Origin of the sequence: Roseovarius mucosus (assembly GCF_002080415.1) — a bacterium.
GTDB lineage: Bacteria > Pseudomonadota > Alphaproteobacteria > Rhodobacterales > Rhodobacteraceae > Roseovarius > Roseovarius mucosus_A.
The window spans coordinates 113,198-168,279 of record NZ_CP020475.1 but is presented as its reverse complement, the minus strand read 5'-3'; the positions used below and the strand labels follow the sequence as shown (position 1 = coordinate 168,279).

Here is a 55,082-nt window from a genome sequence, read left to right as displayed (position 1 = left end):
TGATGTCGCCACCTGCGCCAACTGGCTGAAGCGACACCCCGAGGTTGAAGTGATCAGCAGAGATCGGTGTGGTCTCTACGCCCAGGCTGCACGGCTAGGGGCACCGCAGGCGAAGCAGGTCGCTGACCGGTTCCATATCGTGCAAAACCTGCGGCAGGCCATCGAGGAACAAATGAACCTTCACGGCCGTGCGACCGGCCGGGCGCTGCTGTCCGACGCCGACAACATCACCGCAGCCGGCAGCCTTCTGAAGTCACGCCTTGCGCACAGAACATCTCGGGAGGAGGTTTTCGCCACCATCCATGCTCTCCGAAATCAAGGGCTTTCCTGCAGTGAGATCGGGCGGCGAACAGGGTTCCCGCGTCGCAGCATCGCGAAATGGCTGCAGTTCGAGACACCACCAGACCGCAGGCGGGCAGCCTTGAAGCGGACTTCGCCGTGGTACTTTGAAGAGTTCCTGGGCCAAAGCTGGAAGGATGGCATTCGAACTGGAAGCGCCCTGTTCCGTCTGATCCGAGAGCGCGGTTACGAGGGGAGTCAAACGCATCTGCAGCGGTTGCTGGCGGGTTGGCGCAGAGCCGAACAGCAAGCGAGCGGCCCCAAGGTAAAGCACAAAATCCTTAAGCCAGTCCGGGACCCGGAAACGGGGCACGCGATCTCCCCGGTCATCGCGGCCGCGCTGTGCATCAAACCGCGCGGAAAGCTCACTTCGGATCAGGCGCGGAAAGTCGACGCGCTCAAGGCCGGCTCTCCCGACTTCGCAACGATGCGCCGCCTCGCCATGCGGTTCAACGGTATCCTGCGCGGCCGCGAAGCAGACCCGCTCCCGGCATGGATCGACGAGGCGATCGAAACTGACCTGGCGCCACTCGTGCGCTTTGCCCGCACATTGAATCGGGACTTCGATGCGGTCAAAAACGCCATCGAGATGCCATGGAGCAACGGCCAGGCGGAAGGTCAGATCAATCGCCTGAAGACGCTCAAACGCGCCATGTACGGTCGGGCCGGTCCAGAATTGTTGCGGGCGAGAATGCTACCGTTCCGCCACACAGATTGAGGCAGAGCCCAATTAAGGGCTACGCGACACCTCCGGTAGATCGAACAATCGAAATGTCGCGGATTTCATCGGCGGTTCGGTGACGATAAACCGCAACCATGTCGCCCGAGCCGGTCCGTGCCGCGGACGTCTGACAACAAGTACAAGCGCGCGCGTCCAACAGGCTTTCTGGCTTCATCGTTCCGTCAGAGTTGATCTGCCGCGAACGCAACTGCATTGCATTCTCGAAACTGTCGCCTTCTGTCTGACTTTCATACTTCCGGCCATCCAGCCACAGCGCCGTCAATCCGCCAAACTGATGGGGAACCAACGAAACGAACCCATGCTGGCGTTGAGATCTGTCATCATGGGGGATAAGGGGGACCGACCAACTTTTGCCCTCATCGAGGGAAAAAGCAATATTCACGTCGTATTGGTAATCGCTCGTACCATTGAGTTCGAGCCATTGTACTGCCAGCGTACCATTGGAAAGTGCCATCACCGACGGGAAATCGGCCCAGTTGATGTAAATCTTTGAGGATTTATGAATTGTACGAGCGTCAGACCACTCACTGCCATCGAGGATGGCCATGCGAACTTTCGCTTCGGCTCCTTTTTCTTCTGTCCAGCTCAATATGATCCGGCCATCCGGCAAGGTTGCAAGTGATGGTTCACGGGCACCGATGCCGACCGGTGCTGCACGGTCGGTCAATCTGAAGAGGCCGGTTTCCCCGGCATGAGTTGCGGTGAAAGAACTGAAAAATGCAGCAAGGATCAGGATCGATGCAGCGAGACACTTACTCATCTAGAGAATTTTCCCCAACAGTTGTGGCCATGTCGCGGCGAGCCGAATGGTCGTTGACCGCGAACCAAATCCCACCCTTCTGTCCGTCGAAACGGCTCAATTGATCCCATTGGCACGCTGCAATGCTCGAATGTACGTCACGATAGCAAGGATCTCTGATCGCGTCACGCCTTCAACCGCTGGCATGTTTCCAAATTTCCAATGATGCGCCCGCACTCCATTTTGCGCCGCGAGGACAAACGCCATGTCGCTGTGATGGCTCGGCTCATAGATCTTGTGAACAAGCGGTGGAGCAACGCCATCCCGGCCTTGCCCGTTCAGGCCGTGGCACACGGCACAGACTGCATCATAAGCGCCTGCGCCGATTTGCTCTTGCTCTGTAAAACTTGCTGGTAGCGTGACAGTTACAAGCGCGCCTGCGGGAAGCGCGACGCCCTCATCCGTCTGCGTACCTGTTTGAGAGTAATCCGGCTGCATGATGTACCAGCCTGCAGAAGCAACGGCGATCAAAGCAAAGAATATTGCTGCCCATTTCATCCCATCAAACTCCTTCATGATGTTGCTATGGCCCCCTGCCCTACCAAAGACAAAGCTGGGTATCTCTGCTTGGATCGCTCGAATTGGCCAGCCTCTTGTGGCACAGTGTTGTCTGGCTGAGCATGCCCCAATGGCTGAATCGATTTGCTTAAAAAAGCCATGATTTCCTGATACCGGATCCGCGTGTCTTCCAGCGTCTGATAGTAATTGAAGAGCTCTTTCAGCGGTGCCGAGAAGTCCTTGTGTGCTGCCAGGACGGCCACCAGCGCGCCGAGTGTAATGCGACCTTCAATGACAAAATATCCACCCAAAGAGTAGAACAGGAATGGCGTCAGCGCGGTCAGAAAATTGTTGAGGGCCTTGATGAAGAACTTAAGACGGAAAATCTTCCTGCGCACGCGCTCAAGCTCTCTAAAACTTGTACTCACTGGCAGCAGCCCGGCCGGATTGACCTGTCGTTCGCGCAACTGATCGCTGAGCTGCCTGCCAAGTTGTCGGACTTCCCTGATCCTTGTGCGTGAAAGGGCGTTGACCCGGCGTTGTAGCTTGGGCAGCAGCACGAGCTGAATTGGCAGCACCGTCAGTGCGGCGGCACCCAACACAGGGTCCTGAACGAACATGAAAGACAGGATCGTCAGAAGCGTACCGCCTTGCAGGATTGGTAGCGCAAGGACATCTGCAGCAAAGCCACCTATGGGCTCAACTTCCTGTGCGAGAATAGGGATGATTTCGCTCTGGTTTCGGGAGTCTGCATCGCTGCGCCATTGCCGATAGACCAGCAGGCGGAAGCGCCGCAGAAACCGCTCCGCGACATACCCTTTGAAGACGTTAAGACCATATTTGTTTAGCCCGTTCAGGATGATCGCCAGAAGATAGAGACCACAAAGCAGCATGAGAAAAACGACCTGGTCGAGGTCGCGTCCCAAAACGGCAATGGGGAAGCGATCAGAGTCCAAAGCGTTGTTTACGATCTGCTTTGGCAATTCGAGCGTCAGATAGAGAATAGGCATCGCGATGAGGCTAACCATGATCATCAACGCTTGCTGCCTTCTTGAATAGCGCAAGACGGTGCTGAAAAGACTTCCTTCGAGCCCTCGTATGGGCTCTGCGTGGAACGCAGGCATGCTGCGGTCCTTCCAAAGCTTCAGAACGCCGCGAATTGCAAGATATAAGCCAACACTGATCAGCAGCGCAGGCGCCAAGACCAGTATGAGATGAATGAACGGGTGAACCCAGTCTGGCGTGGCATCGTTGTAGTCGTATCCGAACGCGGCAGATACGTTATGTACAAACACGTGATATCTATCCAAGAGTGACATGGAAAAGTCTAGCCCTTGGATTTCGGCGCAAGGTGATCGTGCACGATGATGACGCCCCACATGCCCGCTTCCCGGTGGCCGGGGATCAAGCATACGAACTCCAGGTTGGTCATATCGGAGAACTCCCAGATCAACTCGGCATTTTGTCCACTAGGGATAGAAACTGAATTGGCGTTGTCATGTTGCATATCGGGATGTTCGCGCATCCACTGCTGGTGTTCTGCAACCTCGTTAAAGGAGCCGAGAAAAAACTCGTGATCCAGTCCGCCCAGATTGCTGATCAAAAAGCGGATAACTGAACCGCTCTCGATGTGGAGTGCGTCCGGCTCGAAAAGCATGTAGCCGCTTTCTGTCTCCCTGATGGACAATTCAATCGTCGTGTCGATTGAGGAGCCATCACCGGGTTTCCCGATCGGATCATGGCCAGGCACTTCGAAGGCTCGGGCGTGAGGCTGCTGGCCCTTGCCACTGGAAGCGCCCACTGAAAAAGCCGGAAGGACGAGCGCAAGGGCGATGGTGCAGGTTCTCAGGAAATTCGTCATGCTCGGCTACCTCCGTAGCGCTTGATTTTTTGGGATCTTCTTGCTTGCTCGGGCCAAGCCTCAAAGCGATGGGGCCAAGGCGTTTGCCCTGGCCCCATGGATTTTCATCACTTGATCTGTGTGACAGTGAGTTTGCCCTTGACCCGGTCAGCGACGAATTCGATGTCCTGACCTTCCGACATGTTCGCGATCATCGTCTCGTCCGCGCGAAACACCATGGTCATGGCGGGCATGTCGAGCGTGACCAACGGCCCGTGGATGATTGTAACCTTGCCGGCCTTGGCGTCGATTTTCTTGATGGTGCCGCTCGTGTATTCCACGTCAGCCTGAGCCATCTGCTCACCTACTGCGACCTCACGGTGCATGCCGGATTCGTAGTGGCCGGCGATCAAGCATGCCGCTTCGAATGTGCCAGAATTTGCGAAAGTCCAGACAACCTCGCCCGAAGCGCCCGCATCGAGACGGATACGGTTCGGATCGTCATGTTCCATGTCCATCTTGGCCATTTCGATCTTATGCTCGGCATTACGCTCTACCGTGTCGAGGACGAATTCATGCTCCAGCTCACCCTTGTTGGTGATGTTGAAGCGGATGGTTTCGCCCTCCTTGATATCCATCGGCTCACTCTCGATCAGCATCTGGCCCTCATCGTTTTCGAGCAAAGTGACGTCGATTGTGCGGTCAACCTTGGCGGCGTCACCCGGCATGCCGACCATCATTGCGGCTGGCTTGGTCTCCCCATGTCCGCCGTCGTGTGTACCTGCAGCAAAGGCCGGTGCTGATAGCGCGATCGCGAAGCTTGTCGTCAAAAGAAGATTTTTCATTTTATTGTCCTGTAGGTTGGTTCGGTTGGAGATGACGAAGGGCCGCTCAGCCCTTCGAGGTTGGTTTCGGTGTGAGAATGGTCTTGGGGCTGTTGTTGGAGGCAAAGTCGGGTAATTCGCCAGTCCATTCGTAGGCCATCTCGCCCGGAGGGTTCTCGTACCAGCCGGGATCGGAGTAATCGTCCGCGTCGATGCCGTCCCGCACCTTCACGACCGAAAACATGCCGCCCATCTCGATGGGTCCGTACGGGCCCCAACCCGTCATCATCGGGATGGTATTGTCGGGTAGCGGCATTTCCATTTTTGCCATGTCCCCCATGCCGGACATGCCCATCGGCATGTATTCAGGCTGGAATTGACGGATCTTCTGGGTCAGCGGCTTCTTGTTCACCCCGATGAACGTCGGCACGTCATGGCCCATGGCGTTCATCGTATGGTGCGATTTGTGGCAATGGATCGCCCAATCTCCCAGATGATCGGCGACGAATTCGTAGGCGCGCATCGCACCTACGGGAATGTCGATGCTGACCTCCGGCCACTGTGCTTCAGGCGGCACCCAGCCGCCATCCGTGCAGGTGACCTTGAAGTCATAGCCGTGCATATGGATCGGGTGGTTCGTCATCGTAAGGTTCCCAACCCGTACTCGCACCCGGTCGCCCTTGTTCACGACCAGCGGATCGATGTCGGGGAAGATCCGGCTGTTCCAGGTCCAAAGGTTGAAATCCGTCATCGTCATGATGCGGGGTACATATGTCCCCGGATCGATGTCGAAAGCATTCAGCATAATCAGGAAATCGCGATCCACCGGCATGAAGGCCGGATCCCTGGGATGGACCACGAACATGCCCATCATCCCCATCGCCATCTGCGCCATTTCGTCGCCGTGGGGGTGGTACATGAACGTTCCGGACTTCACCAAGTCGAATTCGTAGACGAAGGTTTTGCCCGGCGGGATGCTTGGATGGCTCAACCCGGAGACCCCATCCATGCCTGAGGGAAGAATGAGTCCGTGCCAGTGCACCGTTGTGCCTTCCGGCAGCTTATTGGTGACGTAGATGCGCACCCGGTCGCCTTCGACAGCTTCGATCGTCGGGCCGGTGGATTGGCCGTTGTAGCCCCACAAATGCGCAATCATGCCGTCGGCAAGCTCGCGTTCTACCGGTTCGGCCACGAGGTGGAACTCTTTCACCCCGTTGTTCATCCGGTGCGGCAGGGTCCACCCGTTCAATGTGACCACAGGTGTGTAGTCCGGCCCGGAATTGGGACGCGCCGTGATCGCCGTTGCTGCGCTATCCATTTGGGCAGCTTCGGGCAGGCCCATGTTCAGGGTTTGACCCCAGGCTTTCGAAGAGACCAGCGTTGCACCTGCCGCGCCGGCTCCGAGTAATTGACGTCTATTTAGCATGTCAGTTCCTTTCAGTGTCCTGCGCCGCCACCGGCGGCAAGTGTCGCGCCTTCTCCACCAGCACCGCCACCGCCTTCGCCGCCGCCATAGATCGCAGCGGTCAGATCAGCCTGTGCCATGTAGAATTCGCGTTTTGCGTTTGCCGCTTCCAGTGATGCGCCCAGTTTCTCGCGCACGTCTGTCAGCAGCTCGAAAGTGTTGGTGATCATGCCGTTATAGGACAGCAGACCCTCTTCTTCGACGGTCGTGCGTAGCGGCACCAGAACGTCGCGATAGTGGCGGGCGATCTTATACGCGGCGTGATAGGAGGCTTCAGCACCACGCGCTTCGGACCGGACGTTGACGGCTCTTTCTGCCAGCACGTTGGCTGCTTGCAGGTACGACAATTCCGCCTTGCGCATCCGTGCCTTCCCGGTGTCGTAGATCGGGATTGCGAACTCCACCTCCACCTGAGGGGTGGTCACGGTCTCCGTTTCTCCGTCCTCAATTTCCCGCTCCGCTTCGAACCCGGCAATGAATTCGAGATCGCTGATAATGCGAGTCTGATCAGTCAGACCAAACGCTTTGGCCTGTGCTTCCAGGCCAAGTTTGGCAACGCGCAGATCAACCCGATTTCGCAATGCTTTCGCTTCGATGTCAGTCACACGGCCGACGGAACGCGGCAGCGCAGGAAGGGCATCGGGCACATAATAGTCGACTTCGGTGCCCCACAGCCCCATGAGCCTGGTCAGCTGCTCTTTGGACCGGGTAGCATTCAAGCGTGCCTGGGCAAGTTGTCCGGCGAGTTCGGCATTGAATGCCTGTTCACGGGCCTGCCCGGCTGTGTTAAGCGCGCCGGTCTCGCCCAGTCTCATCGCTAATTCCGATCCGGCGTCAGACGTCGCTTTCGCACGGCGCAGATAGCTCACGGCCTCGAAGGCGGCTACGGCATCGACCCATGCCTTCCGCGTCTGATTGGCCAGTGCGAGTGTGTCGTTCACGGCGCTCAGTTGAGCCTTCCGGAAGTTTGCGTCTGCAATGGCCGTACGCTGCTTGCGAGTGGTGGCATCGAGCACGTTCGACCGGATCAGTCCTTCGATCGCCCTGTAGGCACCCAGTTCGGGCGCACCGATGCCCAGTATACCGATTGCGACGATCGGGTTTTCCGGCGTCGATTGCTGCCAGGCCTCTGCGGCCGATAGGCCAACGTTCGCATAGGACGCCTGCAACCCCTTGTTGTTCAGAAGCGCGACCTGAACGGCGGTGTCCGCCGAAATGGTCTTGCGATGCACCATTGCGTGCACCTGCTTTTTCAGTGCCTCGTTTTCGGCCTGGGTTTCGGCGAAGGCTGTCCGTTTGCCAATGGCTGGTGTGACCTGGCTGGAAATATTGGCGAAGCCAGCTTTTGGTTCCGTGTAGATGCCTGGTACAGCTGTAGCACAGGCACCCAAGATTAGCGGAAAGCCGAAAACCAGCGGAAACTTCGATACCCGCATCAGTTGCCCTCCGTCTGTTCTTGATTGACGGAACGCCAGTCGCGGGGACCTGTAGGGCCGCGATAGGTGTAGCCCGCCAACGGGTCCTGATAGCTGATCGGCGATGAAACTGCCGTGTTGATGACGGCCTGTTGGGTCGCGACGGACGGCAACGGGGTGGGCTCATAGGCGCATGCGCCAAGCCCGAGGGCCGAAGCCCCCATAAGTAGATGAATTTTCATGAACGTGACCTGATTGATGAACATTGTCTCACGCAGAATTTGCGCAAGGCTCACACCCGACTTGGGTGCCGGTTCAGATCAGGAATCGAGGGGGCCGCAGAAACCCTGCTGTTTCTACCGAATACGTTTGACCGTCCAGAATGACATATTCACTTGTACCAACCGGCTCTGCTCTGATCTTGGTGTCTTCGATGAAGACGACAGAAATACAGATACCGTTGCAACACTCTTGGGATTGCTTCTCTTTGCCATCCTTGTCGGACGCTGCGATGTCGATGTCGCTTGTGACCTTAAGCTTCGTATGCGCGTGATGCGCATCGCTTCCAGTGTCATGGGTCTCGGCAGCACCAACGATACTAACAGACTTGGCTTGATGTCCGTCATGCATGCCGGACGCCGCGTGAGCGGCAGAAGGTGGTGAAAACACCAAGGCCAACGCAAACGCAATGCACGTAAACGCCTTGATCCAGCTTGATATGACAACTCGAAAGCTCATGTCCAAGACATCGGATACCGAAGCAATTCTGTCAATCCGTCCTGCGCGGGAAGGTTTGTCGCTTTTTTGTGAAACAGGCGGGATACGGCCACTGCAGCCAGAAAATGTTGCATATCAGAAACATATGAACAGCCAATACCTCGCTCCCGCTCGCCGGAGCGTTGCTGACGCGTCTTGTGCTACCGAACTTCAGCCAGTTTCTCGGCGCCATAGCCCGCGCCGCTGATCGCTGCGGCCAATGCAGTTTCATCCAGAGTGCTGTCGACGCCGACGATAGGTGCAGTCAGATCGCACGAAACTTTTGCATCTGGGTCGGCAGCCATGATGGGCTTTTGCATGGAAGCGGCACGATGGCCGCGATCTCCGCGCAGATTGCAATAGACCCTGAAAGGAGTCCGCCCACTCGGATAGGAATATTCCGTTCTGAAAATCACCGCCAGCGTAAGACATGCAGAAAAGCTACTTTCCAATGCTATCAACATTTCCGCAACTAGGTCCGGCAGTAACCTACCATTTGTTATGTCGCTCGGCCTGCAGTTGAGACATGGAACGCGGTTCAGGAGATTTCGAAACTTAAATTTCATTCGTCCCAAAGACCTGGAGCGAATGCTTGGTTCCCAAACGCAGGTTCAACATCCTCGATCTCAAGCCGTATATGTGCCAACGTTCTTACATGCAGAGGTTTTTCTCCGTCGACATGCCCGGTATTCAGTTTGTGAGCATTGTCTTGGCATTCAGCCTCGCAGCGTTACTGCCGGTCCTCTGCCTTTATATCTTGCTTTCGCCGGGCTTTGCAGCGGCTCTTGCCGCCGGCGGGCCATCGCTGGCCCGCTTTCTGAGGCAAGTTACGACCAACGGTCTGCCCGTAGTTTTTGCCGTAAACTATGTCAGTTTTTTTCTTTTCGCGGTGATACAGAAACCAAAGGTCGCCCGCCGAGATACGGCGTTTTTCGTGCTGGTGGATATCTTGCTCAGAGCCATTCTCTTTCCAAGCCTCCACGCATTGATCTACGTTTTGTCTGCCGACTGGTTCGAGTCATTCGGGGGCAGTCGTGCAACCGCGTTGTCGGTCGTTGCCCCAACCCTTGCGCGTTCGGCGTTTTTTGAGAACATCTCCGGAGTTTATCTTTATGCGACAATGATCAGCGCGCTGCCGCTATATGTTTCAGCTTTCGGGCAGTCGGAATTTCTTGGACCGACTGTTCGTCGCTTGCCAATAAAAGCGGGCTTGATGCTGCTCGCCTTGTTTGCGTTTGCCCTGTCGGTCGGATTGATCGCAATCGGTGCACAAGGCATCGCATACCTTCAGGGCTAGATGATGGCTGGCTATTCACCGTGGGAATGCGCGGCCTGAGGTGCCAACCATCGCGACAAGTAAACGCGCTCGAAAGCGAAGACAGCGATCATTCCGACAGCCGCATACAGAACGATCATTGGATCACTTTGAAGCTTCATTACGGTGAAAGCTGCCAATACAATTGCATCGAGAGAAAGCGCAGACAAAAGCACGATACTGGAGGCGCCAACTTCGGTTCGACGATAGCGGAACACGCCCCAATGTATGATCATGTCCATGACGAGGTAAAAGAAGGCACCAAGGGATGCGATCCGTCCCAAATCAAAGAGCACGGCCAGCGTCGAGGCGATAACGACTGTATAGACCAGCATATGCCGCTGGACAGCCCCGGACATGCCAAAATGGCTGTGCGGGATCATTTTCATCTCCGTCAGCATGGTCAGCATCCGCGACACTGCGAAAACGCTGGCCAGCACGCCGGATGCCGTGGCCACGGCCGCCAACACGACCGTCAAGTAAAAGCCGACCTGCCCGAGTGCGGGCTCAGCCGCCTGGGCCAGCGAATAGTCGCGCGCGGCGATGATTTCGTCGATTGTCAGGCTCGCGCCCACGCCAAAGGCCACAAGCAGGTAGACCACCACGCAGATCGCGATGGACAGCATGATAGTGCGGCCCACATTGCGGTGGGGATCGGTGATTTCGCCGCCGCTGTTGGTGATCGTGGTAAAGCCCTTGAAGGCAAGGATCGCCAGCGCAACAGACGCGATGAAGCCTGTCACTCCAAAGGTCTCGGCCGTTTCTGACGCGGCTGCGAACTGAAACCCGCTTGACCAGAGTGCTGCGATACCGAACAGCGCGATGCCCCCGATCTTGATCGCCGCCATGATTAGAGAGAATAGCCCGACGGAGCGGTTTCCTGCGATGTTGACCAAGAATGCGAACACGATCACGGCAACCGCCAGAACGGGCACAAGTGGCCCGCCCGTGATGTCGAAAGGCCGCAAGACATAAGTGGCGAATGTCCGTGCGACGAGGCTTTCCGCGATCACCATGCTGAGCGCCATCAAAAGCGCCGCTCCCGCCGCGACCGCCCCCGATCCATAGCATTTCTGAAGGATCATCGCGATGCCCCCTGCCGAGGGCCAGGCGTTCGACATCTTGATGTAGCTGTAAGCGCTGAAGCTGGTCACGATGGCACCAGCGATGAACGCGAGTGGAAATAGTGGTCCAGCCAGCTGGGCGATTTGTCCGGTCAGGGCAAAGATGCCCGCACCGATCATCACGCCCGTGCCCATGGCAACAGCTCCGCCAAGGCTGATCGAGCCTTCACGGTAGCCGTCGTTCCCATCGTGGTTTTTATTGTGTTTCTGCATTTCGATCTGCCTTGGTTGCTTTTTAGGTCGTTACGCCTCTGCGCATGCCCACCCGATAGGTTTCAGGCCGCCAGAAGTCCCGACCCTGGGCGTCTGATGAAATCGCGACTACTCCCGTTGCGAGGGTGCGCCGTAGATCCGCCGGGAAGTTTGCGAACGCCATGTGACTACAACGGCGGCCCCTTGCAGAGCGATAACTGACGCCACAAGGGCAACGAACGGCCATCGCGCCCAGTTCGGCTCAGGCATTTGGCGGTGAAAATCAAGAAAATGAAAGAACAAGAAATAGGCCGTGTGCAGCACTGCCAGCCACCACAGAACATAAGCGCCCTGCTGGATGTATTTCCACACGGACGTGCCAAGTACCCTTTGGCTGAAATTATTCGACGTACCGGCAAGCACAAAGCCGTAGAGCAGTGCCGCGATCCCAACCACATTGGCCAGCGCAAACCCGTGCTGAAGCATCACGTAGCGTTGCAGCTGGGGGTGAAACTCAAAACCGAACAGCCGTGCAAAATCAAGCTCGACCCAGCCGATCAGTATGATGATGGTATGCACCGTCGCCGCCAGAACCGCATAAATACCGAGCTCGCGTCGGTACGGCATGAGCTTCCGTAAAAAGGGCGCAGACGACAAGCGTGCGAGCGGCCCAATCGCCATTGCAGCAACGATGAGCAGCAGTGAAAGATCCCCCAGCGCTCGGTTGTAGCGGTGCATCTCCGACCACTCGGCACGCGAAGCAAGCAGCAGGTATCCCGTCAGCACGGACCTTCCTATGATTAGTACGTGCCGCAGAAGGGCGGGTTTTTTCATCATGGTTTCAGATACCGTATGTTTGCAGTCTTCCAAAGATGTTTTAGGCACGCAAATAACACATCAGATCGGCTTTCGCTTCCAATCAGCGTTCAACATTCTGCAGAGTGTTAACGTTTGGTATGAAAGCGGGAACCCGGCTGGCATACCTGTCCCAGCCAGCGCCGAACCGTTCTCGGCTGTCCTTCTCCTCGCCGCGGGCCAGCCGTGCGTACATCCAGACCAGTACCGGAAACATGGCCAGCGTCAGGAGGGTCGGCCATTGCACGAGAAAACCAAGCATGATCAGAACGAACCCCACATATTGAGGATGGCGAATGCGGGCATAGGGGCCTGTCGTCGCAAGCAACCCCTGACGCTGCGCATTCCACAGATGGTGCCATGCCACGGATATGAGCCAGAAGCCGCCGCCGATAAAGACGAAGCTCAGGAGGTGGAACGGCCCGAAATGCGGGTTCGATTGCCAGCCGAACATCATTTCGGGGAGATGTCCGCTGTCGTGGGCAAACCAGTCTACCTCCGGCCAGGTCGATTGCAGCCAGCCGGAAAGAAAGAAGATGGTCAACGGGAACCCGTACATCTCGGTGAAGAGAGCTACGACAAAAGCGCTGAACGCTCCAAAACTGCGCCAGTCGCGTTTTGTCTGCGGCTTGAAGAAACTGAAGGCGAAAATGATGAACACCCCCGAATTGATAAATACCAGCAGCCAGAGTCCATAGGAAGCACCTGCATCGGTCATTACTGGTCGTCTCCCTTTCCGTGCCCGTCGTGGCCTCCATGACCGCCGTGCATGAAGAAGTGCATTCCGACGCAAAGCAGCAATGGCAGCCAGATCAGCAATCCGCTGCTCAGGATGTGCACCCGGTGGTCGTAACCCAGGAGAAGGACGCCAACTGCCAGCGCAACGATCAGATAGATGCCGGCGCGTGATCGCCAGAATGAGGGCGGGCGGGGGGCATGCTCCGATTGACTTTGATTAACATGTGATGGATCAGGTTGATGGGTCACGTTGTGGCTTCCTTTCTAGATCTTTGCGCCGCGAAGGCGCAGCGAATTGAGCACCACCGATATCGACGAGGCGCTCATGGCGAAGGCGGCAAACATCGGGCTGATGAGGATGCCGAAGAACGGAAACAGCACCCCCGCCGCGACAGGCACGCCAGAGGCGTTGTAGATCAGTGCGAAGAACAGGTTCTGCCGGATATTACGCATGGTGGCCCGTGCGAGCCGCCGTGCGCGCACGATACCGTCGAGGTTGCCCTTGACCAGCGTGATGCCCGCGCTTTCGATGGCCACATCGGCCCCGGTGCCCATGGCGATGCCGACATCGGCCTGGGCCAGGGCCGGCGCGTCGTTGACGCCATCGCCGGCCATCGCCACCTTGCGGCCCTGCTGCTGCAATTCCTTGATGATCCGCGCCTTGTCCTCGGGCAGCACGTCGGCCCGGATCTCGTCAATGCCGAGACGTGCGCCGATCGCCTTGGCCGTGCGCTCGTTGTCACCGGTGGCCATGATGACGCGGAACCCCAGTGCATGCAGGTCCTTGATGGCGGCGGGCGTGGTCTCCTTCACCGGATCGGCGACAGCGACGAGACCCGCGATCTCGCCATCCAGCACCACGAACATCACCGTCTCGCCCTCGTCGCGACGGGCATTTGCCTTGGCGGTCAGGTCGCCGGCCTCAAGGCCAAGGTCCCGGATCATCGCCAGGTTGCCCAATGCGACCACCTTGCCGCCCACGACGCCCTTCACGCCCTTTCCTGTGACCGCCTCGAAGTCGTCCGCGTCCGCCATCTTCACATCGCGTTCTTCCGCGCCGCGCACGATGGCCTCAGCGAGGGGGTGTTCCGATCCGCGCTCCAGCGATGCGGCGAGACGCAGGACCTCGGCCTCGTCGTGACCGGGTTGCGGCAGGACGGCGACAAGCTGCGGCTTGCCCATCGTCAACGTGCCGGTCTTGTCGACGATCAGGGTATCGACCTTCTCGAACCGCTCCAGCGCCTCGGCGTTCTTGATCAGCACCCCGGCCTGGGCCCCCCGCCCCGTTGCCGTCATGATCGACATCGGCGTGGCGAGGCCGAGCGCACAGGGACAGGCGATGATCAACACGGCGACAGCCGAGATCAATGCGTAGGACAGCGCCGGGGATGGCCCCCAGACCGCCCACGCGATGAAGGACAGGACCGCGATACCGATCACGGCCGGAACGAAATATCCCGCCACCTTGTCGGCATACTTCTGGATCGGTGCGCGCGAGCGTTGCGCGTTCGACACCATCTCGACGATCTGCGCGAGCATCGTGTCGGACCCGACACGCGTCGCCTCCATCACCAGAGAACCGGTGCCATTGATCGTCGCGCCGGTCAGCGGGTCGCCCTCGGTCTTCTCCACCGGCACAGGTTCACCTGAGATCATGCTTTCATCGACCGAGGACCGGCCGTCCAGCACAACGCCATCGACCGGCACCTTGTCACCGGGACGCACGCGCAGCCGGTCCCCGACCTGTACGTCCTCCAGCGGTATCTCCTCTTCGGACCCGTCGTCTCGGATGACCCTCGCGGTCTTGGCCGCCATGTCGAGAAGCGCGCGGATCGCCTTGCCGGTGCCTTCACGGGCGCGCAATTCCATCACCTGGCCAAGCAGCACGAGCGTCACGATCACCGCCGCCGCCTCGAAATAGACGCCGACATGACCTTCGGCGTCGCGAAATCCGTCCGGGAATATGCCGGGTGCCAGAACGGCGACGACGCTGAAGAGCCAGGCCGCGATTACCCCCATACCGATGAGGGAGAACATGTTGAGATTCATCGTCCGGAACGAATTCCAGCCCCGAACCAGAAACGGCCAGCCGCACCAAAGAACCACCGGGGTCCCGAAAACCAACTCGATCCAGAGGGTTGCGCGCTCGCCGAAAATCTCGCGCACTCCCGGAAAGCCGAGATAGGGACCCATGGTGAGGATCAGAAGCGGAATGGTCAGTACCGTGCCAACCCAGAAACGCCGGGTGAAATCCACCAGTTCGGGGTTCGGGCCGTCGTCCATCGGGACCCCGGACTCAAGCTCCAACCCCATTCCGCAGATCGGGCAGGAGCCGTGCTCGACCTGGCGAACCTGCGGGTGCATCGGACAGGTGTAGACAGCGCCGTCATAGCCCTCCGGGACGGTATCATATCTGCCGTCCGCCGGGGCGGCACCAGCGTGATGGTCATGACCGTGGTGATCATGCCCGGCATGGTTGTCGAGCTCCGCCTCGGGCACAAGATGCATCCCGCATTTCGGGCAATCGCCCGGACCGTTCTGCCGTACCTCAGGGTGCATCGGGCAGACGTAAATGTTGGATTCGGTTTCATGTGCAGCATGGCTTACTTGGTCGTTCATTCGGTTGTCCTCTCGGCGGGATTCGGGTCCAGCCTAATTGTTCCAGCAACTGGAAGGTCAAGGGCTGTCACGACCGAAAGGATCGCTTCGGCCAATAGACCGGCAATTCCGATCGCATTCGTTGGATGGGGTATGGTGTCGGTGGTGATGATTCTTGCCGCACCAGCCGACAGAATGGCGTCCTGAGCGCCGTGCGCAAAGACCGCATGGATAGCCAGGCAGACAGGCGCGGCGGTTCCAGCCGCAAGCAATCTTTCGACGGCGCGTGCCATCGTGACGCCGGAAGATGCGATGTCGTCGAGGATCACTGGCGTACCTTCGTGCAGCGCCGCGCTTTCGGGCACACTGACATCGACACTGCGGTCACCGGATCTCACCTTGCGCAAGACCTCATAGGGCCGTCCGGCCAGCCGGGCCACCTCGGCGACCCATTGCTGGCTTTCGCTGTCAGGGCCCAGAAGAACGGCGTCTGGCAGGTTCGTGCTGATCCAGGTCGCAAGCAGCGGGGCGGATACGGCGCGTATGGCAGGCATCGGGAAGACATCCTGCAGCCGCGCGATGCGGTGCAGATGCGGATCGACACTCGCCAGCCAATCGAAGCTTTCCCCCAGGAATTGCGCAAAGAGCGGCGCGCTGACCGCCTGCCCGCGCTCGAAGCGGCGGTCCTGCCGCATGTAGCCAAGATAAGGCGCGATCAATCCGACGCGACGCGCGCCCATCTCGCGCGCCGTCGCCGCGGCGAAGCGCAAGGGCAGGGCAAGCCGGTCGGGATCGCGCAAAGTCGCCAGAAATGCCACATCGGCCCCGTCCAGATCGCCGGGCAGCGAAATCAGGCTTTCGCCATCTGGGAAGTGGTGCCAGTCGAGAGCGAGCAGGTCCGCCCCAAGCGCGGGTGCCAGGTCTTCGGCAAGCGGCCTCATCTCGGGAAACGCGACAAGGATCATGACACTGCCTCGGACAGCGTCAGCACCCCGGTCTGGGACTCCGCGTAAGCCAGGGCATAGGCCAGTTCGCCTGGTGTCTCGGCATGAAGCTCATAAAGCGGCTGGCCCTTGTCCACCCAATCCCCGATCCGCACCAGAAGGCGGATGCCGGCGCTCTTCTGACGCGGGGCCCCGGCCAGCTTGGCGATGCGTGCGATGCGTCGGTTGTCGATGGCGGTCAACTGGCCCGCATGAGGGGCGCGTATTTCGATCTGCTGCGCTGCGGTTCCGGGTTTGCGGAAACCGCCCTGTGCCGCGCAAATTGCCATGAACTTTGCCTCCGCTGCACCACTATCGAGAAGCGCCTGCGCGCGGTCCCGCCCCCGCCCAGCAACGGCGTGCGGTGCGAGGTCCAGAAGATGTCCGGCCAGATCCAGCGCCCGCGCACGCAGGTCGCCAGGTGCATCCGGCGCGCGCCGCAAAACCGCGAGCACGTCGTGCGCCTCCAGCGCCGGGCCCATGCCACGTCCCACCGGGGCCACGCCATCGCTGATATGTAGCGCCAGGTTCAGACCCAACGCCTTGCCCACCGAAGACAGCCGTATCCCGAGTGCCTCCGCCGCTCCGGCAGACCGCACCTTGGCCGTTGGTCCGACCGGCATGTCGATCAGAACATGGGTGGCACCGGCGGCCGCCTTTTTCGACAGTACGCTCGCTACGAGTTGACCGGTGGAGTCGAAATCGAGGGGGCGTTCGACACGGATAAAATGATCGTCGGCAGGACTGAGGGCGAGCCCGCCACCCCAGACGAGGCAACCGCCCTCGGCTTCGACCACCCGGCGCAGCGCGGCGGCGTCAAGCGCGACGGGCGCCATCACCTCCATGGTGTCGGCGGTTCCGGCAGGCGATGTGATCGCACGGCTCGACGTCTTGGGGATCAGATGCCCCGCCGCCGCGACGATCGCGACGACGATGGGTGTCGTCCGGTTGCCCGGCAATCCGCCGACGCAATGCTTATCGAGGACAGTGTGCTGCCCCCAGTCGAGCGTCTGCCCTGCTTCCTTCATGGCGCGGGTCAGCGCCACGGTTTCGGCCTCGTTCAGCCTGTCGCCGGCGCAGGCGGTCACGAAGGCGGCAAGGTCGAGATCCGATAACCGGCTGTCGAGCGTGTCGCGCACGATCGTCGCGAACCCGGCCCGGTCCAGCCGCTCGCCATAGGCTTTCGCCCGGATCATAGACGCCGAAGCGGGCGGTTCAGGGTGCGAGAAAGCGGCTTCGTCTCCAATCTCAGCGCCAAGCGCGGCCCAGGCGGAAACGGACAATGCCGCCTGGTCCACGGCAAGCCATGCTCCGCGGCGGACGACATTCAGGGTCGCGATGATCCAGCGGTCCTTCAGGTCGATTCGTATGCGTGTCTGGGCAGCAAACCCCTCGGAACGGCAGACGTGACAGTCTTCATGCATGTAGACGATCGGCTGCCGGTAGGTGTCGATGCGGGAAGAGACCAGGGCAAGCGTTTCGGTCATCGCGGCCTGTCCAGGTAGACGGATTCGAGATGTTCGGGCACGCGCACGGATCGCCCTAGCTCGTGTTCGACGCGGAATCGCAGGGTGTCGGCGGTGACAGGTTCCCCATGGGTGAGATAGGTCATCTCGGGGGCGGGACCGGCGGACATCCAGCGCAGGATCTCATCGGCATCGGCATGTCCGGAAAAGGACTGGAGCTGAACCACTTCGGCCTCGATCGGGAACTCCCGTCCGAACATGCGCAATGTCCGCGCGCCCCCGGCCAGCGCCGCGCCACGCGTGCCGCCGGCCTGGAAACCGGAGAGCAAGATCGCGTTCCGCCGATCGCCGCCGAAGCTGGCCAGATGGTGCAGGATACGCCCGCCGGTCAGCATTCCGCTGGCGGAGACGATGATCATCGGGCCCTGGCGCGTGTTCAGCTCCTTGGATTGCTCGACCGTGTTTACCCTCTTGGCGATCTCGAACATCGCAATGCAGTCTTCGCGGCTGACGTGGTGCTCGGCGTGATGACGGTGATAGATCTCGGTCGCATTCACCGCCATCGGGCTGTTGAGGAACACCGGGACATAGGGAATATCGCCGCGCTCCATCAATCGCGCAATGTGCAGCATCAGCCCCTGCGCCCGTCCGACGGCAAAGGACGGGATCAGCACCGTGCCGCCGCGGGCAAAGGTGCGTTTGAGGATCGGGGCCAGTTCGGCTTCTGGGTCCACGTCGGGATGGGACCGGTTGCCATAGGTGGACTCGCAGACCAGAACATCTGCTCCGCCGAATGGCTGGGGCGGTCGCATCAGCGGATCGGGATCATGGCCCAGATCGCCGCTGAAATGGACAACCCTGCCGCCGACCTCAAGCCGGATCTGCGCCGCCCCGAGCAGATGCCCCGCCGGAATGAAACGGGCCGCGATGCCGTCGCCTAAATCTATTCGCCGGTCGAACGGTTGAAGATCAAAGCGGTCCAGCGCGGCCTTTGCATCCTTGAGCGTATAGAGCGGTTTTGGCTTCTTGTGTTTGGAATATCCCCTCCGCGCGGCAAAGCGCGCCTCTTCTTCCTGGATATGGCCGCTGTCGGGCAGAATAAGCCCGCACAGATCTGCCGTTGCTTCTGTGCAAAGAACCCGCCCGCGAAACCCCGCCCGGATCAGTGTCGGCAGATATCCCGAATGGTCCAGATGAGCATGGGTGAGCAGCACAGTGTCGATGGTGTTGACACGCACAGGGAAAGGTTTGCGATTGCGCGCCCGCAACTGCTTGAAGCCCTGGAACAGCCCGCAATCGACCAGAATGCGCCGCCCCAGGGCCTCGACCAGATAGCGCGATCCCGTCACCGTCCCGGCGGCGCCAAGAAAGCGCAGTTTCGGACGTGCGGTCGGGATCATGTCGCTGTTCCCCTTGCCGCGATGGCGTTGTAAAGGCCGCCGAAGATCAGCGCGGCGTACCAACCGTAGAGAAAGCTCTCGACCAGCCCGATGATGAAGCCCACCGGGGTCAGCCAGACGAAACCGGGCAGCAGACCGGACCAGGTTTCATACATTGCATAGGCGGGAAAGATCAGATCGAATGCGATGCACACAAGGTAGGTCAGCGCCAGGAACAGGCTCAGCGCCCAACCAAGCGGCACAACCGGCAGACGCACGCGCCCTGCCCCGGCAGGCCCGCCCATGACGCAGGCCCCGCACGTCATGCGCAGGGCCAGGAAAAGGATCACCGCGACTGCGGTGAAATAGAAAATGGGCATCATGGCTTTCTCCCTTCTTGTCGTGGATTCGGACGGAGCGCGAACACATCCGCTGGACGGCGCCGGTTCAGGATGGGCGCACCAAGCGCCAGACGCCCATCCTGCGGTGGCTTTGCCTCGGCCCTAGCCGCAGCAGCAGCCGGATTTGGCCGGTTTTGCCTTTGCGGGTTCCGCGACCTGCGGTTCGACATTTGCTTTCGGCTGCGCATCGGTCTTGCCACCGCAACATCCGCCCTGTTTTTGCTGTGCTGTGTCTTGCGTCTGAGAAGTTGATCGGTCGTCCATCTGGACCTCCTTTTGTTTGGTTTCGTTCTATAGACGCGCCCCGACCGGAAGCATTACAGAAGTTGGCAACCTGTCGGTCTTCGTTAGTACAGGAGCAAGTGTATCGCTCTGCCGTAGGAAGGCGTCGATATTGCAGACAGAGTTACTGCATCCCGGCAGGCTGTCGGCTGACCGGTGCTATAGGTTACAGCAGCCGCCGCGCGGCCCATCCGATCACCTCGAAACCTCGCGCGCGCCAGCTGCGGGAATGCCAAGCCCGAAGAGGGACTTCGCGGGCATCCGAAAGATCTTGCAGATATTGCGCCTGCAACTGCCCTGCCAGGACGCGGTCATGTGCGACCAGAACCAGCTCCTGATTGACGAACAGGCTTCGGTAGTCGAGGTTAGCTGACCCGATGATCGACCAGCCTGTATCGACGACCGACGTCTTGGCATGCAATGGACGGGGCAGATACTCGTAGACCCTCACGCCCGCCGAGAGAAGCTGCGCATATGCCGCCCGCGTCGCCCAGCCAGCGACCATAGGATCGCTCGTGCGAGGCACCAGCAGACGGACGTCCACGCGGCGACGCGCGGCATCCTGAAGCGCCCGGTCGACCACGGTGCCCGGACCGAAATAGGGCGACGTCAGATAAACGCAGGTCTGTGCCATCCCGATCAGTCCCGCGTGCAGACAGGCAAGCCTCTTTTGACACTTGCGCGAATAGCTCGGTACCAGCAGTCCTTCGATTGCGTCGGCCTCTTCGGGAATGGCGTTTGATGGAAGCGGGCGGGCGTCCTGCCAGGCCGGGTTTATCTGCGCAATGTGAGTCAGATCCCGTAAGCCCAGGCCGGCAGTCGTCCCATATGGACCTCAACCATCCTGACACCGGGCACGTTTTCGACGGCAACCCGGATCGCATTCTCCTCGAAATCGCTGTCGGCGACACCCCAGACGGCGACATTCCCCTTGTCCACCGTGTAGTTGATGAGGTTGACCGCTGCACCGGGCACTTCTTTCAGAGCCTCTTCAATCTTCGCACGCAGCACGCGGTCGTCCTCCGACGGCTCCGGCAGCGCCCCATCCTGAAGCGCCGACAAGGCGTGGAGCAGGTTCGCACGGCTGACGATGCCGACCACTTTGTCGGATCTCACCACCGGCACGCGCTTGATCCGGTGCTTTTCCAGAAGACGCGCGATTTCCGCGACATTCGTATCCTCTTCTACCGAAACCACATCCCTTGTCATCACGTCTTCGACCCGGTGGCTTTTGAGCTTCACGAAATCCTGTGCGGATTCGCTTGCCCCGCCAAGCACCTCGAGCCACCATGACCGGCGTGGTCCGTCTGTTTCGCGGACACGCCGCATGAGGTCGCCTTCGCTGACAAGTCCCTTGAGGTCGCCCTCGGCGTCAACGACGGGCAGCGCGCTGATATTGTGGTCGAGCATCAAGCGTACCGCGTCCTCGATTTGTCCCTCCAGCGGGACCGAGATCACCGATGTTGTCATGATATCCTTGGCGAGCATGTCATAGTCTCCTTCTTGAGTTTTGGCTTGTTCAGCACGTCAGGTGCCGATAACGAGTTGCAGGTCGTCGCCCAAATCGTAAGGTGGGATGTCGAGGTTGCGTGGGGCCGGCCCCTTCCGGATCCGGCCCGAGGTGTCGTAATGCGATCCGTGGCACGGGCAGAACCAACCGCCGAATTCGCCGACCGCCGACCCATCCTGGCCCAAGGGGATACAGCCGAGATGGGTACAGACACCGATAACGACCAGCCATTCGCCATCCTCGCCCGCCGCGCGGTTCTCATCCAGCGCTGGCTCCTCGCCACTTGTGTTCGGATTCTCGCCCGCTTCGTCAACAGGATCGGGAAGCTGGTCGAGATCGACGGCCCGTGCAGCCTGGATCGCTGCCTCAGACCTGCGCCAGACAAAGACCGGGTGGCCCTGCCACTTCACGGTAATACGTTGGCCCGGTTCGACGCCGGAAAGATCAACCTTGACCGTGCCGGACGCGGTCACGTCGGCCGAGGGGTTCATCGAATTGATCAACGGCCAGACCGCCGCGCCTGCGGCAATCGCGCCGGTTGAGGCCGTTGCATAATAAAGGAAATCGCGGCGCTCTGTTGCGGGCAATTGATTGGTTTCGTCAATGGTCTGGCGCATCATGATTCCTCCGATTTGACGTTCATTTTGGCTGCGGCGACAGGGCTTTCGACGTGAACACCCGCATCGACATGCAGCACCTCGCCCGTGATGCCGCCGGTATAGTCGCTGGCGAACAGCAGGGCGGCGCGGCCCACCTCGTCGGCCGTGACGTTGCGCCGCAATGGGGCAACTCGCGCGGTCGCGTCCAGAAGACCCGCAAAGCCGGTCAACCCGGACGCCGCGCGGGTCATCACGGGTCCCGCCGAAATGGCGTTGACGCGGATGTTCGACGGCCCGAGTTCGTGAGCCAGATAGCGCACGGTGGCCTCAAGCGCCGCCTTGACCGGCCCCATCACGTTGTAATTCTCCACCACACGTTCGCCACCCAGATAGCTCAGAGTGATCAGGCTGCCGCCGCTTTTCATCAGGGGCTCGGCAAGATGCGCCATGCGGATCAGCGAATGGACGGACACATGCATCGCTTGGGAAAACCCTGCAGCCGAACAGTCAGTCAGGCGGCCATGAAGGTCGCCGGGCGGCACGCTGCCCACGGCATGAAGGATGAAATCCAATTTTCCCCAGCGGTCCGTGATGGCGTCGAAGACAGCGTCGAGTTCGTGCGGCGCATTCACGTCACAGGGCAGCAGGATCGGCGCTTCGAGACGTGCAGCTAATGGCACCACATGAGGTTTGGTGCGCTCATCGACATAGGTGATGGCGAGCTCGGCACCCGCTTGACGGAAATGCAGGGCAGCAGGCCACGCCAGACTGCGATCATTGGCGATGCCGACAACCAGACCCTTCCGGCCGGACAGATCAAGCAGTTCCGCAGGATCGCAGCATGCGTCGAATTCAGGCATCCTCCGACACTGCCTCGGTATCGGCGGAAGCTTCGGACTTCTTGTCGTGCGCACCATGACGCTTGGCCGACTTGCCATGTTTGTGTCCGCCATGTCCGTGCCCGAAAAGGTGCATTGCGGCCATTCCGCCGAAGACGAGAACCAAAACCCAGTTTTCAAAAAGCCATTCCATAATTGTTCATTCCTTTTTTTGATGAGGCCGACGGTTTTTCCGCCTGTGTGGTTGCTGCGGCGAACGGGAAATTGCCGAACATCGCGCCAAAGACATGGGTGATCCAGGCATCGCGTCCCTTGCGCCATGCGCCTATACCCTCGCCGGTGCGCGCCGACAGCGCACGCTCGGCCACGATCGCGGGGTGGTCGTCCGGCAATGGTGAGCGCGTCTCGCGCAGCGTTTCGGCGGTGGACTTGATCAGGGCCATCCACGGGTTCACCTGTTCGGAGAACATCGTTCTGGTCCAGCGCATGGGGTGCAGCGCACGGAGCGCCTCAGCGCTGGCCGGGGTCGTCGCGGCGCGGATCCAAGGACTGACGAAAATCGAATAGACCGCCTCGTTGATCCGCGATATCTGCGCCACTTGTTTCAAGGCCGCATCGTCCGATGCAATGCCCAGATCATCGACCTCGCGCGGTTCGAATCGCACCTCAAAATCGCCGGTCTCGCAGTCCGGGTCACCCGACGGGTTGTCGATCACCATCTCGTAGAGACCCGGGGAAAGGGCCTCGACATCGTCCAGGCTTTCCAGAATCGCACGATGCTGGAGCCGCGCGACGGAGCCGGAGACGAAGATGCCCAGATGCCCGACACGCGGATGCGTCATATAGACGATGCGCTGCCCGGCTGCCTTGAGCGCATCGGTATCGGGATAAAGCTTGCCAATCCACCCCATTGCCTGTTCGGGCGGCGTGATGTTGTCACCGTCCGAGGCGAAGATGATCAGCGGATTGCTGATGCGCTTAAGATCGACGGTGCAATGCGCATCCAGCTGCATCTCGCCCTGTTCCAGCCGGTTGCCGATGAACAGGTTCTGCGTGATGCCGAGGATTTCCTCGCGGCTGAGCGTGTAGTAGCCATTCCACCAGCGTTCGAATTCGACGAACCGCTCACGCTCTGTGTCGGCATGGGCAAAGAGGGTCGCGTACTTATCCCAGATCGCCTTTTCCGGTTGCAGGGTCTCAAAATTCTGCGCCAGCCAGGCGCCATCGAACCGGCCATCGCCCAGATCGGATATCATATGCGCGGCCCAGGCCCCTCCCGAGAGCGCGCCCATCATCCGCATCGGGCTGCTTGCCGCCTCGCCCGACCAATAGCTGAGCGGTGAGCCATTCAGCACAATCGGACCGGTCAGGCCGTCGCAATCCGCCGCCAGCAGCGTGGCCGCCCAACCGGCCTGGCAATTGCCGTAGAGCACGGGGGCTGTGTCCGGGTGACGGCGCGCGACCTCCAATACAAAATCGCGCAGTGCATAATGCACGTCCGACAGCGTCTGACCCGGCATGGGCTCGGGATAGAAGATCACGAAATAGACCGGGTGGCCTTCGTGCATCGCCATGCCGACCTCGCTGTCGCGCTTGAAGCCGCCGATACCGGGCCCGTGCCCGGCGCGCGGATCGATCACGATCACCGGCGGCTTGGCCTCGTCCACGCAATCGTCCCAGCAATCGTCGCCGACCCGCGTGATCCTGAGCAGCGCGTAGTTGGCCGACCGCTCAAAGGTGCGTGCGTCCAGCAGCAGTTCGTAATCGAAATCCAGAAGCGGCGGCATGCCCTGCCGCTCATGCGCGATCATATTGTCGGCGCGTTCACGCAGCGTGTCGAGAAGCAGCACCCAGCGTTCAAAGGCGTCTTGGACGTAAGGCACGTTACTAGCGGTCGTTGCGTTACCGGAAACGGGTGCAAGAAATTGTTCCGGGGTCACTGTCGCAAGGCGCAGGCTCTTATTCATCATCAGCTTCCTCTTGATTGGTAGTGTCTATGGAGGGTCGTCCAGCGAGCATCACACGCACGAAATCCTTCGCCACATCCTCGCGCAGACCGGTCAGCAGATAGGACGCATCGCCGGGCTCGATGCCCAACGCGCGCGCCGCGAGTGACGGGGGCTGGTTCATCATTTCGACCCGGTTGAACAACGCCCGCGCCATCGGGGCGTCGGCATGCCCGCAGGTCTCGGCACAGGCACAGGTCATTTGCGAGAACAAGATCCGAAGATCATCGTCGTCGGATGATGAGTGACGGGTTCCCCCTGATTTCCGATCCATCGTCTTGCGTGGCATGGCTAGGCGACTCCTGTGGTTGAGCCTTCGGGCTTGGTCACAGAAGAAGACGCCGGAAGAAGGAAATCGTTACAGACCCGCCGACAGGGCGATCAGTGTTCCTGTCCCTCTTCTTCGCAATCAGTCTCGTGTTTGTCGTTCTCGCAGCCCTCGGGCGGACAGTAACAATCGTCCCGGTCCTCTTGGCAGCACTTGCCGCAATGCGTTGTAAGCGCCTCGCGCAAAGCAGTGCGTGCCCGGTGTAGCCGGACACCAAGTGCGTTGCGGTTAAGCCGCAGATCGGCTGCCACGCTTTCGCGATCTTCTTCGCCGAAATCGATGCGCCGGATCAGTTCGGCATCCGCCGGGCGCAGTTCGGAAATCAACCCGCCATGGCAGGTGCACAGCCGCGCCATCTGTGAGGGCGCATCGGCAATCCATTCCTCTGGTTCGCGCGCCGCCGCCGCCGCCAGCCGGCTACGCCGGGTCCCTTTGCGGTAGTGATCGTTCAAAGTGGACCGCAGGATTGTGTAGAGCCACGCATCCATTCGTTCGACCTCTCGGAGCTGATCCTTGCGTGACAGCACGCGGATGCAGAAGTCTTGCAGGACATCCTCTGCATCTGCGCGGTTGCCAAGCCGTTTGACCAGAAATCCCATAAACGCTCCGCGCCCGTCCAACAGGGCGCGTTCCGGCGAAGCGTCGGGCACATCGGGCTTGCCACTGTCTTGCGATGCCATGATGTCTCTGCCCTTTCCAAGAGGTTTGCGAAGGTGCGATCAGCGCTGATTCGAGCATTGTCTCTCTAACGTACAATGCGCGCAGTCATTCTAAGAACAATTTGCCCCTCCGCGCGTCACTCTGAATAAGCAACACACATTCGTATCGAAGCAAACAGGCTTTCGACGAAGACAATAGCCAAAACGACCGTTTGAAAACAGGTTAACAGGTTGTTCTGTATTATCGACCTTGAGACCGCCGTGCTCCCTTAAGATTGACGAACACGATCCCCAAAATGACCAGCGCAATACCGGAAAATTGAATCCCGGACAGGCGTTCCCCGAAAAACAAGGCACCAATTGAAAGACCGAAGATTGGAACAAGAAAGCTGAACACAATCGCCCGGTTCAGCTCAACTGCCTCCAGCACGGAAAACCAGAGCCAATACACCAGCGCTGAGCCGAACAGGGCCAGCCCCAAAAGCGATGCCGTGAAGACCGCGTTCCATTGAATGGCGTTTTGATCTTCCAGCGCGAGGGCTGCGAACGCGAGCGGCGCGCTGCCGATGAGCAACTGTAACCCCATTGCAAAAAGCCCGTCCACTTTGCCGGCGATGGACTTGATGGCCACGTTGCTGATGGTCACCCCAACCGCGGCCAAAACGATATAGGCGAAACCGATGGCCGACCCCTCTTGCCCTCCATCAAGCAATTGCGGCAGCGCGATCACGAGGATTCCCATGAATCCGATCGAAAGGCCGACCCAACCGACCTTCGGCAGCCTTTCGCCAAGCCATACAACACCCAGTATTGCGGCCAGCAGCGGCTGCGCGTTTGCGATGACCGTGGCGAGGCCCGGAGACACGAATTCTGCTGCATGAAACATGCCCAGAAATCCCAAACTTGTCGCACCAATCCCGACGATCCCCAAGGTCAACCACGTGCGCCAACCGCGCGGGAATGGTCTGCGCAAAATCATGGCCAACCCCACCAGAGCCGCGCCTGCCAGACCTGCCCGCATCGTCGCAAAGGTCAGGTGCGGCGCGTATTGCAGCCCCGCCGTGATCAGCGGAAAGCACGCCGCCCACAGGAACATGGCCAAAACGATTTTGGTTATGACAGTCGGCGACATCGAGATTTCCTTTCCAAGTCAGAAGTGGCAGGAATTGCAGAAATTTTCCGATGTGCCAACTCAGGGGCGAAGTAAGAAGACGCTGCGGCAGCCGAAACCTTACGCATTCCTGGGCATACGCCCGTTGGCCCGGGTTCCAAAAGACCGCGCCTGTGCATACCCAACAGCAAAACCACCAACAATCAGGTCACCCGAAGCACCCGAAAAAGTGTAACGTTCTCGATGGTTCGGCGTCTTACTTTTCAGAGGTGTATCATGAATCACGACCCGAATGATCGGTTATCCACAGCAGATCAGCCCAACACAGCCGCCAAGGATGCGGACATCGCTGTCCGTCGCTCGCTGGTGGAAGGTCGGCAGCATATCCTGAATTTCCTGCGTCGGCGACTGGGAGATCCGGAGGCAGCCGAGGATGTCCTGCAAACGTTCATGCTGCGCGCCATTGACCGCTCCGAGCAACTTCGCGATGTGCGCGCCGTTCGTGGCTGGCTCGGCCAGATTCTGGCGTCGTCCATCGCCGACTACGGTCGCAAGGTTTCGCGAAGGCGCCAGAGGGAGGTAGTCATGGCCCCAACCGACCTGGACAGCGTCCAAAACGGGTTCGACGAAGAACTCGACGAGGCGATATGCAATTGTCTGTACAAGCTGTTGCCGACGCTCAGACCGGAATATGCCGAAGTAATCTGGCGCGTCGATCTTCAGGAGCAGCCGCGCGATGCTGTCGCCAAAGACCTTGGCATCACCTTGAACAACATCACGGTCCGCCTTCACCGGGGTCGGCAGGCGTTGAAGACAAGGTTGGAACAGATGTGCCTGACCTGCCCGGTTCATGGCTTTCTCGATTGCGATTGCGACGCAGCGGAAAAGGCCCGCGCTCGTTTTCAAGCGATGAAGGACGACGCCGGAGCGAAAACGACGGACTGAGCCCCGATGTGCTGGCCCTCTCTCACCGGCGTGTCTGCAATTCACGGATCGCGTTCTATTGTCCGCCAGCGAGGACACGCCGATCCGTTTTCCAAGGGTTCCGCCTACGCACGCCTGTGCACCGCGGGCACCGTGTCGGCAGGCCGCTGCGCTGTAATGAACCTTGTCATCTTTCGTCTGTTTTATCAGAAAGCGGCGGTTGACGCCGCCTGCCGACAAAAAACAAGACGGAGCAAGCGATCATGTCCAATAGCGAAACCTCTCCCGACGAACGCTTTGAACAAGAAGGTAGCCGGATTGAAACCGGACGTCTCGCACCGGGACGGGCGGCCATGTGGTTGCTCGCCAAATCGCTGCGACGCCTCGTTCAAAACGGACGCCTCACCATCTACGATCCCTGCGGCCAGACGTGGCATTTCGGCCCCGGCGGCGAACCCGCCGTTTCCGTCCGTTTGACCGAAAAGGTGCTGCCTGTGCAACTTCTGGTGAACCCCAGCATTGCACTTGGCGAGGCTTATATGGACGGGACGCTGCGCATTGAAACTGGCAGCCTGCGCGACCTCCTCTCGATCTGCATGACCGACATAGATACTATCGACGCATTGCCTGGCAGACGATTGACCCGCTGGCTGGACGCATTCCTGAGCCGCAGGCTGCATCATAATCCGATCAGCCGGTCTCACGCGAACGTGGCGCATCACTACGACATCTCGACCGAACTCTACGACCTTTTTCTGGATGCGGATCGACAATACTCCTGCGCCTACTTCCCGATCGGGACCGAAACGTTGGACGAGGCCCAGGCCTTCAAGAAAAAGCACATCGCAGCAAAGCTCTTGATGCGACCCGGTCTGGAGGTTCTCGACATCGGCTCGGGCTGGGGCGGGCTGGCGATGGAGCTTGCCCAGCAACACGAGGCGCGCGTGACCGGGCTCAGCCTCTCGACCGAACAGATTGCCGCTGCCCGCGAACGTGCCCAGCAAACCGGCCTGTTTGATCAGGTGGCCTTTGAACGGCGCGATTACCGCGAAGAGCATGGGCTATACGATCGCGTCGTGTCCGTAGGTATGTTCGAGCATGTGGGCCGCAGCGGATTCGATGCGTTTTTTACCACCCTTCAGCGCGTTCTCAGGCCCGATGGCGTCGCACTTTTGCATGCGATCGGCAGGATGGCGCCCAAAGGCGGCAGCGATCCGTGGATCCGCAAATACGTCTTCCCCGGGGGCTATCTGCCCACGCTGTCCGAAACCATCGCGGCAGCAGAGCGTGCGGGAATGTGGGTCACGGATGTCGAGGTCCTGCGGTTGCATTATGCCGAGACTCTGCGCCACTGGTCCGAACGATTTGCCCAGGAACGCGAAACAGCGCGCATGCTTTACGACGAGCGGTTCTGCCGTATGTGGGAATTCTATCTGGCTGTCTGCGAAATGGCGTTCCGGAATGGGCGGTTGATGGTCTTCCAGATCCAGCTTGCCAAGCGCCGTGATGCGGTTCCGCTGACCCGTGACTATATCGCCAAGGTCAAGGCAGGCGAATCCGCCTGGGATATTTCGACCGGCACAGAATTCACGAGAGCGGGATGACTGACATGAGACCTATCAGAGTTGCCGTAAACGGATACGGCGTGATCGGCAAACGTGTGGCAGACGCAGTGGTCGCACAAGAGGACATGGACCTCGTTGGCGTGGCGGATGTCACCTCCGACTGGCGCGCCCGCATGGCGCGCGCGAAGGGTTTCGCGCTTTATGCCGCCGACCCGGATCGCACCCCGGCCATGCGAGAGGCCGGCCTTGACGTGGCCGGAGGGCTCGACGACCTGCTTGCTACCGCAGACATCGTGGTGGACAGCACGCCCAAGAAAGTGGCTGTGCGCAATGTGGAAACCTATCGCGAAAGAGGCATCCGGTTCATCGTTCATGGCGGCGAAAAACACGAGGTGACCGGCCATTCCTTTGTTGCCGAAGCAAACTATGCAAGCGCGATTGGGCGCGATCGCACCCGCGTGGTGTCCTGCAACACGACGTCGATCGTCCGCACCCTCACAGCGCTGAAAGTTGCAGGGCTTCTTGGCTCAGCGCGCGGAACGCTCCTGCGGCGCGCCACCGACCCGTGGGAAAGCCATCTGGGTGGAATCATGAACACGCTTGTGCCCGAACCCGATATTCCCAGCCATCAGGGCCCGGATGCACAAAGCGTCGATCCCGATCTCGACGTGATCACGATGGCCGTGAAGGTGCCGCAGACCCTTGCCCATCTGCATTATTGGTCGGTCAGGATGCCGCGCAAGGCGTCCAAAGACGAGGTACTCGAAGCGTTCCGCGCCTCCTCCCGCATCGCGTTGATCCGGATGGCGGACGGGCTGGGCGCACTTAACGCGGTCAAGGAGATGATGGCCGATTTCGGGCGTCCCAACGACAGCCTCTATGAGGTGGCTCTGTGGGAGGACATGCTCAAGGTCGAGGGCGACGAATTGTACTATGCCTACATGGTCGACAACCAAGCCATCGTGATCCCCGAAACCATCGACGCGATCCGCGCCCTGACGGAAGCCGAGCGAGACGGATCGGCGTCGATTGCGCGTACGAACGCGGCGCTTGGGGTCGGGACATTTACGGCGACCTGACAGCCCCCTAGCAACAGGTTCCAAACCCATAGGGCAGAGACCCGATCAGCCCGCCGACATGCCCCCGTCGATGGGATACTGCGCTCCCGTGATGAAGGCGGACTCGTCGGAGGCGAGGAACAGGACCAGATTGGCGATTTCTATGCTTTCACCATAGCGACCCAGCGGAATCGTGCCGGCAAGCTGTTGCTTCACTTCGTCGCCGTGGCCGGGATTGAACCCTTCCTCCAGCGACCGCATCATCCGCGTGTTGACCGGCGAGGGATGCACCGAGTTGACACGCACGTTGTGGCCTGCGACCTCTATCGCGGCGGCGCGCGTCAAACCGACAACGGCATGTTTCGACGTGATATAGGGCGCGACGTTCGGGCTGCCCTTGAGGCCCGCGATCGACGACATGTTGATCACGCTGCCCGATTGCTGCCCAGTCATCACGGGCAAGACATGCTGCAACCCAAGGAAAGCGCCGCGCACATTAACCGCCATCACGCGGTCAAAATCCTCGATCTTCTGATCGACCAGCGGCGCGACCATGCCTTCGACTCCGGCGTTGTTGAAGAACACGTCGATGCGCCCGAACTTCTCGACGGTCTGCGCGACGTATCTTTTGCAATCTTCGACCGATGAGACGTCGGCGGCGATTGTCAGCAGGTCGTCCGGATTGCCCAGATCCCCCGCAGCATCCGACAGGTCGTCAACGTGGAGGTCCACAAGCGCAACCTTGGCCCCCTCACTCAAGAAAAGCCGGGCGGTTTCCAGACCGATGCCTGCCGCTCCTCCAGTGATCAGGGTGACTTTTTCTGCCAGACGTTTCATCGAATATGCTCCTTGGGTTCAGTTGTTTACGATCATCGTGCCCGCCTTGCCATCTAGCAGGGCAAGCGCATCCTCCAGGCGACCCACGGAGGCGAAACGCGCACGATCGGATACGAAAGTCGCGGCGGCGGCCACCTTCGGCGCCATCGAGCCGTCGGGCAAGTCCAGACGCACTGCGTCCTCCGGCGACACCTGCCAAATAGCCGATTGCGTTTCGGTGCCGAAGTCGCGGAACACGGCCTCGACGTCAGTCAGCAGCAACAGCGCGTCGGCGTTCAGCTTGTGTGCCAGAAGCGCCGTCGCGTGATCCTTGTCGATCACCGCCTCGACCCCGATCAGCGAACCGTCGGCACGCCGGACGACCGGAATGCCACCGCCGCCTGCGCAGATCAGCGTCACGTCCTGCTCGAGCAGCAGTTCCAGCACTTTCAGGTCGGGAATGCCACTCGGCATCGGCGACGGCACCACGCGGCGCCAATGCGCGCCATCCGCAGCAATGCTCCACCCCCGCGCCTGCGCGAGCCGTTCGGCTTCCGCCTTGTCATAGACCGGGCCGATGAACTTGGTGGGTTTGGCGAAGGCCGGGTCTTTGGGATCGACCTCGATCTGGGTCAGCAGGGTCGCGACCGGGCGGTCATGGCCCAGGGCGTTTTCAAGCGCCTGCTCGATCATGTAACCGATCATGCCATCGGTTTCCGCCCCCAGCACATCCAGCGGGAACACTGCATCGGGTTTGTAGGCCGCACCCTGCAATGCAAGCAGGCCGATTTGCGGCCCGTTGCCGTGGGTGACGACCAGCCGGTGTCCGGCCTTGATGATCTGCGCCAGCGCGGTAGCCGCGGTGGCGACGTTCTCGCGCTGCGCCTTGGCGGTCAGCGGCTCGCCACGGCGCAACAATGCATTGCCCCCCAATGCGGCGACAACCAGCACCGCTAGTTGCCCAGCGTGGCGACGAGCACCGCCTTAATCGTGTGCAGCCGGTTCTCGGCCTGATCGAACACGATGGAGGCCGGGCTTTCGAACACCTCTTCGGTGACTTCCATCGCCGTGATGCCGAATTCCTCTTCGATATCGGCGCCGACTTCGGTCTCGGCATTGTGGAAGGCGGGCAGGCAATGCATGAACTTGGCCCTCGGATTGCCGGTTTTGGCCATCACATCGGAATTCACCTGATAGGGCGTCAGCAGCTCGATCCGTTCCGCCCATTTTTCCTTGGGCTCACCCATCGACACCCAGACATCGGTATAGACGAAATCGACGTCTTTCACCGCGGCGTCCACATCCTCGGTGATCGTGATCCGCGCGCCGGTCTGCACGGCGACGTCATCGGCCTCGTCGCGGATCGCCTGGCCCGGCCACAGGCTTTCGGGCGCGCACAGGCGCACATCCATGCCCATCTTCGCCCCGCCGATCAGCAGGCTGTCACCCATGTTGTTGCCCGCATCGCCCATGAAGCAATAGGCGATCTCGCGCAGCGGCTTGTCGGAATGTTCCTGCATGGTCAGGAAATCGGCAAGGATCTGCGTCGGGTGGAATTCGTCCGTCAGCCCGTTATAGACGGGCACGCCAGCGTATTGCGCCAGCGTCTCGACGATAGGGTGACCAAATCCGCGATATTCGATCGCGTCATAGACCCGGCCTAGCACGCGCGCGGTGTCCTTGACGGTTTCCTTCTTGCCCAGATGCGACCCCGAGGGGCCAAGATAGGTCACATGCGCGCCCTGATCGTGGGCCGCCACCTCAAAGCCGACGCGGGTGCGGGTGCTGTCCTTCTCGAAGATCAGGGCGATTTCCTTGCCGGTCAGGCGCGGAACTTCAGTGCCGGCGTATTTCGCCGCCTTCAGGTCGGCGGAGAGTTTCAGCAAGAAGCTGATTTCCTGCGGCGTGAAGTCGCGCAGGGCCAGGAAATGGCGGTTTCTCAGATTGTAGGACATGGGATTTCCTTATCGTCGGTGGTTCAGATTGCGTCGCGGATCGTCGGGCAACTCATGCAGTGGCTGCCGCCCCTGCCCCGGCCGAGTTCGGCACCGGGGATGGCCAGCACCTCGATCCCGGCCTCCTTCAGTGCGGCGTTGGTGTCGTCGTTGCGGTCATAGCCGATGACGACGCCGGGGCGCAGCGCCAGCACGTTGTTGCCATCATTCCACTGTTCGCGCGATTGCTCCGCGGCGTCGGCCCCGCCGGTGGGCACTAGATGCAGTTTCTTGTGGCCCAGAATTTCAGCGGTGATCTCGAATATGTGGCGCGCATCCCGGCGGATATCGAGCGCGGCCTTGCCCTGACCGGGGCGCAGGTCATAGCAGGTGATCGCATCCGCCACCTCCTTGAAAGTGGTCACCACATCGCCCCCGCAATGGGTGAAAACGGTGTCCAGATGCATCGCCGCGCGCGAACTGGGCATCTGGCAGGCGATCACCCGCGTCACGTCGCCACCCTCGAACAGCGCCTCGGCCAGTTGGCCCACCGCCTGCGGGGTCGATCGTTCGCCCATGCCGACCATGACGACACCGTGCCCGATTGGCATGATGTCGCCGCCTTCCAGCGTGGCCGTCCCGAATTCCCGCGTCGGATCGCCGAACCAGACCCGCACTCGATCCGCGAATGTCGGATAAAACCGGTAGACTGCTGCCATCAGCAGCGTTTCGGGCCGCCGTGCCGCGAAATGCATCGGGTTCAGGCTCACGCCGCCATAAACCCAGGCTGAATTGTCGCGGGTAAAGATGAAATTTGGCAGCGGCGGCAGCACGAAACCGTGGGGGCCAAGGTAGCTGCCGAACATGCCGGAGGGCGTGAAAGGCAGATCGTCCACCCGGATGCCGCCGACCAGCAAACGGGCCAGTTCCGTGCCGGGCAGACCCTCCATCCAGGCACGCAAGTCGTCCCGCATCCCCACGCCGACGTCATTGCGGGTGATGCGGTGGTCGAGAACCCAGGCGCGCGCGTCGGAAATGTCCAGCGTCTCGCCCAGCAGCGCCATCGCATCCAACACCTCGACCCCTTCGCCGCGCATGACATCGGCAAAGACGGCGTGATCCTTGATCGCCTGTTTGACCCAGAACACATCGTCGAACAGCAGGTTTTCGCGGTTGTCCGGTGTCAGACGGCGATGCGCCAGGCCGGGTGGCGATACGATCACCTGCCGCAATGTACCGGCTTCGGAATGAACGCCCAATTTTGGTTCAGACATCTGGAATGCCTCCTTCTTTCTAATCAGAGAATGGCGGCCAGGCTGATCCCGGCCGAGATGAAGACGACGAGGATCAGCAGCAGGGGCCAGACGAAGACGACCCAGCGGTCGAACGACACGCGCCCGATGGCCAGACCGCCGATCACAACCGCAGAGGTGGGCGTGATCAGATTCACGAGCCCGCTCGCCGATTGATAGGCCGTCACCACGAGGTCACGGCCGACCCCCGCGAAATCCCCCAACGGGGCAAGGATCGGCATCGACAGGACGGCCAGGCCGGACGACGACGGCACGAGAAAGCTCATCCCGATCTCGATCCAAAGCATCAGGTTGATGAACGCGACTTCCGGCAGGCCGCCGAGGGTATCGGCGGCACTATTCAGGATCGTGTCGGCAATCAGGCCCTGCTCCATGATCACCACGATGCCGCGCGCCAGACCGATCACCAGCGCAACTCCCAGAAGATCCTTCGCTCCGTCGACAAAGGACGACGTTAGCTTCTTCTCCCCCATGCGGGCGACCAGCCCGACGACGATGGCCATGCCGAAGAACAGCGCGCCCATCCGAGCCATCCACCATCCCTGGCTCGAGACACCCCAAATCATTACCGCAAAGGTCGTAAAAAACAGGATCAGGACCAGCTTCTGAGTTCCGCTCAGCTTCGGCTCCTCGAACGTTGCATCCGTCTCGTTCAGAAAAAACTGCCGGTCGCTGTCGCGTTGCGCAGCGACGACGGACCGGGCCGGGTCGGCCTTAACCTTCGAGGCATAGCGCATGACGTAGGCCACGCAGATCGCGAGGCCGCCCAACAGAAGGACCAGCCGCAGCGCAATACCATCCGTGAACGGGATGCCTGCCGCGTTAGACGCGATCACCGTGGCGAAGGGGTTGATTGTCGATCCCAGCGTGCCGATCCCGGCACCGATCAGGATGATCGCCACGCCGGTCACGGAATCGTAGCCCGCCGCGATCACCACCGGGATCAGAAGCGCGTAAAAGGCCAGCGTTTCCTCGGCCATGCCATAGGTCGTGCCGCCCAGGGCAAAGAGCGACATCAGGATCGGGATCATCCAGATCTCGCGCCCCTTCAGCCGCACCATCGCCGTCTGGATGCCGGTGTCGATGGCATTCGTGGCATTCACCACGCCCAGAAAGCCGCCCAAAAGCAGTACGAACAGCGCCACGTCGATGGCATTTGCGGCATAGCTGTCGGGATCATAAAACCCCGCCACCGGTGCCAGCATGACGTCGATGACCCCCTGTGGATTGGGCTCGACCGTTTGATACGTACCCGGCACGGCGATCTCGCGCCCGACCTCTTCGTTCATGGCGCGGTCATATTGGCCCGCAGGGATAATCCAGGTCAGCGCCGCGACAACGATGATCAGGCCGAACAGGATGGAATACGCGGTGGGAAACCGCGCCGCCATGCCCTTCCCGTCCGGTGTCTTGGTCGATGATGTGTCAGACATCTCAAGTCCCCCTTATTCAATGTGATTTCTGCGAGTGTCCGGCGTGAAGCGGCACCTGGCCTGCCTGCGCATCGCCCTGACCGCCGCCGCTGGCGGACCCACTCTTGCCCGCACCAATACCTTCCAGCCGCGTTCGTTTCAGCAGCAGCGCGTTGACCGCCACCAGCGCGGAGCTGCCCGACATGGCAAGTGCTGCCACGGCGGGGCTGATGATCAACGGATAAAACACCCCTGCCGCCATCGGAAAGGCGACCACGTTGTAAGCCACGGCCCAGAACAGGTTCTGGTGCATCTTGCGCAAGGTGGCGCGCGACAACTCGATGGCCCCCACGACATCGTAGGGATCGCTTTTCATCAGCACGACATCGGCGCTTTCCATCGCCACGTCGGTGCCCGCACCGATGGCAAATCCGACATCGGCCTGGGTCAACGCGGGTGCGTCGTTGACACCGTCACCGACCATGCCGACCTTCTTACCCTGGGCCTGAAGCTCTTTGACCTTCTCGGCCTTTTGGCCCGGAAGAACATCTGCCAGCACAATGTCGATGCCCAGCTCGCCCGCGATCCGCCTTGCGGTACCTTCGTTGTCGCCGGTCAGCATCGCCACCTCGACGCCGCGTGCGCGCAGCTTGGCCACGGTGGCCTTGGCGCTCGGACGCGGCGCATCAGCGATGGCGATCAGGCCCAGCATCCGTCCGCCCTGCGCCACATGCACAACCGTGCGGCCCTCGCCCTTCAGGCGCTCGGCCTCCGCCGTCAGGGTGCCGACGTCGATACCCTCCTCGTCCATCAGGCGCCGATTGCCGACCAGCACGGTCTTGCCTGCGACTTCGGCGCGCGCGCCGCGGCCTTCGAGGTTGAGAAACTCGGCCATCTGCGGGACGTCGAGGTCCGCCGCGCGTTCGACAATGGCGAGCGCCAGCGGGTGGTCCGAGCCGCGATCGACGGCCGCCGCAGCCCGCAGCGCGTCATCCTCCGCGCCGCCTTCGGCGGCAACGACCTCGACCACGCGCGGTTCGCCCATGGTCAACGTGCCGGTCTTGTCGAAGACGATCACGTCAAGCTTGGTCGCGTCTTCCAGCGCACCGGCATTCTTGAACAGGATACCGTGCTGCGCCCCTAACCCTGTGCCCACCATCACCGCCATCGGCGTAGCAAGCCCAAGCGCGTCCGGGCAGGCGATGACGAAGACGGTGATCGTCAGCGTCAGCGCGAACAAAAGCGGAGAGCCGATCCACCAGAACCAGACCGCGAAGGTTGCAAGTCCGATCACGACGGCGATCAGCACCAGCCATTGTGAGGCTTTGTCGGCCAGAAGCTGGGCGGGTGCCTTGGAGTTCTGCGCCTCCTGCACCAGCTTGACGATCTGCGCCAGCGCGGTGTCGGCCCCGACCTTGGTGGCGCGGTACCGGAAACTGCCGCTCTTGTTGATGGTGGCGCCGATCACGGTGTCGCCGACGGCCTTGTTGACCGGCATGGATTCGCCTGTCAGCATGGATTCGTCGACCAGCGACGCGCCTTCGACAACCTCGCCATCCACCGGGATCTTGTTGCCGGGCCGGATCAGCACGATCTCGCCCTCAAGTACTTCGGAGGTAGGCACCTCAACGTCTTGCCCATCGCGGATAACGGTCGCCATCGGCGGTGCAAGATCGAGCAGTGCGCGGATTGCAGCGGACGCCCCGGCCCGCGCGCGCATCTCCAGCCAGTGACCCAACAGGATGAACACCAGCAGCACCGCCACCGCCTCGTAGAATTGCACGCCCGGAAAGAAGAAGGTAGACCCGACGCTGAACACATAACCGGTGCCAACCGACAGCACGACCAGGACCGCCATGTTCAGGATGCCGTTGCGCAGGGCGCGCCAGGCGGCGACGAAGAACGGCCAGCTTGGCCAGATAATCGCGGCACTACCCAGGAAGAACAGCCACAGATCCAGTTCCAGCCCGAAGGGCGGCGCGGGTGGCGTGAACAGGCCACCCATCGGCGAATAAGTGAAGATCGGGATGGTGAACAGCAGCGCCACCCAGAAGCGGTTGCGCATGTCGCGGACCATGCTGGCCATGTCCATACCACCGCCGTGGCCCATCTCGTGCGCCATCGCGTCGTGGCCAGCCGGGGCCTCCGCGCCAGACATTTGATGGTCGGCGTGGCAGACATGGTTCGGAACCCGCTCCCCGGCGCAGTGGAATCCGCAGGCCTCAACCGTGTTGCGCAGCTCTTCCTCGCCCACTGCCGTCTCATCGTAGTGGACTGTCACGCTTGCCGATGCCGGGTTCGCTTCGGCGCTGTGCACGCCGCCGAGAGCTGACAAATGGCGTTCGACCGCGAGATGATCGAGTTCCTCGAACAGCCCGCGGACCTCAAGGGTCAATTTTTTCAATGTTGGCTCCTGTCGATTTTCCTTGCGATCGAGAACGACCGTTTAGGTAAATAGACGTTGCCGGTCTCCAAACCTTACAGTTCCATCCGAAAGGCATTGATTTGCATGAAAGCCACTGGCGATTCCTCAACTCGGCAATTCGAATACTTTGCCGACGGGGCGCGCCAAGTCTCCGCAGAGGCCTCGTGCTCAGGGAGGTAATCGCGACTGAGCTGCGCCCGCGACCGTCCCATCGCAATGGGTGGTCAGCGGCGCCGAGAGGACTCCCGTAATGAGCCGGTTGCTTTTCAACGCCCAGTTTGTGCCTTAGGTTTGCACTTTGGGCCGTCCCAAAAAAATATGTCGGAGAAAGAATTCCATGTGCTTGTCCGCGCAAGTCAGCTTTGCCGCCAGCGTTTTTCTTGTTGGCGGCGGCACGGCCATTTCAATTGTGGCGTGGCGGCGAAACAAACGGTATCTTCCGCTTGCCCTGATGCCGCTTTTTGCCGGACTGCAACAGTTTACCGAGGGTTTTGTCTGGGTCGGCATGAACGGAAACGATCCCCTGACGGTCTTATGGGGAGCTATGGGGTTCATTTTTTTCACCTGGTTCATGTGGCCGATCTGGGTGCCATACTCGGTCTACGTTCTGGAACCGGACGACAGCCCTCGGAAGCGGTTGTTCCGCCTCATGGCGTTGATCGGACTGGCCTTCGGTCTATTGCTTTACATCCCGCACGGGCTGAACAGCAGCATGGTCGTGGTCGAGATCAACAACCAGTCGCTGGCCTATGAAAAATCAATGTGGCTTGATTACATGATGCCACGCTGGCTGACCAATACGATCTATGTGACCCTTATCACCCTGCCGCCAGCGCTGTCGCATTACAAACATATGCGCCATTTCGCCCTGACGCTGGTGGCGGTGATCGTGATCGATATCGCCTTTCTCCAGTTTGCCTACATTTCGTTTTTCTGCCTGCTGGCGGGGCTCGCAACGCTGCATCTGGTGTACATCATTTTGACCAACAAATGCGCCCGTGAATGCCCTGAATTGTTCGCCTGATTCCGTCGCCTAGCTTTGCTTGTCGCAGTAGGGGATCGCTTCGGCGCTAGACTGGGCAGTAGCAATCATCGGGATCCTCCAGGCAGCAGGCTCCACAATGGTATTGGATCGCCTCGCGCAGAGCAGCGCGCGCCCTGTGCAGCCGAACGCCAAGGGCATTGCGGTTCAACCCCATATCGGCGGCCACGATTTTCCGATCCTCTTCACCGAAATCGATCCGCCGGATCAATTTGGCATCAACGGTACGAAGCTCGGTAAGCAGCCTGCTCGGACAAGTGCACAGCCGCGCCATCTGCACCGGCGCATCGGCAACCAACTGATGTGGGTCTCGTGCGACAGCTACGGCCAAGCGGCTGCGCCGAGTGGCTTTGCGAAAATGATCGTTCATGGTGGACCGGAGGATCGCGTATAGCCATGCATCCATGCGTTCCACGTCGCGAAGCTGATCCTTGCGAGTCAGCACCCGAATGCAGAACTCTTGGAAAACATCCTCGGCATCCGCGCGGTTGCCGACCCGTTTCGCGAGGAAGCCGAGAAACGCTTTTCGCCCTTCGACCAGTGCGTTCTCGGTCGCTGTTCCACTATATTGTTCTTCCACATTGCTGTTCATTCGAGTTCCTCCTTTTATTGGCTCCACTTAATCACACGACGGTATTTGGCCTCTGGTCGGCCGCGCTTCCGAAGTGACTGAAGGAGTAAAAAATCAGAGCCAGTCCTGTCACGATCATCGGCGCGGAAAGCACTTGACCCATCGTCAGCCCCCATTCGCCGAAATGAAGCGCGTGACCGATCGGATTCTCGGCGGTCACGAACTGCATGTCCGGCTGCCGGAACAGTTCCACGAAGCTTCTGGCAAGGCCGTACCCAGTAAGGAAAACCCCGGTCAGAGCACCGGGGGCCTTCAGCCAGCCGCGCCGCCAGGCGAGATAGAGCAGGAGTGTTCCGAGCAGCAGCCCTTCCAGAAGCGCCTCGTATAGCTGCGAAGGGTGTCGGGCGCAGAGCCCGGTGATGCCGTCACAGACTTGCGCCGCCTCGCCCGGAAAGATTATCGCCCAAGGAACGTCCGTAGGCCGCCCCCAAAGCTCGTTGTTGGTGAAATTCGCCAGCCGTCCCAGAAACAGCCCCGGCGGAGTTGCCAGCGCAAGCAGGTCTGCGGTGCTGAGCAGGGATCTTTTCTGACGAAGACAGAATATCAGCGCCGCAATCCCTACACCCGCAAAACCGCCGTGGAACGACATGCCGCCCTGCCACACCTTGAGGATTTCCAGCGGGTTGGCCAGGTAATAGCCGGGCTGATAAAACAGCACGAAACCCAGGCGCCCACCCACGATCACGCCCAGTATGATCCATGTCAGAAGGTTCTCGATCTGCTCGCGATCAAGTGGCGGACCGGCCGGGGGCCAGAGTGCCGGGCGATTGACTGCGGCCAGACAGATGCGCCATCCGATGAGGATGCCGACGATATAGGCCAGCGCGTACCAACGCAGCGCGAATGTGAAACTGCCGATTTCGATCGAGAACAGATCGGTTCCGATGTCCGGAAATGGTATCGCTGCGGTCAACATTGAGGGAGTCCCTGTTCTTTGCTTTGGAACCGAAAACCGAAATGCCCCTGGCGCTCAATCCATGGTGCTCGTTTCAGAAGATGGTGTGCGTCACGATCAGTCATGGCGTAATCTACATCTTTGCCAGTCCCTGACGCCGATGAAGACGAGCGGGGTCAGGGTCAGAGCGCCCAGTCCGATTGCAGCCCAGGCAGCACGGGAGGTGTCTCCGCTGACGGCTTCGTTGCCGAAATGCGCGAGTACGAAACTGGCAGGAATAATTCCGGCTAACGTGGCCAGTCCGAAGCGCCAGAAATGCAGTCGGCTGAGCCCCGCTGCATAGCTGACAATATCGAACGAAACGAATGGTAACAGCCGACTGATAAAAACCGTGAATGTTAGCGCGTTCTGAGAGCCAAGCCAGCCAACATCGATCTTGTCGCCAAACCATTGCCGCAATACGTCCCGACCCAAAAACCGGGCGAGAACGAAGGCTGCAAGAGCGCCGAATTCGGCACCGAGAACGATGTAAACTGTTCCGACGGTGTGGCCGTAGGCCGCGCCTGCAGCCAGTGCGATGGGTGCACTTGGGATCGGCGTGGCCACGATCGCTATCGTCATCAGTCCGACGACTAAAATTGGCCCCCAGATACCTGCAGCCATGACCCAAGCAGAGATCCTGTCGCCGTTCAGGCGGGTCAGGGTGTCGGGCAGCGGTCCGAACGCAAGGACCAGCAAGGCCGCCGCGAATGCCAGCGCGATGGCGGTCTTGACGGTTGGTGTGAGCGTATTGTTACGGTTCATCTGCGCCTCATGTCAGGTCAAGGGCATCGAGAGAGACTTCAGGCCGCGTCCAAAGCGGCCCGGAGCAAATCGCGGACTTGATCGGCGACTTCGTGCAACTCGGCGTTCTCTACCGCTTGCATAGAGGCCACAGGGTCAATGGCGCTGATTTCGGTGCCTCCGTCCATCTGGCGCAGAATCACATTGCAGGGCAGCATCGCGCCGATGCGCGGCTCGATTTCGATGGCCTTGTGGGCCATGCCCGGATTGCAGGCACCAAGGATGCGATAGGGCGCCATCTCCACACCCAGCTTCTTTTTCATCGTCGCCTTCACGTCGATCTCGGTCAGTACGCCAAAGCCCTTTTCTGTCAATGCATCGCGGACGCGCATTTCAGCGTCGCCCAAGGCGACATCTTTCAAGACACGATCATAGGTATAGGCCAATTCGATTTTCTCCCTTTCGGATTTTCTGTGGTTGCTGCTCATTGCCTGGACTTGGCAAGTCCGGACGCGGTCTGGTGTTGCGTCCGGATGTTTTCGGATCAGACGTTTGGGGAAGCGGCGCCAGTCAGAGCTGGCGCCGAACCTCTCAATTGTCGTTCATCATGGTGCCGTCGCCCATGCCCTGGCCATTGCCGGGCTGACCCTGCGACTGCGCCATGTTCGACCGCATCATCTGCATCCGTTCCATCATTTCGGCAGGCGCCACCATCTCTTCCGCCGTCACCGCGCCGTCACCGTCGGCATCGAGGTGCTGGAATCGGTCCACCATCATCTCGCGGATCATCGCGCTGTGAAGCGTTTCGAACTCTGCAATCGAGAGGGAGCCGTCGCCATCGCCGTCATATTCGGCAAGCTTGGCCTGCAGCTGCGTGCGCATCTCTTCAGGAGTGACCTTGCCGTCGCCATCAGCGTCCAGCATCTTCGTCATGCCTCCGCCCATCGGGCCCATAACGCCCATCATGCCGCCGCCCATCATGTTGCCATGCATGCGCTGCATCATATCCATCATTCCATCCATGCCCTCCATCATGCCCATCATGCCGGGGGCACCTCCTTGCGCGGCACCGGGTCCGGATTTTCCGCCGTGTCCGTGGTGGGACTCCGCGAACGCGGCACCGCCAAGGACGGTTGCAGTGAGGGTCATTGCAGCGAGTAGAGTATTGCGTTTCATTTAGGTTACCTCGTGTCAGTGTTGCGATACAGAACATATGGCAGATGCCTGTCGCGAAGGAATGCAGGGAGCGCAGGCGTTTTGTATCGGCAGGTCGCAAACGCGGGGCCTGTTACACTTCGTGACAAATCTCTTCGGGAAAGCACCCGGCATTCATCTAAAGGAAGGCTTATGAGCGAACCGCCGCACATTCTTGTCGTCGATGACCACCGCGAAATCCGCGATGCCGTGACGCGCTACCTGGAAAAGAACGGGATGCGCGCAACGTCCGCGCGCGACGCGGTCGACATGGATGCGAAGCTTGCGAACGGCAAGTACGACCTCATCGTCCTCGATGTCATGATGCCGGGGGAAGATGGTCTTTCCGTGTGCCGCCGACTTTCGGCAAGTGGATCCGTTCCGATCCTGATGTTGACCGCGCTCGGGGAGGAAACCGACCGGATTGTTGGCCTTGAAATCGGCGCGGATGACTACCTAGCGAAACCCTTCAACCCGCGTGAACTGGTCGCCCGGATCAAGGCCATCCTGCGCCGTTCGACGAAAGCCGAACCCTATGCAGGTACACTTTCGGGCCGACGTATCGCATTTGCCCATTGGATTCTGGACACGGACAGTCGGGTACTTTCGAACGAGGACGGTGAGCAAATCGATCTGACCAGCGCGGAATTCAAGCTTTTGACCGTCCTGCTGGAACGTCCTCGTTTTGTCCTCAGCCGCGATCAGTTGCTCGATCTGACGGCAGGCCGCGCAGCGTCAGTATTTGACCGGACCATAGACAATCAGATCAGCCGACTGCGCCGGAAGATCGAGCTTGATCCGTCGCGGCCGCGCATCGTCACGACTGTGCGCGGCGGCGGCTATTGCCTGGCTGCCGATGTCCACGAGTTGAGCTGATGCCGCGCCCCTTCGATAATCTTCGTGGGCAGTTGGTCCTGCTGATCGTCGCGGCGCTTGCTGTCGCACAGACGATCAGCCTGTGGCTGTTCGTCGACGAGCGTGGTCTCGCCGTGCGCGCCGCCTTGGGTTTCGAAGCGGCAGGCCGGGCCGCGAACGTCGCGCTCTTGCTCGAAGAGGCGCCGGAGTCCTTGCAGCAGGCGATCCTGAGAGCGGCGAATTCCCCTTTGGTACGTTTCGATCTTTCGGACATTCCCGCTGTCGATCATGAAAGCCATGCAGACGGTGGAGCCGTAGAGGCGCGCGTTCGCGGACTACTAGGTGGCGCGAACGATCGAGAAATCCGCGTGGAATTGCACGAGGTCGAGCAAGGCATTCCGCCGATGCCACATCTCGCGCCGGAGATGGCCGAAATGCATCTCGCGATGATGCGGGGCGAGCTTTCCGCGATCGAAATGCAACTGTCGATCGCCCTGGCGGACGGGCAGTGGCTGAATGTCGGAACAAGGTTCGAGCGGCCGCCGTTGCAGTGGCCATGGGCTTCAATCGTCAGTTTCGGAATCACGGCGGCGATCATTCTAGTCTCGGCCTGCTGGTTTCTTCTGACCCGGCTAACCGGACCGCTTCTGCGCGTTTCGCGCGCAGCCGACAGGCTTGGAAAGGGGGAAGCCGTCGATCCGTTGCCACTGATCGGTCCGAGCGAGGTGCGCGGCCTCACGCAGGCCTTCAATCGGATGCAGGCGAGACTGACGCGTTTCGTCGCGGACAGGACAAGACTTCTTGCGGCATTGGGCCATGATCTGCGCTCTCCGCTGACCGCCATGCGGGTGCGGGCGGAGATGGTGGACGAGGACGAAACGCGTGAAAGTCTTGTCGCCTCAATCGAGGAAATGCAGGAGATGGTCGATGCAACGCTTGCCTTTGCACGGGGCATGGCCAGCTCCGAAGTCTACGAGACGGTGGATCTGAAAACCTACCTGAAGCAGTTGCAGGCCGACATGATCGACGGCTTCACCCTTGATACAGCCAACAGCATAAGCGTTCGCTTGCGTCCCCAATCGGTGCGCCGCGCCCTGCGCAACATCATCGAGAACGCGCAGCGCTATGGCGGGGGGGCGGAGGTCACCTTCGTACATGACGCCGAATACGTCCAGATACGGGTCTCCGACAACGGACCTGGGGTTCCCGAAGCCGAACTCGAGCAAGTGTTCGAGCCGTTTTTCCGGCTCGAAAAATCCCGCTCGCGCGAAACCGGTGGGACCGGTCTTGGCCTGTCGATCGCGCGAACGATTGTGCGGGCCCATGGCGGCGACGTAGCGCTGACGAACCGCACCGAAGGCGGTCTTCTCGTGACCGTCACTTTACCACTCGAAACAGAACCTGATCAGCAAGAAAGGAACACCTCATGATAAAAATGGTATCCGCTGTAACCCCGTCAGCCCTAGTATTGTCCGCCGGAGCCGCGCTCGCCGATCCTGCGGACAGTTGGGGCAACGGTTTCGGTCACATGATGTGGGGAGGTGGATTCGGCATGGCTGGCGGTTTGATGATGCTGTTGTTCTGGGGGGCGATCATCGCATTGATCGTGTTGGCCGTCCGCGGGTTCTCGGCCGGGTCCCGCTCAGGCGGCAAATCCGACGCGGCCGAGATTCTTCGCGAACGCTATGCCAAAGGTGAGATTGACGAAGAGGAGTACGAGCGCCGCAAGGCGAAACTCGAATTGTGACGCCAAGGCTGATGCTTTTGATGCCCACCGAACTATGAATCATTAACTATCGACCTTCCCGCCATGGAACGCTGTGTCCACTAAGGGAACGGCCGAATGATTGGGAAATCGGACAGGTTGTTTTCGCCTTCGGCTTCGACACCGCAGTGTTCCAAACCGTGCTGCCCATGAGGGTTGCAATGTTCCATGGATGCATATTGCGCGCCGTTCGTGTTTACAGGCCTCGCATTCAGGTCATTTTGGCACGGCAACAAATCGCGTGATGTCAGTAAGCCGAAGGTAGATATTTGAGGATCACGATCTGGTGACAGCCGGGTTCGCGCGCACTTTTTTGCGATGCTACGAACTGATACAAAATTCACTGTTATGTCAGACGAGCTCGCTTGACCCTCCAGTGCTGGAAGGTGGTTTATGCACACCTGATAGGCAAGAAATCAGTAGCAGGAATGCCATGGTAGAGCAGGCACCCTTTGTAATCCATAGACGTCGTTTCGTACTGGCTGCGGCGAGCGGCGTAATCGCGTTGGCTGCGCCGTCGTTACTCCGGGCGCAGGGAGTGGAAACGACGCGTCGGAACTTATCGTCTTTCCGCACGCACGAGTGGCGGGACCATTTCGAGTCCCTGGACAAAGGTATCATCATTTCGGATACGATCACGAAAGTGTTGCAGCATTGGACCACCGATGGCGAAATGCGAATCTATCCGACATCGGTTCCCCTGACCGATGAGTTGACAAAGCGGGGCTATACCGAGGTTGTCGAAAAAAGGGAGAACCCGAGCTGGGCGCCAACGCCGTCGATGCGTGAGCGCAACCCCGAATGGCCAGCACTTATTCCAGGCGGAGACCCCGCCAATCCGCTGGGCACCCGTGCGCTCTATCTGTCTTGGCAGTATTACCGGATCCACGGAACGCAGGATACTCGGAAGATCGGGCGCAAGTCGTCGAACGGATGTATTGGCCTCTACAACGAACATATCGAGGAAGTCTTTGAACGAACGGCTCTGGGAACGCAGGTGAAGCTGATTTGAGCAGAGTGGTTCTCGCGAGGGACAGTAAAGAATGAACAAGATGCTTCTGGCCATTCTGGCCCTTTTTTTGATCGGGGGCCTCGCCGTTTATTGGAACGCGGCCCCATCCAGGCAACAGTCGGCCGGTCACTCGATGGTGCCACCGGACACAAGCGGCGTGGCCCGAGGGGCACCCATCGTGGAGGTTTCGGTGCCGACGGACCTGTCAGCGAATGCACAGATCGGAAAAGGCGCATTCGAGGCGAAATGTGCCGAATGCCATGGCGCCAACGCAGCAGGTCAGAATGGTGTTGCGCCGCCACTTGTGCACAAGATCTATGAGCCTTCACATCATTCGGACATGGCTTTCGTCTTGGCGGCGAAAAACGGTGTCCGGTCGCATCACTGGAATTTCGGGAATATGCCTCCGGTCAAGGGACTGACAGACGCTGATGTCAAGATGGTCACGCAATTCGTCCGGGAACTCCAAGAAGCGAATGGCATTTTCTAACAGATTAAAGGGTAAAATTTTTTTTTACCGGGAAGTTGGCCAATCGCCACCGACCGCGACTCTTCCAGAGCTTCTTGCCGTGCGCGGCTGGACCGTCGCGGACCTGAACTATGATTTGCTCGGCAGTTTGACTCGGCAGGGCAACGTGTTCGGTGGAATTCGGCGCGGTCGTGTAAACCGAAACTCGGTTCCTCCCTATTTTCGACTTGCCTGCGATGTCGGTCAATCTTCTGGCTATCAGGTTGCTGAAAGCAGAAGAGAAAATCACCTTACGGGTGTCGCAGCCGAACTACGATCAAAGCGACGGGGCGCGCCAGAGCTCCATACTATTTAAGGCTAGGAGAGAACATGATACGTCGGGATTTCCTTTTGCGTAGCGCTTCGGCGGCCGCTGTCCTTCCATTGCCCAGAGCGGGGCGCGCATTGACGCCTCAATTTGACGAATTCAAAGCTCAAGTGAGCGCGGTCCAGCTCGCGCCGCCGCCTTATCCAAAGACGGAAATATGGGGCTATGACGGCATGATGCCCGGCCCGGAGTTGCGGATCGCGCAGGGTGCCCGCGTTCAGCGAAAGTTACTGAACGCGCTGCCACAGGCAAGCTCGGTCCACTGGCACGGAATCCGGATCGACAACGCGATGGACGGCGTCGCCGGGCTGACCCAAGCCGCCGTCGAACCGGGCGAGAGTTTCGATTACGACTTCGTTGTACCTGATGCCGGAACCTATTGGTATCACGCCCATGCGAGGTCCTTCGAACAGGTCGCCCGAGGGCTTTACGGCGCGCTGATTGTTGAGGAAGCGGAAGCTCCGGAAGTGGATCGCGAGGAGGTTCTGATCCTGGACGATTGGCTTCTCGATCCCGAAACCGCACAGATCAATCCCGACTTCACCTCTGCGCATTCCCGCAGCCACGCAGGCCGCATGGGAAATTTCGTTGCGACGAACGGACAGTACGGTCTTGCGATCGATGTGCGTCAGAATGAACGGCTTCGACTGCGTCTGATCAATGCGGCCAACGCGCGGATCTTCGTCGTTGATATCGCCGGAATGGAAGGCTGGACCATCGCGTTGGACGGGATGCCACTGGCGCAACCCCAGAGGCTCGGCGAACCCCTCATTCTCGGCCCCGGCCAGCGCGCCGATCTGATCGTCGACGTGACTGCCGACTCCGGTGAAACGGCCCATCTGGTGCGCCTCGACAATGGGGAAGGTATGTCACAAGTTGCCCTTACCGTGACCGGTCGGGCGTCCGCCGTACGCCGGGATGACCCCCCTGCCCTGCCGAGCAATGCGAATATGGATGTTCCGGGCCTAGACAATGCGGTTCCCGTTCGCCTTAACATCGAGGGCGGTGCGATGGGCCGGATGCAATCGGCGGTCTTGAACGGTGAACGGAAATCCTTCCGCGATCTGGTCGACGAAAACGAATACTGGGCCTTAAACGGCACCGTCGGAATGCCCGATGCACCGCTTGCCGGTCTCGCTCTCGGGCAGACCGTCAAGCTTGAGATTAGCAACGACACGTCCTTCCCGCACGCGATGCACTTGCACGGGATGCATTTCCGCGAAATCGGCGAGGATGCCACATTGGGGCCGCTCCGGGATACGATAACGATGTTCCGGGGCGAAACGCGGACCGTTGTCTTTGTCGCCGATAATCCAGGCGACTGGCTGTTTCACTGCCACATGCTCAGCCACGCGGCCGCCGGCATGATGACATGGATGCGAGTGACGTGATGCGAAGATACCTGATGCTGTCGGTGATTTTTCTGGGCGGTGGCGGAGCCGCAGCCTGGCTCATGAGCACGGCCGGTGTGCTGACCGAATCCACGCCGGAAGCCGCCGACATTGCACAGGGTGAAGATCTTTACAGAGAATATTGCGCGGCCTGCCATGGTGCCGATTTGGAAGGACAGCCGGATTGGCGGTCGGCCGGACCAGATGGCGTCCTGCCTGCACCGCCGCATGACGAAACCGGTCATACCTGGCATCATCCCGATGGCGTGCTGTTTGACTACACCAAGCTGGGCGGCAAGGCCGCTCTTGCCCTCCAAGGGGTCGAGTTCGAAAGCGGCATGCCCGGGTTCGGCGACCAGCTGTCGGACGCCGAAATCTGGAACATCATCGCTTACATCCAATCAACGTGGCCGGAGCGTCAGCGCGCTATTCAAGCCGAACGAAGTGCTGACCAGCGACAGCAGGAAGGCAACTGAACCGCGTCCGAGAAAGGCGCTGAATATCTTGAGGTCGAGGAAAAGTTGGACTGGTTGTCGAGCGAAGGTATGACGCAATCGAGTTACCGCCCATCCAAGGACAATCATTTGGTCGAGTGCGCTTAATCGACTTGGCACGACAGGACGCTGGGTACGTGATCCGGCAAGTTTTGCACCAGTAATTGCAGTCCCAAGGGTTATTCAGGTCGCGGCTGGCGCCGACACATCGTATCCTGCGTTTTTGATCGCTTCCGACACCGCCCTGACGCTGAGAAAACTCTCGACCGAAACGGTATGCGTGCTCAAGTCGCACGAAACGGTCGCAGTTGGGTCAATAGACCTAATCGCCTTGTCAATTGTTGCGGTGCAATGCCCGCAACTCATTCCCGGAACTGTGAAGCTGCTCATATACGTCTCCTTCTCTCTTATCTTCAGGTGGGCGCTTCCAGCGGAGGAAGGTCAAGGGCAAAAATATATTCTGAAAAGCTTGACCTTCCAGTTGGTGGAAGCCCTAGATATCTTACCCAGAGACGAAGGAGACGCTCATGCCAGTCACACAAGACCTGCGGGTCTCTGTCCAGAACATGTCCTGCGCATCATGTGTCGGTCGGGTCGAGCGCGCGCTCTCGGCGCTGCCCGGGGTCGAAGAAGTCAATGTGAACCTTGCGGCCGAAACTGCGCAGGTCCGAATCGACTCGGAAACCCGGATACCGGAGCTGATCGACGCGCTGGATCGGGCCGGCTATCCCGTCCGGACGCAGACTATTCGCCTGAACGTCTCGTCCATGTCCTGCGCGTCCTGCGTCGGCCGTGTCGATAAGGCGCTGGCGGCAGTGCCTGGCGTTCTGGAGGTCAACGTCAATCTCGCCTCCGAGACCGCAACCGTGACTTATGTCGAGGGCGCGATGAAGATCTCCGATCTAATGAAAGCTGCCACAGACGCCGGCTACCCTGCTGAACCGGCGGACAGTGTCTTGCCCGAGGAGCACAGCGCCCGCAAGGCAGGCGAAGCGCGCGATCTGGCCCGTAAGACCGCCTTCGCTGCGACATTGGCGCTGCCGGTTTTCCTGCTCGAGATGGGTGCACACCTAGTGCCGGGGATGCACGAGATGATCGGCCGCACCATCGGTCACCAGACAAGTTGGATGATCCAGTTCGCACTGACGACAGTTGTGCTGTTCTGGCCCGGACGCCACTTTTACGCCAAGGGCTTCCCCGCGCTTCTGAAGGGCGCGCCCGACATGAACAGCCTCGTCGCCGTTGGCACCGGCGCAGCCTATCTCTATTCTCTTACCGCGCTCTTTGCGCCTGCGCTGCTGCCCGTGGCGTCCCGTGCCGTTTACTTCGAGGCAGCGGCAGTCATCGTCGTGCTGATCCTTCTGGGCCGCTGGATGGAGGCGCGCGCCAAGGGCCGCACCGGTGCCGCGATCCAGAAGCTTCTTGGCCTTCAGGCCCGCACTGCGCGAGTTCTAGTGGACGGGGAGCCGCAGGACGTCGCCATCGAACGGATCGGCACCGGCGACATCCTCGTTGTGCGTCCCGGCGAACGCATTGCGGTGGATGGGGACGTCACGCAAGGCAGCGCCCATGTCGACGAGAGCATGATCACCGGAGAGCCGGTTCCCGTCTCCAAGTCCGAGGGCGATCCGGTCACCGGCGGCACCGTCAACGGCACCGGCAGCTTCCAGTTCCGCGCCACACGTGTCGGCGCCGACACGACGCTCGCGCAAATCATTCGCATGGTGGAGCAGGCGCAAGGCGCCAAGTTGCCGATCCAGGGCCTGGTGGACCGGATCACGCTGTGGTTCGTGCCGGCGGTCATGGCACTGGCCGCGTTGACCGTTCTGGTCTGGCTGCTGGTCGGCCCCTCGCCCTCCCTGTCCTACGCGCTTGTGGCCGGGGTCTCGGTTCTCATCATAGCCTGCCCCTGCGCCATGGGACTGGCCACGCCGACCTCGATCATGGTCGGTACTGGGCGCGCAGCCGAGATGGGTGTGCTTTTCCGCAAGGGCGACGCGCTGCAACGACTGACGTCGGTGAATGTTATCGCGCTCGACAAAACCGGCACCGTCACCCAAGGGCGCCCCGAACTGACCGATATGGTCCTGGCCGACGGGGTCGACCGGGCCGACATCCTGGCACTGGTGGCGGCGGTCGAGACGCAGTCCGAGCATCCCATCGCCGAAGCCATCGTGCGCGCGGCCCAGGCCGAGAACGCGGCACGTCACGACGTCGAGAGCTTCGAATCCATCACGGGCTACGGCGTTCGGGCCAAGGTTGCCGGCCACGAGGTGCTTGTCGGTGCAGATCGCCTGATGGTCCGCGAAGGACTGAGCATCGGGTCGCTGGTCGAGGCGGAGGGCCGCTTGGCCGTGCTGGGCCGCACGGCATTGTTTGCCGCGGTGGATGGCAGGGTTGCAGCGGTCCTCGGCGTGTCCGATCCGGTCAAACCCGCCAGCGCGGCCGCCATTGGCGCGCTGCACCGCCTTGGGCTGGAGGTCGCTATGATCACCGGCGACAAGCGCGAGACAGCCGATGCCATCGCACGCGAAACCGGCATCGACCACGTGATCGCCGGCGTTCTGCCCGATGGCAAGGTGGCCGCACTAAACGAGCTTCGCCAAGGGGGCCGACGGATCGCCTTCGTCGGCGACGGCATTAACGACGCCCCCGCGCTGGCACATGCGGATGTCGGTATCGCCATCGGCACGGGAACCGATGTGGCCATCGAATCCGCCGATGTGGTGCTGATGTCGGGCGATCTACGCGGCGTGGTCAACGCCTTTGAAGTATCAGGCCGCACGATGCGCAACATCCGTCAGAACCTGTTCTGGGCGTTCGGCTACAACGTCGCGCTGATCCCGGTGGCTGCGGGTGTGCTCTACCCCACGTTCGGCTTGTTGCTCTCGCCAGTCCTGGCTGCCGGAGCCATGGCACTGAGTTCGGTCTTCGTGCTGACCAACGCCCTTCGGCTACGCAGGGTCCGTCCCATCATGGAAGAAGCCAGAGCGCGCGGTGGTGAAGAGGCCACTTTACTATCCCCTAACCCTGTCGCCGCTGAATAAGGAGAACCTGATCATGAATATTGGAGATGTCGCCGCCCTTTCTGGCCTCCCAGCCAAGACGATCCGATACTACGAGGATGTCGGGCTTGTGAAGCCTCTTCGCAGCACGAACGGCTATCGCACATTCCGTGAAAGCGATGCGCACAAGCTCGCGTTTCTCGGCCGTTCCCGGGCGCTCGGCTTCAGCATTGAAGACTGCCGCAACCTTATTGCTCTGTACGAGGACGAAAAACGCGCCAGCGCCGAAGTCAAGGATATCGCCGAGCAGCATCTTGAACGGATCGACGACAAGATTGCGGAGCTGAAGGAAATGCGCGCGACGCTAGCACATCTAGTGGACGCCTGTGCCGGGGATCACCGCCCGGATTGCCCAATCCTCGCCGATTTGGCAACGAAACACCGCGGCGAAGAGCAACTCAAGAATACTGCGTTGTAGGGTGCGAGCGTTTGGCTTGGGCGATCCTCTTTGCGATTGTGCTCTTCGGTTTGAGCGGACTTGTGCATGTCCGTGCGATGAGTTTCGTCATGACGGCCACCAAACGCACTCCATTCACACAATTAAGCCGCCTCTTATTTGCCCTCTATACACTCGCGACCGCCCACATAGGTGAAGCCGGGCTTTACGCACTGGGTTTCAGTTTCGGCGAGTTCTTAGGTATTGGCGGTTTCGCTCAAGACAACGTCGATTCATTCATGGATGTTTTCTACTTTTCCATCGTCAATTACTCCTCTCTGGGGCTTGGCGATATTTATCCCACGGGTCATTTGCGCTTTCTTGCCGGCATCGAGGCCCTGAATGGCTTTCTCCTCATCAGCTGCTCGGCCTCTACAATCTTCCTCGTGGTCACGAGAAAGATGGATTAGGAGCGCCACAAAACCTCATCCCAAAAGAGTTGGAACCCTCCATCGCTGGAAGGTTGTTGATGTTCTGAACGGGGATGGAACAAGCGAAAGGAGCACGTCATGTCATATTGGAGATTTACCGCCATGATCGCGACCTCGACGGTCGTGATGTTCGGGCTGATGTATCTCAACACCTATCTTCTGACCCATGTTTTCTGGTCCGAAACCCGAGCCTATATGGCGCTGTTGATGGGTGCGACGATGGCGATCATCATGTTGGCGTTCATGCTTTCAATGTATTCGAGCAAGACCGTAAATGCCGCTATTTTCAGCGGTGCCGTCGTCGTGTTCGCCGCCTCGCTCTGGCTCGTACGAAGCCAGGTCACGGTGGGCGATACCAGCTACATGCGCGCGATGATCCCACACCATTCGATCGCGATCATGACATCGAGCCGCGCCGATATCTCGGATCCGCGCGTGCGCAAGCTCGCGGACGAGATCATCTATGCGCAAGATAAGGAAATCGCGGAGATGCGCTATCTGATCAACGATATCGATGCATCCGGCGACACATCCGAGACTGCAAGTGTCGAGAGCCCCCGTATTGTGAGCTTGGATCAAGCCCTGTCAACAGCAAACGTCGCAGTGCTCGACCCCGGCTTCCTGACGAAGGAGGATATCGCGCAGCTTCTGCCGAATGGCGCGGCGTGCACATTCAACTATACAACCGGCAGTCCGGCCTCACTGGCATTGGGTGAGATCGATGGCGCAGCCGTCGGGCTCGTCAAGCTGAGCGGCGATCTCGTCCGGGTCGAACAGAATGCAGCCGGCGAATTGGGCACAGAAGGCCTGTCGATCCGCCTTGGCGTTCCCCAAGACGGTGCTGCGCTCGAAACCGCAGGTACCGAACCGGTCGATGCGACTCTGACGATCGAGCTCGATGCCGGTCTGACCGCCGGATTCCGGGGATTCTACAGTTGCGGGGCATGACATGAAGCACCATTCAAGCACACAAGCGCAGTCGGCGACGCTGTACCGCATGGTCATGCCGGGCCACCTCTGCCCCTACGGTCTGAAGTCCAAAGACTTGCTGGAGAGGCAAGGGTATGAGGTTGAGGACCACCATCTGACCACGCGTGAGGAAACCGACGCGTTCATGGAAGAGCACGGCGTCGAAACCACCCCGCAAACTTGGATCGGGGAAGAGCGGATCGGCGGATATGACGACCTTCGGGTCCATTTCGGCATCGATGCGCCGGAAGACGAACGCTCGGACACGTCCTACCAGCCCGTGATCACGATCTTTGCCGTCGCGTTCCTGATGGCGCTCGGTTTGTCGTGGTACAGCTTCGAGAACATTTTCACCCTGCGCGCCCTGGAATGGTTCATCTCGATCTCGATGTGCTTTCTGGCCGTACAAAAACTTCAGGATGTCGAAAGCTTTTCGACCATGTTCCTGAACTACGACCTGCTGGCGCGTCGGTGGGTACGATATGGCAAAATCTATCCGTTCGGAGAGGCTTTCGCAGGTATCCTCATGGTCGCTGGGGCGCTGACCTGGCTTTCGGCACCGGTGGCCTTGTTCATCGGCACTGTTGGCGCAGTATCGGTTTTCAAGGCGGTCTATATCGACAAGCGTGAATTGAAGTGCGCCTGCGTCGGCGGCGACAGCAACGTACCGCTCGGCTTTGTCTCGCTCACAGAGAACCTGATGATGATGGTCATGGGGATCTGGATGCCGATTAGGGTCTATCTGATCGGCTGAAAGGCGGGTGCCGTTTTCA

59 protein-coding genes (1 of these 59 cut by a window edge) are annotated in these 55,082 nt (G+C 60.1%); 19 read left to right on the top strand and 40 right to left on the bottom strand.

What is annotated here, in order from left to right; all coding sequences use genetic code 11:
• Positions 1 to 1,057: the 3' portion of an ISL3 family transposase gene (locus ROSMUCSMR3_RS20750; protein WP_075571758.1), read on the top strand. It extends 560 nt beyond the left edge of the window; 1,057 of the gene's 1,617 nt are visible here — the last part of the coding sequence; its start codon lies beyond the left edge, outside the window; its stop codon occupies positions 1,055 to 1,057.
• A gap of 19 nt (positions 1,058 to 1,076) precedes the next feature.
• On the opposite strand, the gene ROSMUCSMR3_RS20745 is transcribed toward ROSMUCSMR3_RS20750, so the two are convergent.
• From ROSMUCSMR3_RS20745 to ROSMUCSMR3_RS20700, 10 genes are all read right to left on the bottom strand, one after another.
• A complete protein-coding gene (locus ROSMUCSMR3_RS20745) occupies positions 1,077 to 1,841 on the bottom strand; it encodes a sialidase family protein (RefSeq protein WP_232279253.1) in 765 nt (254 codons plus the stop codon).
• A 96-nt stretch (positions 1,842 to 1,937) separates the two neighbouring features.
• Complete coding sequence (locus ROSMUCSMR3_RS20740) at positions 1,938 to 2,396, bottom strand: c-type cytochrome (RefSeq protein WP_008282869.1); 459 nt, start codon at positions 2,394 to 2,396, stop codon at positions 1,938 to 1,940.
• Positions 2,393 to 3,697: an ABC transporter transmembrane domain-containing protein gene (locus tag ROSMUCSMR3_RS20735; RefSeq protein ID WP_008282870.1), complete on the bottom strand. Its 1,305-nt coding sequence runs from the start codon at positions 3,695 to 3,697 to the stop codon at positions 2,393 to 2,395. The genes ROSMUCSMR3_RS20740 and ROSMUCSMR3_RS20735 overlap by 4 nt, the downstream gene beginning before the upstream one ends.
• Before the next feature lie 8 nt (positions 3,698 to 3,705).
• On the bottom strand, positions 3,706 to 4,239 hold the full coding sequence (locus ROSMUCSMR3_RS20730; protein ID WP_008282871.1) for a cupredoxin domain-containing protein: 534 nt from the start codon (positions 4,237 to 4,239) through the stop codon (positions 3,706 to 3,708).
• A gap of 107 nt (positions 4,240 to 4,346) precedes the next feature.
• Positions 4,347 to 5,063: a copper-binding protein gene (locus tag ROSMUCSMR3_RS20725; protein WP_037275420.1), complete on the bottom strand. Its 717-nt coding sequence runs from the start codon at positions 5,061 to 5,063 to the stop codon at positions 4,347 to 4,349.
• 46 nt (positions 5,064 to 5,109) lie between these two features.
• Positions 5,110 to 6,468, bottom strand: coding sequence for a multicopper oxidase family protein (locus ROSMUCSMR3_RS20720; protein WP_102106004.1), 1,359 nt, complete (start codon positions 6,466 to 6,468; stop codon positions 5,110 to 5,112).
• An 11-nt stretch (positions 6,469 to 6,479) separates the two neighbouring features.
• Positions 6,480 to 7,943 carry a TolC family protein gene (locus ROSMUCSMR3_RS20715; protein WP_008282874.1) on the bottom strand — a complete coding sequence of 488 codons (1,464 nt, stop codon included), beginning with the start codon at positions 7,941 to 7,943 and terminating at the stop codon, positions 6,480 to 6,482.
• Positions 7,943 to 8,188: a hypothetical protein gene (locus tag ROSMUCSMR3_RS20710; protein ID WP_232279254.1), complete on the bottom strand. Its 246-nt coding sequence runs from the start codon at positions 8,186 to 8,188 to the stop codon at positions 7,943 to 7,945. The genes ROSMUCSMR3_RS20715 and ROSMUCSMR3_RS20710 overlap by 1 nt, the downstream gene beginning before the upstream one ends.
• Positions 8,189 to 8,237: 49 nt before the next feature.
• Positions 8,238 to 8,660: a hypothetical protein gene (locus tag ROSMUCSMR3_RS20705; protein WP_008282876.1), complete on the bottom strand. Its 423-nt coding sequence runs from the start codon at positions 8,658 to 8,660 to the stop codon at positions 8,238 to 8,240.
• 179 nt (positions 8,661 to 8,839) lie between these two features.
• The gene (locus ROSMUCSMR3_RS20700) at positions 8,840 to 9,142 is read right to left on the bottom strand and encodes a hypothetical protein (protein WP_037298739.1); all 303 of its coding nucleotides are present in this window, start codon (positions 9,140 to 9,142) and stop codon (positions 8,840 to 8,842) included.
• 128 nt (positions 9,143 to 9,270) lie between these two features.
• Between ROSMUCSMR3_RS20700 and ROSMUCSMR3_RS20695 the strand changes: the two genes are divergently transcribed.
• Positions 9,271 to 9,975 (top strand): hypothetical protein, encoded by a 705-nt coding sequence (locus tag ROSMUCSMR3_RS20695; RefSeq protein WP_230802100.1) that lies wholly within the window; start codon positions 9,271 to 9,273, stop codon positions 9,973 to 9,975.
• A gap of 11 nt (positions 9,976 to 9,986) precedes the next feature.
• On the opposite strand, the gene ROSMUCSMR3_RS20690 is transcribed toward ROSMUCSMR3_RS20695, so the two are convergent.
• The 18 genes from ROSMUCSMR3_RS20690 to ROSMUCSMR3_RS20605 form a co-directional block, all read right to left on the bottom strand.
• Positions 9,987 to 11,330, bottom strand: a complete 1,344-nt coding sequence (locus tag ROSMUCSMR3_RS20690; RefSeq protein WP_008282879.1) for an APC family permease — start codon at positions 11,328 to 11,330, stop codon at positions 9,987 to 9,989.
• Between the two features lie 108 nt (positions 11,331 to 11,438).
• The gene (locus ROSMUCSMR3_RS20685) at positions 11,439 to 12,143 is read right to left on the bottom strand and encodes a ferric reductase-like transmembrane domain-containing protein (protein ID WP_198133622.1); all 705 of its coding nucleotides are present in this window, start codon (positions 12,141 to 12,143) and stop codon (positions 11,439 to 11,441) included.
• 85 nt (positions 12,144 to 12,228) lie between these two features.
• Positions 12,229 to 12,882: a methyltransferase family protein gene (locus ROSMUCSMR3_RS20680; protein WP_008282881.1), complete on the bottom strand. Its 654-nt coding sequence runs from the start codon at positions 12,880 to 12,882 to the stop codon at positions 12,229 to 12,231.
• Entirely contained in the window at positions 12,882 to 13,004 is a 123-nt protein-coding gene (locus ROSMUCSMR3_RS21940) for a DUF2933 domain-containing protein (RefSeq protein ID WP_232279260.1), read from the bottom strand. Before ROSMUCSMR3_RS21940 ends, ROSMUCSMR3_RS20680 begins: the two co-directional genes overlap by 1 nt.
• Before the next feature lie 162 nt (positions 13,005 to 13,166).
• Positions 13,167 to 15,521, bottom strand: coding sequence for a copper-transporting P-type ATPase (locus ROSMUCSMR3_RS20670; RefSeq protein WP_008282883.1), 2,355 nt, complete (start codon positions 15,519 to 15,521; stop codon positions 13,167 to 13,169).
• Complete coding sequence (locus ROSMUCSMR3_RS20665) at positions 15,518 to 16,465, bottom strand: ribose-phosphate diphosphokinase (protein WP_008282884.1); 948 nt, start codon at positions 16,463 to 16,465, stop codon at positions 15,518 to 15,520. Before ROSMUCSMR3_RS20665 ends, ROSMUCSMR3_RS20670 begins: the two co-directional genes overlap by 4 nt.
• Positions 16,462 to 17,970, bottom strand: coding sequence for a thymidine phosphorylase family protein (locus ROSMUCSMR3_RS20660; RefSeq protein ID WP_081508718.1), 1,509 nt, complete (start codon positions 17,968 to 17,970; stop codon positions 16,462 to 16,464). Before ROSMUCSMR3_RS20660 ends, ROSMUCSMR3_RS20665 begins: the two co-directional genes overlap by 4 nt.
• Positions 17,967 to 19,349 carry an MBL fold metallo-hydrolase RNA specificity domain-containing protein gene (locus ROSMUCSMR3_RS20655; RefSeq protein WP_008282886.1) on the bottom strand — a complete coding sequence of 461 codons (1,383 nt, stop codon included), beginning with the start codon at positions 19,347 to 19,349 and terminating at the stop codon, positions 17,967 to 17,969. Before ROSMUCSMR3_RS20655 ends, ROSMUCSMR3_RS20660 begins: the two co-directional genes overlap by 4 nt.
• On the bottom strand, positions 19,346 to 19,711 hold the full coding sequence (locus ROSMUCSMR3_RS20650; protein WP_008282887.1) for a DUF5676 family membrane protein: 366 nt from the start codon (positions 19,709 to 19,711) through the stop codon (positions 19,346 to 19,348). The genes ROSMUCSMR3_RS20655 and ROSMUCSMR3_RS20650 overlap by 4 nt, the downstream gene beginning before the upstream one ends.
• Before the next feature lie 466 nt (positions 19,712 to 20,177).
• Positions 20,178 to 20,645, bottom strand: coding sequence for a phospholipase D-like domain-containing protein (locus ROSMUCSMR3_RS20645; RefSeq protein ID WP_008282888.1), 468 nt, complete (start codon positions 20,643 to 20,645; stop codon positions 20,178 to 20,180).
• Positions 20,646 to 20,803: 158 nt separating this feature from the next.
• On the bottom strand, positions 20,804 to 21,499 hold the full coding sequence (locus ROSMUCSMR3_RS20640; RefSeq protein ID WP_008282889.1) for a CBS domain-containing protein: 696 nt from the start codon (positions 21,497 to 21,499) through the stop codon (positions 20,804 to 20,806).
• A gap of 39 nt (positions 21,500 to 21,538) precedes the next feature.
• Entirely contained in the window at positions 21,539 to 22,141 is a 603-nt protein-coding gene (petA, locus tag ROSMUCSMR3_RS20635; RefSeq protein ID WP_008282890.1) for a ubiquinol-cytochrome c reductase iron-sulfur subunit, read from the bottom strand.
• On the bottom strand, positions 22,138 to 22,980 hold the full coding sequence (fabI, locus tag ROSMUCSMR3_RS20630) for an enoyl-ACP reductase FabI (RefSeq protein ID WP_008282891.1): 843 nt from the start codon (positions 22,978 to 22,980) through the stop codon (positions 22,138 to 22,140). Before fabI ends, petA begins: the two co-directional genes overlap by 4 nt.
• Entirely contained in the window at positions 22,973 to 23,152 is a 180-nt protein-coding gene (locus ROSMUCSMR3_RS20625; protein ID WP_008282892.1) for a hypothetical protein, read from the bottom strand. Before ROSMUCSMR3_RS20625 ends, fabI begins: the two co-directional genes overlap by 8 nt.
• On the bottom strand, positions 23,136 to 24,926 hold the full coding sequence (locus tag ROSMUCSMR3_RS20620) for a DUF3141 domain-containing protein (RefSeq protein ID WP_237183599.1): 1,791 nt from the start codon (positions 24,924 to 24,926) through the stop codon (positions 23,136 to 23,138). Before ROSMUCSMR3_RS20620 ends, ROSMUCSMR3_RS20625 begins: the two co-directional genes overlap by 17 nt.
• The gene (locus ROSMUCSMR3_RS20615; RefSeq protein ID WP_008282894.1) at positions 24,919 to 25,254 is read right to left on the bottom strand and encodes a hypothetical protein; all 336 of its coding nucleotides are present in this window, start codon (positions 25,252 to 25,254) and stop codon (positions 24,919 to 24,921) included. The genes ROSMUCSMR3_RS20620 and ROSMUCSMR3_RS20615 overlap by 8 nt, the downstream gene beginning before the upstream one ends.
• A gap of 92 nt (positions 25,255 to 25,346) precedes the next feature.
• Entirely contained in the window at positions 25,347 to 25,973 is a 627-nt protein-coding gene (locus tag ROSMUCSMR3_RS20610; RefSeq protein WP_008282895.1) for an RNA polymerase sigma factor, read from the bottom strand.
• A gap of 220 nt (positions 25,974 to 26,193) precedes the next feature.
• Positions 26,194 to 27,048: a DMT family transporter gene (locus ROSMUCSMR3_RS20605; protein ID WP_232279256.1), complete on the bottom strand. Its 855-nt coding sequence runs from the start codon at positions 27,046 to 27,048 to the stop codon at positions 26,194 to 26,196.
• On the opposite strand from ROSMUCSMR3_RS20605, the gene ROSMUCSMR3_RS21740 reads away from it, so the two are divergent.
• From ROSMUCSMR3_RS21740 to ROSMUCSMR3_RS20590, 4 genes are all read left to right on the top strand, one after another.
• A complete protein-coding gene (locus tag ROSMUCSMR3_RS21740; RefSeq protein WP_237183603.1) occupies positions 26,930 to 27,298 on the top strand; it encodes a hypothetical protein in 369 nt (122 codons plus the stop codon). The two genes, ROSMUCSMR3_RS20605 and ROSMUCSMR3_RS21740, sit on opposite strands and share 119 nt — an antisense overlap.
• A gap of 41 nt (positions 27,299 to 27,339) precedes the next feature.
• Entirely contained in the window at positions 27,340 to 28,008 is a 669-nt protein-coding gene (locus tag ROSMUCSMR3_RS20600; protein ID WP_008282897.1) for an RNA polymerase sigma factor, read from the top strand.
• A 242-nt stretch (positions 28,009 to 28,250) separates the two neighbouring features.
• Positions 28,251 to 29,591 (top strand): SAM-dependent methyltransferase, encoded by a 1,341-nt coding sequence (locus ROSMUCSMR3_RS20595; RefSeq protein WP_099911744.1) that lies wholly within the window; start codon positions 28,251 to 28,253, stop codon positions 29,589 to 29,591.
• Entirely contained in the window at positions 29,588 to 30,631 is a 1,044-nt protein-coding gene (locus tag ROSMUCSMR3_RS20590; RefSeq protein WP_037275430.1) for a type II glyceraldehyde-3-phosphate dehydrogenase, read from the top strand. Before ROSMUCSMR3_RS20595 ends, ROSMUCSMR3_RS20590 begins: the two co-directional genes overlap by 4 nt.
• A gap of 45 nt (positions 30,632 to 30,676) precedes the next feature.
• Here ROSMUCSMR3_RS20590 and ROSMUCSMR3_RS20585 read toward each other — a convergent pair whose 3' ends face one another.
• The 6 genes from ROSMUCSMR3_RS20585 to ROSMUCSMR3_RS20560 are packed head-to-tail and all read right to left on the bottom strand — an operon-like array spanning position 30,677 to position 38,489.
• Positions 30,677 to 31,447 (bottom strand): SDR family NAD(P)-dependent oxidoreductase, encoded by a 771-nt coding sequence (locus tag ROSMUCSMR3_RS20585; RefSeq protein ID WP_008282900.1) that lies wholly within the window; start codon positions 31,445 to 31,447, stop codon positions 30,677 to 30,679.
• An 18-nt stretch (positions 31,448 to 31,465) separates the two neighbouring features.
• The gene (arcC, locus tag ROSMUCSMR3_RS20580; protein WP_008282901.1) at positions 31,466 to 32,377 is read right to left on the bottom strand and encodes a carbamate kinase; all 912 of its coding nucleotides are present in this window, start codon (positions 32,375 to 32,377) and stop codon (positions 31,466 to 31,468) included.
• Positions 32,378 to 32,379: 2 nt separating this feature from the next.
• Complete coding sequence (argF, locus tag ROSMUCSMR3_RS20575) at positions 32,380 to 33,381, bottom strand: ornithine carbamoyltransferase (protein WP_008282902.1); 1,002 nt, start codon at positions 33,379 to 33,381, stop codon at positions 32,380 to 32,382.
• 23 nt (positions 33,382 to 33,404) lie between these two features.
• Positions 33,405 to 34,634 (bottom strand): arginine deiminase, encoded by a 1,230-nt coding sequence (locus ROSMUCSMR3_RS20570; RefSeq protein ID WP_008282903.1) that lies wholly within the window; start codon positions 34,632 to 34,634, stop codon positions 33,405 to 33,407.
• Between the two features lie 23 nt (positions 34,635 to 34,657).
• Complete coding sequence (locus ROSMUCSMR3_RS20565; RefSeq protein WP_037275431.1) at positions 34,658 to 36,106, bottom strand: YfcC family protein; 1,449 nt, start codon at positions 36,104 to 36,106, stop codon at positions 34,658 to 34,660.
• Positions 36,107 to 36,122: 16 nt separating this feature from the next.
• A complete protein-coding gene (locus tag ROSMUCSMR3_RS20560; RefSeq protein WP_008282905.1) occupies positions 36,123 to 38,489 on the bottom strand; it encodes a heavy metal translocating P-type ATPase in 2,367 nt (788 codons plus the stop codon).
• Between the two features lie 319 nt (positions 38,490 to 38,808).
• Here ROSMUCSMR3_RS20560 and ROSMUCSMR3_RS20555 point away from each other — a divergent pair, with 319 nt between their 5' ends.
• Positions 38,809 to 39,534 (top strand): DUF6629 family protein, encoded by a 726-nt coding sequence (locus tag ROSMUCSMR3_RS20555; RefSeq protein WP_237183598.1) that lies wholly within the window; start codon positions 38,809 to 38,811, stop codon positions 39,532 to 39,534.
• A 46-nt stretch (positions 39,535 to 39,580) separates the two neighbouring features.
• On the opposite strand, the gene ROSMUCSMR3_RS20550 is transcribed toward ROSMUCSMR3_RS20555, so the two are convergent.
• From ROSMUCSMR3_RS20550 to ROSMUCSMR3_RS20530, 5 genes are all read right to left on the bottom strand, one after another.
• On the bottom strand, positions 39,581 to 40,144 hold the full coding sequence (locus tag ROSMUCSMR3_RS20550; RefSeq protein WP_037275434.1) for an RNA polymerase sigma factor: 564 nt from the start codon (positions 40,142 to 40,144) through the stop codon (positions 39,581 to 39,583).
• 31 nt (positions 40,145 to 40,175) lie between these two features.
• On the bottom strand, positions 40,176 to 41,099 hold the full coding sequence (gene lgt, locus ROSMUCSMR3_RS20545) for a prolipoprotein diacylglyceryl transferase (protein ID WP_037275436.1): 924 nt from the start codon (positions 41,097 to 41,099) through the stop codon (positions 40,176 to 40,178).
• A gap of 96 nt (positions 41,100 to 41,195) precedes the next feature.
• On the bottom strand, positions 41,196 to 41,882 hold the full coding sequence (locus tag ROSMUCSMR3_RS20540) for a TVP38/TMEM64 family protein (protein WP_099911740.1): 687 nt from the start codon (positions 41,880 to 41,882) through the stop codon (positions 41,196 to 41,198).
• Positions 41,883 to 41,920: 38 nt separating this feature from the next.
• Positions 41,921 to 42,307: a DUF302 domain-containing protein gene (locus ROSMUCSMR3_RS20535; protein WP_037275483.1), complete on the bottom strand. Its 387-nt coding sequence runs from the start codon at positions 42,305 to 42,307 to the stop codon at positions 41,921 to 41,923.
• A 145-nt stretch (positions 42,308 to 42,452) separates the two neighbouring features.
• Positions 42,453 to 43,037, bottom strand: coding sequence for an EF-hand domain-containing protein (locus ROSMUCSMR3_RS20530; protein WP_233145758.1), 585 nt, complete (start codon positions 43,035 to 43,037; stop codon positions 42,453 to 42,455).
• Positions 43,038 to 43,208: 171 nt separating this feature from the next.
• Here ROSMUCSMR3_RS20530 and ROSMUCSMR3_RS20525 point away from each other — a divergent pair, with 171 nt between their 5' ends.
• From ROSMUCSMR3_RS20525 to ROSMUCSMR3_RS20495, 7 genes are all read left to right on the top strand, one after another.
• On the top strand, positions 43,209 to 43,931 hold the full coding sequence (locus ROSMUCSMR3_RS20525; protein ID WP_037275440.1) for a response regulator: 723 nt from the start codon (positions 43,209 to 43,211) through the stop codon (positions 43,929 to 43,931).
• Complete coding sequence (locus ROSMUCSMR3_RS20520; protein WP_037275442.1) at positions 43,931 to 45,340, top strand: ATP-binding protein; 1,410 nt, start codon at positions 43,931 to 43,933, stop codon at positions 45,338 to 45,340. The genes ROSMUCSMR3_RS20525 and ROSMUCSMR3_RS20520 overlap by 1 nt, the downstream gene beginning before the upstream one ends.
• Positions 45,337 to 45,657: an SHOCT domain-containing protein gene (locus ROSMUCSMR3_RS20515; RefSeq protein ID WP_075571760.1), complete on the top strand. Its 321-nt coding sequence runs from the start codon at positions 45,337 to 45,339 to the stop codon at positions 45,655 to 45,657. Before ROSMUCSMR3_RS20520 ends, ROSMUCSMR3_RS20515 begins: the two co-directional genes overlap by 4 nt.
• Positions 45,658 to 46,108: 451 nt before the next feature.
• Positions 46,109 to 46,687: a L,D-transpeptidase gene (locus ROSMUCSMR3_RS20510; protein ID WP_037275444.1), complete on the top strand. Its 579-nt coding sequence runs from the start codon at positions 46,109 to 46,111 to the stop codon at positions 46,685 to 46,687.
• Between the two features lie 31 nt (positions 46,688 to 46,718).
• Positions 46,719 to 47,177: a c-type cytochrome gene (locus tag ROSMUCSMR3_RS20505; RefSeq protein WP_037275446.1), complete on the top strand. Its 459-nt coding sequence runs from the start codon at positions 46,719 to 46,721 to the stop codon at positions 47,175 to 47,177.
• 348 nt (positions 47,178 to 47,525) lie between these two features.
• Entirely contained in the window at positions 47,526 to 48,914 is a 1,389-nt protein-coding gene (locus ROSMUCSMR3_RS20500) for a multicopper oxidase family protein (RefSeq protein ID WP_037275448.1), read from the top strand.
• Positions 48,896 to 49,390, top strand: coding sequence for a c-type cytochrome (locus ROSMUCSMR3_RS20495; protein WP_081508717.1), 495 nt, complete (start codon positions 48,896 to 48,898; stop codon positions 49,388 to 49,390). The genes ROSMUCSMR3_RS20500 and ROSMUCSMR3_RS20495 overlap by 19 nt, the downstream gene beginning before the upstream one ends.
• Positions 49,391 to 49,591: 201 nt before the next feature.
• Here the strand turns inward: ROSMUCSMR3_RS20495 and ROSMUCSMR3_RS20490 are convergent, their stop codons facing one another.
• Positions 49,592 to 49,774 carry a heavy-metal-associated domain-containing protein gene (locus tag ROSMUCSMR3_RS20490; protein ID WP_420541237.1) on the bottom strand — a complete coding sequence of 61 codons (183 nt, stop codon included), beginning with the start codon at positions 49,772 to 49,774 and terminating at the stop codon, positions 49,592 to 49,594.
• Between the two features lie 161 nt (positions 49,775 to 49,935).
• Here ROSMUCSMR3_RS20490 and ROSMUCSMR3_RS20485 point away from each other — a divergent pair, with 161 nt between their 5' ends.
• The 5 genes from ROSMUCSMR3_RS20485 (at position 49,936) to ROSMUCSMR3_RS20465 (ending at position 55,063) form a co-directional block, all read left to right on the top strand.
• Positions 49,936 to 52,455, top strand: coding sequence for a heavy metal translocating P-type ATPase (locus ROSMUCSMR3_RS20485; RefSeq protein WP_037275450.1), 2,520 nt, complete (start codon positions 49,936 to 49,938; stop codon positions 52,453 to 52,455).
• Positions 52,456 to 52,468: 13 nt separating this feature from the next.
• On the top strand, positions 52,469 to 52,891 hold the full coding sequence (gene cueR / locus ROSMUCSMR3_RS20480) for a Cu(I)-responsive transcriptional regulator (RefSeq protein WP_009820195.1): 423 nt from the start codon (positions 52,469 to 52,471) through the stop codon (positions 52,889 to 52,891).
• An 11-nt stretch (positions 52,892 to 52,902) separates the two neighbouring features.
• The gene (locus ROSMUCSMR3_RS20475) at positions 52,903 to 53,319 is read left to right on the top strand and encodes an ion channel (RefSeq protein ID WP_037275452.1); all 417 of its coding nucleotides are present in this window, start codon (positions 52,903 to 52,905) and stop codon (positions 53,317 to 53,319) included.
• A 99-nt stretch (positions 53,320 to 53,418) separates the two neighbouring features.
• Positions 53,419 to 54,288 (top strand): DUF305 domain-containing protein, encoded by an 870-nt coding sequence (locus tag ROSMUCSMR3_RS20470; protein WP_052115426.1) that lies wholly within the window; start codon positions 53,419 to 53,421, stop codon positions 54,286 to 54,288.
• Between the two features lies 1 nt (position 54,289).
• Positions 54,290 to 55,063: a glutaredoxin gene (locus ROSMUCSMR3_RS20465; RefSeq protein WP_281256635.1), complete on the top strand. Its 774-nt coding sequence runs from the start codon at positions 54,290 to 54,292 to the stop codon at positions 55,061 to 55,063.
• The last annotated feature ends 19 nt before the right edge of the window (positions 55,064 to 55,082 follow it).

Coding starts and splice junctions, on each gene's coding strand:
- ROSMUCSMR3_RS20745 (WP_232279253.1), bottom strand. CDS start 1,841: ATGAGTAAGTGTCTCGCTGCATCGATCCTGATCCTTGCTGCATTTTTC.
- ROSMUCSMR3_RS20740 (WP_008282869.1), bottom strand. CDS start 2,396: ATGAAGGAGTTTGATGGGATGAAATGGGCAGCAATATTCTTTGCTTTG.
- ROSMUCSMR3_RS20735 (WP_008282870.1), bottom strand. CDS start 3,697: ATGTCACTCTTGGATAGATATCACGTGTTTGTACATAACGTATCTGCC.
- ROSMUCSMR3_RS20730 (WP_008282871.1), bottom strand. CDS start 4,239: ATGACGAATTTCCTGAGAACCTGCACCATCGCCCTTGCGCTCGTCCTT.
- ROSMUCSMR3_RS20725 (WP_037275420.1), bottom strand. CDS start 5,063: ATGAAAAATCTTCTTTTGACGACAAGCTTCGCGATCGCGCTATCAGCA.
- ROSMUCSMR3_RS20720 (WP_102106004.1), bottom strand. CDS start 6,468: ATGCTAAATAGACGTCAATTACTCGGAGCCGGCGCGGCAGGTGCAACG.
- ROSMUCSMR3_RS20715 (WP_008282874.1), bottom strand. CDS start 7,943: ATGCGGGTATCGAAGTTTCCGCTGGTTTTCGGCTTTCCGCTAATCTTG.
- ROSMUCSMR3_RS20710 (WP_232279254.1), bottom strand. CDS start 8,188: ATGTTCATCAATCAGGTCACGTTCATGAAAATTCATCTACTTATGGGG.
- ROSMUCSMR3_RS20705 (WP_008282876.1), bottom strand. CDS start 8,660: ATGAGCTTTCGAGTTGTCATATCAAGCTGGATCAAGGCGTTTACGTGC.
- ROSMUCSMR3_RS20700 (WP_037298739.1), bottom strand. CDS start 9,142: ATGTTGATAGCATTGGAAAGTAGCTTTTCTGCATGTCTTACGCTGGCG.
- ROSMUCSMR3_RS20690 (WP_008282879.1), bottom strand. CDS start 11,330: ATGCAGAAACACAATAAAAACCACGATGGGAACGACGGCTACCGTGAA.
- ROSMUCSMR3_RS20685 (WP_198133622.1), bottom strand. CDS start 12,143: ATGAAAAAACCCGCCCTTCTGCGGCACGTACTAATCATAGGAAGGTCC.
- ROSMUCSMR3_RS20680 (WP_008282881.1), bottom strand. CDS start 12,882: ATGACCGATGCAGGTGCTTCCTATGGACTCTGGCTGCTGGTATTTATC.
- ROSMUCSMR3_RS20670 (WP_008282883.1), bottom strand. CDS start 15,521: ATGAACGACCAAGTAAGCCATGCTGCACATGAAACCGAATCCAACATT.
- ROSMUCSMR3_RS20665 (WP_008282884.1), bottom strand. CDS start 16,465: ATGATCCTTGTCGCGTTTCCCGAGATGAGGCCGCTTGCCGAAGACCTG.
- ROSMUCSMR3_RS20660 (WP_081508718.1), bottom strand. CDS start 17,970: ATGACCGAAACGCTTGCCCTGGTCTCTTCCCGCATCGACACCTACCGG.
- ROSMUCSMR3_RS20655 (WP_008282886.1), bottom strand. CDS start 19,349: ATGATCCCGACCGCACGTCCGAAACTGCGCTTTCTTGGCGCCGCCGGG.
- ROSMUCSMR3_RS20650 (WP_008282887.1), bottom strand. CDS start 19,711: ATGATGCCCATTTTCTATTTCACCGCAGTCGCGGTGATCCTTTTCCTG.
- ROSMUCSMR3_RS20645 (WP_008282888.1), bottom strand. CDS start 20,645: ATGGCACAGACCTGCGTTTATCTGACGTCGCCCTATTTCGGTCCGGGC.
- ROSMUCSMR3_RS20640 (WP_008282889.1), bottom strand. CDS start 21,499: ATGCTCGCCAAGGATATCATGACAACATCGGTGATCTCGGTCCCGCTG.
- petA (WP_008282890.1), bottom strand. CDS start 22,141: ATGATGCGCCAGACCATTGACGAAACCAATCAATTGCCCGCAACAGAG.
- fabI (WP_008282891.1), bottom strand. CDS start 22,980: ATGCCTGAATTCGACGCATGCTGCGATCCTGCGGAACTGCTTGATCTG.
- ROSMUCSMR3_RS20625 (WP_008282892.1), bottom strand. CDS start 23,152: ATGGAATGGCTTTTTGAAAACTGGGTTTTGGTTCTCGTCTTCGGCGGA.
- ROSMUCSMR3_RS20620 (WP_237183599.1), bottom strand. CDS start 24,926: ATGAATAAGAGCCTGCGCCTTGCGACAGTGACCCCGGAACAATTTCTT.
- ROSMUCSMR3_RS20615 (WP_008282894.1), bottom strand. CDS start 25,254: ATGCCACGCAAGACGATGGATCGGAAATCAGGGGGAACCCGTCACTCA.
- ROSMUCSMR3_RS20610 (WP_008282895.1), bottom strand. CDS start 25,973: ATGGCATCGCAAGACAGTGGCAAGCCCGATGTGCCCGACGCTTCGCCG.
- ROSMUCSMR3_RS21740 (WP_237183603.1), top strand. CDS start 26,930: ATGGCCAACCCCACCAGAGCCGCGCCTGCCAGACCTGCCCGCATCGTC.
- ROSMUCSMR3_RS20605 (WP_232279256.1), bottom strand. CDS start 27,048: ATGTTCCTGTGGGCGGCGTGCTTTCCGCTGATCACGGCGGGGCTGCAA.
- ROSMUCSMR3_RS20600 (WP_008282897.1), top strand. CDS start 27,340: ATGAATCACGACCCGAATGATCGGTTATCCACAGCAGATCAGCCCAAC.
- ROSMUCSMR3_RS20595 (WP_099911744.1), top strand. CDS start 28,251: ATGTCCAATAGCGAAACCTCTCCCGACGAACGCTTTGAACAAGAAGGT.
- ROSMUCSMR3_RS20590 (WP_037275430.1), top strand. CDS start 29,588: ATGACTGACATGAGACCTATCAGAGTTGCCGTAAACGGATACGGCGTG.
- ROSMUCSMR3_RS20585 (WP_008282900.1), bottom strand. CDS start 31,447: ATGAAACGTCTGGCAGAAAAAGTCACCCTGATCACTGGAGGAGCGGCA.
- argF (WP_008282902.1), bottom strand. CDS start 33,381: ATGTCCTACAATCTGAGAAACCGCCATTTCCTGGCCCTGCGCGACTTC.
- ROSMUCSMR3_RS20570 (WP_008282903.1), bottom strand. CDS start 34,634: ATGTCTGAACCAAAATTGGGCGTTCATTCCGAAGCCGGTACATTGCGG.
- ROSMUCSMR3_RS20565 (WP_037275431.1), bottom strand. CDS start 36,106: ATGTCTGACACATCATCGACCAAGACACCGGACGGGAAGGGCATGGCG.
- ROSMUCSMR3_RS20550 (WP_037275434.1), bottom strand. CDS start 40,144: ATGAACAGCAATGTGGAAGAACAATATAGTGGAACAGCGACCGAGAAC.
- lgt (WP_037275436.1), bottom strand. CDS start 41,099: ATGTTGACCGCAGCGATACCATTTCCGGACATCGGAACCGATCTGTTC.
- ROSMUCSMR3_RS20540 (WP_099911740.1), bottom strand. CDS start 41,882: ATGAACCGTAACAATACGCTCACACCAACCGTCAAGACCGCCATCGCG.
- ROSMUCSMR3_RS20530 (WP_233145758.1), bottom strand. CDS start 43,037: ATGAAACGCAATACTCTACTCGCTGCAATGACCCTCACTGCAACCGTC.
- ROSMUCSMR3_RS20525 (WP_037275440.1), top strand. CDS start 43,209: ATGAGCGAACCGCCGCACATTCTTGTCGTCGATGACCACCGCGAAATC.
- ROSMUCSMR3_RS20520 (WP_037275442.1), top strand. CDS start 43,931: ATGCCGCGCCCCTTCGATAATCTTCGTGGGCAGTTGGTCCTGCTGATC.
- ROSMUCSMR3_RS20515 (WP_075571760.1), top strand. CDS start 45,337: ATGATAAAAATGGTATCCGCTGTAACCCCGTCAGCCCTAGTATTGTCC.
- ROSMUCSMR3_RS20510 (WP_037275444.1), top strand. CDS start 46,109: ATGGTAGAGCAGGCACCCTTTGTAATCCATAGACGTCGTTTCGTACTG.
- ROSMUCSMR3_RS20505 (WP_037275446.1), top strand. CDS start 46,719: ATGAACAAGATGCTTCTGGCCATTCTGGCCCTTTTTTTGATCGGGGGC.
- ROSMUCSMR3_RS20500 (WP_037275448.1), top strand. CDS start 47,526: ATGATACGTCGGGATTTCCTTTTGCGTAGCGCTTCGGCGGCCGCTGTC.
- ROSMUCSMR3_RS20495 (WP_081508717.1), top strand. CDS start 48,896: ATGGATGCGAGTGACGTGATGCGAAGATACCTGATGCTGTCGGTGATT.
- ROSMUCSMR3_RS20490 (WP_420541237.1), bottom strand. CDS start 49,774: ATGAGTTGCGGGCATTGCACCGCAACAATTGACAAGGCGATTAGGTCT.
- ROSMUCSMR3_RS20485 (WP_037275450.1), top strand. CDS start 49,936: ATGCCAGTCACACAAGACCTGCGGGTCTCTGTCCAGAACATGTCCTGC.
- cueR (WP_009820195.1), top strand. CDS start 52,469: ATGAATATTGGAGATGTCGCCGCCCTTTCTGGCCTCCCAGCCAAGACG.
- ROSMUCSMR3_RS20470 (WP_052115426.1), top strand. CDS start 53,419: ATGTCATATTGGAGATTTACCGCCATGATCGCGACCTCGACGGTCGTG.
- ROSMUCSMR3_RS20465 (WP_281256635.1), top strand. CDS start 54,290: ATGAAGCACCATTCAAGCACACAAGCGCAGTCGGCGACGCTGTACCGC.